The organism is Geobacillus sp. Sah69, from assembly GCF_001414205.1.
Classification (GTDB): domain Bacteria; phylum Bacillota; class Bacilli; order Bacillales; family Anoxybacillaceae; genus Geobacillus; species Geobacillus stearothermophilus.
Genome location: NZ_LLKS01000036.1, coordinates 1 through 42292, shown reverse-complemented (window position 1 = coordinate 42292; position 42292 = coordinate 1). Strand labels below are relative to the sequence as shown.

The following is a 42292-nucleotide window of genomic DNA, read 5'->3' as shown; positions in this document are numbered from 1 at the left end:
GTGTCATTTTATTCTACATGTGCGCAAGAAAGACCACATCAAAGCTCATCACTTCATATCTTTCATGTCTGATTTGTTCGCGTTGGCTGATAGTCATTCTGACGATGAAATTGATATTAAAATCAATGTCCAGTCTCCCGGAGCCATCGAATTAATAGGGTATATTCCTGCTATCATCATGATAGCAGTAGCACTCGTTGGGGTGATCGGCGGGCGAGTAAAGTTTTTCGGCATAGAATTCGATACACCGGGGATTGTGGGAAGGTTGCTGGAGTGGCAAAAACTAAAGCAGCAAGGTCAAACTCAAGAGGGAGTTAACGAGCCAAACGATGAACAAAAAGAACGTTTGATTATGAATGCAGAAAATCTTGAAATTCAATTACCCGGACAATTGCAAAAATCATTACAAGCATACGTTGAATCTCTGAGTAAACAAACTTCTCTACCAGTAGAAGCGAAAGATGAAAAAAAGGAAGAATAAGCTTCATTCTTCCTTCTCCTTATAACGGTTTTCGATTTTAAAGAAACTTTTCACTGTCAATATTGCGAACACGAGAGAGACAAGTTCTCTAATATAAAAAACACCTACGGTACGGTTTCCAAATACGTCCAGTTTCAATAGGGTGAGGTCGTACAACAAGAAGAAAAAGGCAATAAGAAGTACAGACATATTCACTTGAGAAAGAATGCCAATGATTTTCTTCATGTCACCTCGCCCCCTTTTTTAATCATATTCAACAACAACAGAAATGTTTCCTTATGACTTAATAATATCATTTTTACTTTTGTCAAAGCAAAACTTATTTATAACACTGTATTTTTGTCGTGTGAATGCCACTAATAAGTGAAAAGTGGCAAGCCGAACCTCTTTCCATTGGCGTCACCCGATCGGGTGGCGTTTTTTATTTGAGCGAGGTGATGCACGTGTATAAGTTGCGCGAGGCATTGGGTGATAAAGACAAACAAAAGTTAAACCGCATGAAGAAAGACAGGATGACCTGGCGTGACTGGCTCGACATTATGGGCGTCCGACGCGACACGTACAAGCGAGTGCGCGGGGCGATTCGAAGGAAGTGAGGAGGTAGGTGATGATGTAGATGCGGAAGTTGACGCCAAAACAAAAAGCGTTTGCGGATTATTATATCGAATTAGGAAACGCAGAAGAGGCGGCGAGAAAGGCTGGGTATTCCGACGCTACGGCTCGAGGTCATGCGCACAAACTGTTGCAAAATGTTGCGATTAAAGAGTACATCGGTCAACGCTTAGCTGAAAAAGATAAAGCACGCGTCGCTTCGCAGGATGAGGTGCTGGAGTTTTTGACAAAAGTGCTGCGTGGTGAGGTCACGGAAGAAATCCCTGTCGGAAAAGGCGAAGGATTTTTTGAATTGGAAGATAAGACACCAAGCATTCGGGATCGTGTTAAAGCTGCCGAGCTCCTCGGCAAACGCTTCGCGATGTGGACCGAGCGCCAGCAAATTGACGCCAATTTTGGTGTTCAGATTATCGATGACATCGGTGAGTCCGATGAAGCAGATTAGGCTTTCTGAAGTGTTTACACCAACGTTCCAAAAAGTGTGGGCGTTGGTGAAACAGCAACGTTATTTGCGCTATGTACTGAAAGGTGGTCGGGCCAGCGCCAAATCTACGCACATCGCAATGATGGTGTTATTGCTGGTGATGCGGTATCCGGTGACGGCTCTTGTTGTACGCAGGGTCGGGAACACGCTAGCGGATTCGGTGTTGGAACAGCTGAAAGAAGCGATGGAAATATTGGGTGTCACAGAGTATTTTCAAGTGACGATCAACCCGATGCGGATCACGTATCTGCCGCGAGGAAATCGGATTCTGTTCCGCGGTGCTGATGACCCACAAAAAATCAAATCCATTAAAGCATCGAAATTTCCACTAGCCATTATGTGGATTGAGGAGCTTGCAGAGTTTAAGACAGAGGAAGAAGTATCTGTCATTGAAAAATCTGTGTTACGTGGAGAGCTTCCGAGCGGATTGCGGTACACGTTTTTTTACAGCTATAACCCACCGAAGCGTAGACAGTCATGGGTCAACCAAAAGTACGAAACGCAATTTCTTCCTGAGAACACGTTCGTTCATCACTCGACGTATTTAGACAATCCGTTTTTGTCGAAAGACTTCATCGAAGAAGCCGAACATACGAAGCGAACGAATGAGATGAAGTACCGCCATGAATATCTCGGCGAGCCGATTGGGAGTGGTGTGGTGCCGTTTGATAATTTAGTATTTCGGACGATTACGGATGAGGAGATGAAACAATTTGATAACATCCGTCAAGGTATTGACTGGGGATATGGCGTGGATCCGTTTGCGTTCGTGCGTTGGCACTATGATAAAACCAGACGGATCATTTATGCCATCGATGAAATATACGGTGTGAAGCTATCGAACCGAGAAGTAGCTGAAAAAATCAAAGCAAAAAACTATCATCTCGAACCGATTATCGCCGACAGCGCCGAACCAAAATCAGTAGATGAAATGAAAAAAGAGCACGGGATTCCGCGGATTAAAGGGGCAAAAAAAGGTCCGGGAAGTGTGGAATATGGCGAGAAGTGGCTTGATGATTTAGAGGCAATTGTGATTGATCCGAAGCGAACGCCGAACATTGCAAGAGAATTTGAGTCGATTGACTACCAGGTTGACGCAGACGGCAATCCAAAACCGAAGTTGGAGGATAAAAATAACCATACGATCGATGCGACTCGTTACGCATTCGAAGATGATATGAAACGACCGTCCGTATCGATATTGAAATAGAGGAGGTGATCGCGTGCTGATCGAGGATTTATTCAGAGCGCCTTGGCATGAACGAGCATTGGCGGAGTTGGCCAAAGGAATCATGACAGACGAACAGCTTTTGGCGGCGATCGTGAAAGACTGGGAAACGAGCGAAAAGCGCAATCTCATGCTGCTAGGCGATCGATATTATCGTACGAAAATGGATATCGAAAAGAAAAATCAAGATATCACATGGCGTTCGAATCAAAAGCTAGCTCATGATTTTGTGAAAAAGCTCGTCAATCAGAAAGTTGGATACTTGCTCTCAAAGGAGCCAACGATTGCAACGGAAAACGAAACATACCGGAAAATCATGCAAGATATGTTTGATAAGCGTTTGCTAAAAGTGGTGAAAAATCTCGGCAAAGAAGCGATCAACAAAGGGATCGCTTTTTTATATGTGTACATTGACGAAAAAGGAGAATTAGCTTTCAAAAAAATTCCGAGCGAACAAATTATTCCGTTCTGGAAAGATAATGATCATGAAGAGATTGTGTCGTTTATTCGGGTGTATGAAGAAGTGGTGTACACGAACACACAAAAACAACTACAAAAGAAGGTCGAGTATCACCACCCAAACGGGATTAACTATTATGTCTGGCAAGCCGATTCGCTCGTTCCGGATGTGTTGGCTGGAGTGGAAACAAACTATCATTTCATGATCGATGGAAAGCCGTATCTGTGGGAGCGCATGCCGTTGATTGCGTTCAAGTACAATGAGGAAGAGCAGCCACTGATCGACTGTATCAAGTCATTGATTGATGACTACAATTTGCAAGCTTCCGTAAATGCGGATCTGTTGGCTGACATCCCGAATTTCATCTATAAGTTAGTAAATTATGGCGGGACGAACTTACAGGAATTTTTAAATGATTTGAACCGATATCGGGCGGTAAAGTTAGATGAAAACGGCGATGTGGATAAGCTCCAAGCCGATCTTCAGACAGACGCGGTGGAAAAAGAGCTTCTTCGGATCCGGAAAGCCATCTATGAATTTGGACGCGGGGTTGATACACAGGATGAGAACCTGGGCAACGCCAGTGGAGTGGCGCTTCGATACCGATATTCGGATTTAGATATGGACTGCAACATCCTTGAAACCGAGTTTCAATCAAGCCTAGAACATTTGATTTGGTTCATCGACCAGTATTTGCTCATGACAGGAAAAGGCGATTTCACGAATGAGCCAATTTCAATTATCTTCAACCGTGACATCATCATTAATGAGTCAGAGGTGATCGCCAACTGCCAGGCGTCGGTTGGTATTCTCGATGACCAGACAATTCGTGAAAATCATCCGTGGTATACGGAGCAAGTCGAGGAACGATTGAAGAAGCAACAGGAACAAGAACAAATGTATAACGGCTACCAGGGCGCGTTCCAGCAACAAAGGAAAGATGGGAACGTAAATGAATAGCCGGCAGTATTGGGAGCAGCGTGCCGCGCAAAGAGAACAGGAAGCGCAGTTGATTGTCGAGAAATATTTAGCGCAGATGCAACAGCGACTGAAAGAAGCGCAACGAGATATTGTGCGACAGATTGAAGCGTTTTACGCAAGGTATGCGAGAGATAACAAGCTTTCATTGTATGAGGCGAAAAAGATTTTAACGTCCCAAGAAATTGAAGAATTTAAGCAAGTCGATTTGGCCCGGTTTCGTGCTATGGCCCTCGCGGGAAATCCGCAATACGAAAATTTGCTCAACGCAGTCAGTTATCGTGTTCGGATTTCGCGATTAGAGTTGCTTTTAGCGCAAATCGAAATGATGATGCTGCACCTCTATGGCGGAAAAAACGGATTGCAGGAGTACACCTATACGGGGTTGGTCGATGTGTACCAAAACTCGTACTACCACTTCATGTATGATTTCGCGATGGCCGGCATCCCTGCAAACGTTCAAATACTTGATGACAGCACCATGCGCGAAGTGATGTCGTACAACTGGAGTGGCAAAGAGTTTTCTGAACGGATTTGGGGCCACGAACAAGAAACCATGCAAAACATTCGAAAGTCGCTCGAACAAAGCTTCATCATCGGCCGGTCCATCGATCGGACGGCCAAAGAAATAGTGAGAGTGACAGACGTTGCATACTCGCGCGCCGAAGCGTTGGTTAGGACGGAAGCGAGCTTCTTTCACAATTTAGCTGCGCACAACAGCTATCGCGATGCGGGGATGGAGAAATACGAGATTTTGGCCACACTCGATATGCGAACATCGGATATTTGTAGATACCAAGATGGCAAGGTTTATAACGTGAAAGATTACAAACCAGGAACAAATGCACCACCGTTTCATGTGCGTTGCCGAACGACAACAATTCCGTATTTCGATGAATCGGAGTATACGAACGGTGAGAAACGTCAGTCGATGAATGGTTTGGTGGATTCCATTTCGTATGAAGAGTGGTATAATAGACACATCAAAGGGAATACACTGGAGATAAGGAATCCTGGACAGTACTCCAAGCAATATCTTCAAAAAATGAATGATACCTTTAAATATTTTAAAAATGAAGGATTTTCCTTTAAAGAACATGCTGTGAATCGTGTGCTGGGTCAAAAACAAAGCAAAGGAAAAAGAAAATTTACAAAAGAAGATGTTTTAGATGTGCTTAAGACAGGAAAAAGATATCATCAAGCAGAGGGAGATAAAACGGTTTATTTTAAAGACGGCATTGCGGTAATACAAGCTAATGATACCGGTGAGATCGTTAGTATTGTTGCTCGTTCAAAACCAAAAGAAGACTGGAGGGAAATCGATGGATGATTTATTGAGGTGTGTTGAAGATTATCTTGAAGGGGATTTGCCGCCAGAGCAATTTTCTTATGATTTTCCTGCTATGTATGCCTCATATTTCGATAATGCAGATTTAGATGAAAAGTATATCGATGCGTTTGATGATATTTCGGAAGCATGCAGTTGGTACGAACCAGATCCGATTCATAGACAAGACTATAGTGACTACATTGGAGAAGAAGAGTTGAAACAAGTTGTGCAAGAAAAATATCAAGTGATTAAGAATTTGCTAGATAAAAGCACCTAACCAAACAAAACGGTTATGTGCTTTTTTATTTCCTCTCGTCTTTTTACTATTTGTAGACGTTAAAGAACAAAAGGGTTCGTGGCCGTAACCACGTAAAAAAACGTAACCAGGAGGGAGTAAGAATGAAACGTGAATTTCTTGAAAGCTTAGGACTGGAGAAAGAGGTCATCGACAAAATCATGGCCGAGCATGGGAAGTCGGTGGAAGCGCAAAAAGCGAAAGTAGACGATTTAAAAACAAGTCTCGACGACATGAAAAAACAGCTAGAACAACGCGACAATGACTTAAAACAGCTCAAAAAGCAAGCAGAAGGAAATGAAGAACTACAAACGAAGCTTGCGGATTTAGAGAAGCGATATAAAGAGGAGAAGGCGGCATATGAAGCGAAAATCAAAGAAACGCAATTGAACAGCGCGATTAAACTTGCGATTAATGGAAAGGTACATGACGCCGATTTGGTTGCGTCGCTTCTTGACAAGGACGCTATTGAATTAGACGAAAACGGAAACATCACGAAAGGACTGGATGAGCAGTTAAAGACGCTGCAAGAAACCAAGTCCTTTTTATTTGTGCCTGAAAACAACCATCAACCGAAAATTACGGGGATCAAACCAGCTGAAGGCAATCCGACTGGCAGGGATCCAGAGGATCCGTTTTTAGCTGGATTTAATTCTATTTAATGTGTAGGAGGTAATGAACAATGCCAATTAACTATGCGGAGAAGTATGCGCCATATGTCGACGAGCGTTTCAAAAAACAATCTCTTTCGGGTGGAGCTGTAAATCAAGATTTGGAGTGGGTTGGGGTTGAAACGGTCAAGGTGTTCTCGATCCCAACAGCACCGATGCAAGATTATACGCCGTCAGGAAACAATCGTTATGGCACACCGGTCGAACTGGAGAACAGTGTGCAAGAAATGAAAGTAACACGCGATCGGTCCTTTACGTTTACGATCGATAATAAATCGAAACAAGATACCATGGGTGTCATGGAGGCCGGCAAAGCACTTGCCCGTCAGATTGACGAAGTGGTTGTTCCGGAGGTGGACATCTATCGTTTTGCAGTCATTTGCGCCAACGCAGGCACGACGGTGACGGCGCCGATTACAAAGGATAATGCGTATGAGGCGTTTTTGGATGCGACAACGACACTTACAGACTTGAAAGTTCCATTGGTTGGTCGCGTAGCGTATATTGGCGCGAATTTTTATAAACAAATTCGCTTAGACCCGTCTTTCATTAAAGCGTCTGATCTCGCACAGGATGCACTAATGAAAGGACAAGTCGGTCAAATTGATGGGATCCCATTGATTACGGTGCCTTCTTCTTATTTGCCGGCCAACGTCGAATTTTTCATCACACATCCGATGGCAACAGTGGCGCCGATCAAGCTGACTGATTACGTAACGCATGAAAACCCGCCAGGCATTAACGGTACGCTTGTAGAAGGTCGTATTCGTTATGATGCTTTTGTATTCGAGAATAAGAAGAACGCCATTTACGTGCACAAAAAAGCGTAAGGGGTGACAAGCGATGAAGAAGTTTAAAAAGGGCGAGGACATTTTGATCGCGCATAATGACGTGCAGGAAGCTGCCTTTAAAAAGGCGGGGTACGAAGAAGTGGTGGAGGAAGAAGTAAAGAAGCAGGCGAAGAAATCGGAAAGGGCAGCTGAATAACAATGACGGTGCTTGATATTGTCAAAGCCAAGCTCGACAATCCACCGTCAGATGATCGCTTGGCCATGTACATTGAAGAAGTGGGGCAAGCGATTAAAACTTTTTGCAATCGTGACGATATTCCAGAAGAGTTGCAGTATGTGCACGCTAATATGGTTGTCGACCTGATCCGTTTGGAGCAAAAAAGCGCCCCTGAGTCTGAGCCCGCGGTCAAATCTATCAAGGAAGGCGACGTGCAGGTAACGTTTGATACACCTGAAAAAAGCCAGGGCGAAAAGATCACCGAAGCTATTCTTCACTCTTATCAAGCGCAGCTGTATCGCTATCGGAAAATGAGGTGGTAGCATGTCGGTTCGTGACATCTTTCTCAAAGCCAAATCCGCGGTCGAACGGCTGTATGACCGAACAGCTACCATCCAACGATACGAACCGTATCAGAAGCCAAATGGCGCCGACGGAATGCAGTGGGCGACAAAGCACGAAAACGTGCCTTGTCGCCTTTCAACTGTTGGCATGCAGACGCTCAATAACGCATCGCAAGGCGAAGCCAACATCATTCAGTATGATGTCAAAGTCTTGTTATCCGGCGACGTTGACGTACGCGCCGGCGATATATTTATCATCGATGGCGTTCGATATGAGTCGGCCAAAGAACCGTTTGTGTATGTTACCCACCAGGAGGTGTTGCTCATCAGAAAGGGGTATGCATAATGGGCTATGAGTTTAGTGAAGTTCGAGTGCTAAAACAGCAGTTGGTGGAGCTGAATAAAATCGCTCATCAAGTGCAAATGAGAGTGGCCGGACGCATCGCACAGCTAGCCATTCGAAAGGTGAAAAAACTAACGCCCGTTGATACCGGAAACTTGCGAAACAACTGGAAGTATTATGTGATGAGCAAGGGTGATACGATATATATTCACATTTACAACCAGGCAGAATATGCATCGTTTGTGGAAAACGGACATCGTATCGTGGTGGCTGGACAGACCGTCGGGTGGGTAGAAGGACGGTTTATGTTGAAGCTAACGATGGATGACATGCGCCGAATCGCCCCGAACATGTGGCAACGGGAGATCGAAAAGGAGATGAGGCGGATCTTTGGAGATTAAAACACTCATCATTCAACAAATTAAACAAGTGTTTGGAAATGTCAAAGTATACGACGAGAAAATTAAGCAGGGGCTTCAAACTCCTGCTTTTCTTGTGCGTATCATTCAGTCTGATCAGGAACGAAAAATCAAAAGGCAAGTGTGGCGGTCCTACTCGTTTAATGTGGTTTATTTCCCACAATCGACCGAAATCGATGCGGAATGCGACGATGTATTTGAGACGTTCCAGAACGAATTCCAATACATCGCCAATCGCTATCATGTGCATCGGCTAGAAGGGACAAAAGAGGATGATGTGCTTGTCATTACATTTGCTGTTTCTGTACGGCTTCAAGAGAAGACGGACGAAACAAAGATGCAGACGTTAGGAGGGGTGGAAGTTGGCACGACAAACTGAAAAAAGCACGTCAGAGGCACGATATGGAAAATCGGCTTTTATGAACGCGACGGAATATGGGAAAGATCGATGGTTGCTTGAGGTTCTTTTAGATGATGCGAAAACGTACACGAAAGAAGAAGTCGACTCACTGTTAAGCGAATGGAAAGCGAAGGAGGTTCAATAATGGCAGGAGGTACATGGAAGACGCAAAACAAAATTCGTCCTGGCGCGTATATCAATTTTGAAACGAACAGCCTGAACACAACGACGCCGGACTCCAATACGGTTGTGGCCATTCCCATCAAATTAGATTGGGGCGAAGCGAGAAAGTTCGTAAAGGTCACGCCGAACACCAAATTTAAAGAAGTGTTAGGGAAGAATTTGAACGAAATCGTTCCACTCCGTGAAGCGTTCAAGGCAACCAGTCAAGTACTGATTTTTAACTTGAATAGCGGGGGGAATAAAGCCGCGGCAACGGGTGGAGGATTGACAGCGACCGCCAAGCACGCCGGCTCTGATGGCAACAAACTATCGGTAGTAGTGACGGCGAATTTAGACGGCACGGCGACGGTGAAAACATATTTTGACGGGGATATCGTTGACACACAAACGGTAGCTACCATCGCCGACTTACAACCAAATCCGTTTGTGACGTTTAGCGGTCAGTTGCCCACATCCGATATCACATTGACACTGTCTGGCGGAACCACAGGGATTGCAACCAATGATGCCTATGCGGAATTTGCGGCAGGTCTTGATACCCAAGATTTCAAGGTGGTCGCGGTTGGTACGGACGATCCAACAGTGAAAGCGCTGCTGGCGCTCAAAGTAAAAGAATGGCGCAAGAATTACGGAAAAAACGTGACGCTCGTTACGAACAGCTACAATGCTGCTGACCATGAAGGTGTGGTGTCTGTTCTCAATGGTGTCACGCTTGAGGGAAACGAGCAGCTATCGGCAAAAGATGCGTTGTATTGGTATGCGGCGGCGTACGCGAGTGCCGGAACAAGCTCGCTGACATATGCTGAGTATCCAGGAGCGGTGGACTGCGAGCGCAAAACTCATGAGGAAATCGAGCAAGCGTTGAAAGATGGCCATATCGTCTATACATTCAATCGGGACTCGGTAGTGGTGGAACAAGACATCAATACGTTCCGTTCCTTCACACCGACCAAAAATCAAGATTTTCGCAAAAATAAAATCATTCGCGAAATGGATATCGTTTCGGATAATACGCAGTATATCTACTCTAAGTATTTCATCGGAAAAGTGAACAACAACGAAGATGGGCGGAATTTGTTCAAAAAAGAGATCATGAAAAGCGTGTTAGATCCTCTCGTGCGAGTTGGGGCTTTAGAGCCATATAATCCAGATGAAATTGTAGTTGAACAGGGCGATGAAAAAAATGCTGTGTTGGTCAATGCAGGACTGAAATTCGTCGATGCCATGGAAAAGCTCTACATGACGATTGCATGCAAGTAATCAACGGAGGTGATCGATATGCCGCGTGTAATGGAATCGAAAGACGCCATTTCTTCGAAAGAAGGGACGCTATATATTACGATTGACGGGAAGTCATATGAGTTTGCAGAGATTGTAAAGTTTGACGCGACCATTGAGTATATCAAGGCTGACGTCAAACGTGTCGGTGCACGTATGAACGGCAGCAAAATCGTTGGAGCAAACGGAAAAGGAAATATGACGTATTACTACCACCGCCCAGAAATTCGTGCCATGGCATTGGAATATTTGCGGACAGGAAAAGCGCCAATGTTCGATGCGATGTTGGTAAATGCAGATATTACGAGCGCAGCCGGCAAGCAAACAGCAATCATCAAAAATATTGTGCCGGACAGCACACTCATTGCCAAGTTGGACGGAGATTCAGATGATGTGTTGAAAGACGAAGTGTCATTCACATTTGATGACTTCGATTTGCTAGACCAATTCAAAACCATTAATTAAGGAGGACATATATGAGCAAGTTTAAGGCGTTTTTAAAAGGGAATGCGAAGCCATACGAAAATGTAGAGCTGAAACTGGATCGTTTTGACGAACCACTCGTTTTACGTCCGTTGACTGCGGGTGAAGCTGATGCCATCAACGAGCGTTGTTTCAAATTTCGCCCAGGTAAAGGCGGCAAAATGGAGCGCGTTTTTGATGTGGTGAGATACAATCGTGAAATTTGCGTGGCGTCGATTGTGTACCCAGATTTAAATGACCGTGAGCTACAAGAATCCTATGGTGTGCTAGGTGCGGACAAGCTATTTGCCGAAATGTTTCTTTTAGGAGAAGCAAACCAAATTCTTGAGAAGGTAACGGAAATTTCAGGATTAGATAAAACGATGGACGAAGAGGTCGAAGAGGCAAAAAACTAATTGAGGAAGGTGGAGAGGCGTTCTATGCGCATGTCGCTCTCCACCGTTTTCATTGGCGACCACGGGAATTTTTAGAAATGGATCGAAAAGAAAAAGCGTTTGTCATTGCGAGCATTCAAATCGAGTTGAAGAAAGAGAAGGAAGAACACGATCGAATAAAACAAAAGGTGAGGGGGTGAGCGAATGGCTGGAGTGCAAACAACGTTAGCGTTAAACGACAAATTGACAGGACCTCTGATGAAAATGATTCGTGCGATGGATGCAACCATTCGCGTCATGGAAAAGATGGATGCGAGCGCGACTCAATTAGATACGAAAGGATTAGCGAAAGCGCGAAAAGCGATTACAAACGCATCGGCCGATTTAGAACGTCTAGTTTTGGCGTCTAAACAATCGGCCGATGCTTTAACCCCGCTTCAGTCCAAATTTTCCAGCTTGCCTCCCCCTATTCATCAAGCAACTAGCGCCGTCAGAGGATTCTTTAGTGCTTTTGCTGGTTCGGCGGCAGCTTATATGGCATTGGAGGCGATCAAACAAGGAGCGAAAACATTTGTAGAAGCGTCGGATACGTATGTTTCTACATCAGCCCGTTTAGCGAATATCAATGACGGTTTGCAAACACAAGCGCAACTTCAAGAGAAGATTTATCGAGCGGCGCAGAAAAGTCGAAGCGGCTATATCGATATGGCCAACTCCGTTTCAAAACTTGGGCTACTGGCAGAGGATGCGTTCAAAAATAATGATGAAATCATCCGATTCTCTGAATTGATGGGCAAAGCGTTTACGGTGTCGGGTGCGTCCACTTTTGAACGGCAAGCCGGTATGTATCAGCTCACGCAAGCGATGGCGGCTGGAAAACTGCAAGGTGATGAATTCCGTTCCATCATGGAAAATGCGCCGTTGCTCGCCCAAGCAATTGCGGATTTCACTGGAAAAACAAAGGGACAACTCAAGGAAATGTCAGCCGAAGGAACGATTACGGCGGATATTATCAAAAATGCCCTGTTTAAGGCTGCGGATGAGATCGAGAAAAAATTTAAAAACATGCCTTTAACCTTCTCCGATGCGATGACCATGTTCAAAAACTGGGCGTTCCGCGCATTTGAACCGTTGCTGATTCGGTTTAACCAGTTCGTGAACTCTGATGCGTTCGCTACGATGGCGGAACATGCGATGTTTTTTGTCAACGTGTTTATTAAAGGCATGGATCTTGCTTTTGATGCGCTGGAGTTTTTCTATCGAATGGTTGGTGCCGTTGGACGGTTTTTTGAAGAAAATTGGGCGTGGATTGCACCGATTTTAGTAGTCATCGGGTCACTCTTGACCGGAATTGGTCTCATTTTACTCGGCCTTGCAGCGAAATGGTTGATAGTGCGAACAGCTACCCTCATGGCAGCAGCCGCAAAATGGGTATACGATGCAGCTATGCTTAGCTCCCCAGCCACGTGGGTATTGCTGGGGATTATTGCACTACTCGCTTTGGTCATTTATGCGACGGTAACTTGGGCGGATCAAACGGCTGCGGTAATTGGGTTTATTACAGGGCTGTTTGCTGCGTTGGGGGCTTATATTTGGAACAGTGTTGCGAATTGGTGGAATCTGTTTGCAACGTTTGCTGAGTTCCTGGCCAACGTGTTTATCGATCCGACATACGCCGTTAAAAAGTTGTTCTACGATTTAGCCAAAATGGTGATCGACAACATGGCGGCGCTCGCCGGGTCTTTTGATCGTGCGGCCAATGCGTTGGCTCGTGCTTTTGTAGCTGGCGCAAATATTGCGATTGGAGCCATTAACGGTCTGATTAAAGCTCTGAACATGATACCAGGCGTGAACATCGGAACGATCGGCAAACTGAGTGCCGGATCGGTAAGCAACATCTCCGGTGGATTGAAAAGCTGGGCAGCAAATCTTCAAGCGCCGACAAGCAGCAAAAATGTGGTTAGTATTCCACGGATGAATTTGCTCAGCCTTCCCAAAGCGTTTGACGCGGGGAATAAAGCCGGTATCAACTTCAGCAAAAACGTATCAGATAAGCTGGCAGGAGTGTGGGATAAAGCGAAAAGCCTAATTCCGAATGGGAAAACAGGTAATCCGTTCAAATCCTTTCCGTCCCAAGCGCTTGGTAATCAAATTACCAACAGCCCTGGCATGAAAAATCCCATTGGAAATGATAAAGGCAAAAACCCGACCGGCGGCAAACTGGATAAGGTCGGAAAGGTTGGGAAGATTGATGATGAGGTGAATATTGCTGAGGAAGATTTAGAAGTGTTCAAAGAGTTGGCGACAATCAAGTCGATTCAGAACTTCATCACACTAACGCCGACTGTCCAAGTTCAAACCGGCGATATTCGCAGCGAAGTCGACATTAACAAGTTGATCCGACGTATTGAACAGCTCATGTCAAATGAAATCGCACGGTCGGCGGAAGGGGCGTACTCATGACGGAAAGAGCCATATATTTTGTCGTGAATGACCGGGAATTCTTCCGTCTCCCGGTTAACCCCGAAAAGGTGAATGTGAAGGAAGAAGGGGACGGAGAAGAATTTACGATTGCCTCGTTAGGGAAAGTGAATGTCCCGAAGCCAGCAAAGCTGAAAAGTTTTACTCTGGAGTCCTACTTCCCAGCACAACCGACGCACTATTCAGCGACGGTCTTTAAAAAGCCGAAGGATTATATTCGTTTGTTGGAAAAGTGGCTGAATCACAAACAGCCCGTTCGATATATTTATGTCAATGGGCCGTTTACGATTAATGAGTTGGTGACCATTGAACGGTTTGAGTACGACGAGTCTTTTGGGAGCGAGGATGTCAATTTTTCGTTGGAACTAAAGCAATTTGTTCCGTTTCATCCGAAAAAAGCACAAGTGGTGAAATCAAAGACGTCACCTGCCAAGAAAGTAGTAAAGAAAACCGCCCCAACTCGTCAAAACACGAAACCTAAACCGACAACGTACACTTTGAAAAAAGGGGATAGTTTATGGAAGGTGGCGCAATATTACACAGGGAAAGGAAGCAGATACACGGAATTGCAAAAATTAAACCATATCAAAGACAGCCAATTGCGTCGATTGCCTATCGGCTTAGTGCTAAAGATCCCGCCAGACTGGGTGAAATGAAATGGAAGTGTTCATCGATAATCGAGACGGAACCATATGGGACATGCCCGTTGCCAGCTTAAAATGGACAACCAGCCGGATCGGGAAAGCCGGCACCTTGGAAGCAAAGTTGGTGATAGAGGATCCGCGTAAGTTTTCCATCAATAGTGGAGCCGTGATTCGTGTCACCGACGGATCATACAAGATTTTCTACGGCTATGTGTTTGAAACAGGATTCAATGCGGATAGTGATTTTAGTGTTAAGGCGTATGATCAGCTTCGATATTTGATGTACAACGACACCTTTGTCTTTTCTTCAACAACGGCCACGGCCGGCATTAGGAAAATTGCAACCGATGCAGGATTGAAAATTGGAACGTTTGAAGAAACGGGATACAAAGTGCCAGCGATGGTCGAAGACAACAAAAAAGCGCTCGATGTGGTGGCAAAGTTTTTAGATTCAACGTTGATTGCAACGAACAGGAACTATGTACTGTTCGATCATTTTGGGAAACTGGAACTGCGAAATATCAATAACATGGCCATTCGAGCAGACGACTTCTACATTGGGGAAGAGAGTCTGCTTTTTGATTTCGACTATAAAAAGTCAATCGACGAGGAAACGTACAATCGTATCAAGATCGTGCAAGACAACAAAAAAACAGGAAAACGCGAGGTCTATATTGCCCAAGACAGCGCGAACATTGCTAAATGGGGACGATTGCAAGAATTTCGCAAAGTCGATGAAAGGATGACGGCCGCGCAAATCAAAGACTTGTTGGACAAGTTAATCAAGTTGCGTAACCGTGAAACGAAATCATTGAAACTCACCTGCCTCGGCCATTGGAAAGTGCGCGCCGGTTGTTTTGTGTTTGTGTACATCGAAAAGATCGGCATCAAGCAATATTTTCTCGTTGACGAATGCACGCACAACTGGGAAGGCGGCGTGCACACGATGCAATTAGATTTGAAGGTGATTTGAGATGAGCTTGATAGATTTAATTAAAACAGTTGCTGTGAAAGCTGTGGAAGCGACTAATCCAGTTAATGTGTTGTTTGGCACGGTTGTATCCGAAAGCCCTCTTGCGATTCAAATACATCAGCGATTGAAACTGACGGAAGAATTTTTGGTTGTTACGGAGCAGGCGGAACAAGCAAATCTAAAAGGCGGCGATAAAGTAATCCTGCTTCGCGTTCAAGGAGGCCAGCAATTTGTGGTTTTAGATAAGGTGGTGAAGTGATGGCAGTATTACCTTCTGAAGATATTTTGATGGATGATACAGATATCGTCGATACTTCCGTCTTTCCTACCAAAACGTATCGTCTCGACTTTGAGAGAGGCCGGTGCATCGGAATGATTGACGGGTTGGAAGCTATCAAGCAATCGATTTTCAAAATGTTGAGCACCGAACGATTCAAGCATTTAATTTATAGCGATGATTACGGCTTTGAAAATCTAAGTGGCAAAGAAAGATTGTTTGTCCAAGCAGAATTGCCTCGGAGAATCGAAGAAGCGGTGCTTCAAGACGCGCGCATCCTAGCAGTCGAAGACATCAGCATTCAGTTCCAGGCGGATTCAGCTATCGCCACGTTTGTTTGCCGAACTGTCTATGGAAAGATAGAGGCGTCCAAAGAGGTGAGCAGTATTGTTTGAGGACCAAACGTTTGAGGCAATTTTGCAGAGGATGCTTGATCGAGTTCCTGACGATGTTGATAAACAAGAAGGTTCTGTCATCTATGATGCGTTAGCACCGGCTGCGATGGAATTGGCGCAGATGTATGCAGAACTGGACGTTGTTTTGCGTCTTGCGTTCGGAGAAACCTCGACGGGTGAATATTTGGATCGACGTGCAGCGGACTTTGGTGTGTATAGAAAACAAGCGACGCCGGCCATTCGAAAAGGAGTGTTCACGGATGAGGAGGGCGTGCCATTTGACGTTCCGATCGGGAGTCGATTCCGGCTCAATGACATGGTCTATGTCGCTATCGGAAAAATTGCCAACGGTCAGTTCCGTATGCAAGCAGAAACATTAGGAAGCGCGGGCAATCAAGAGTTTGGGAGTCTGCTTCCGATCGAACCGATTGACGGACTAGGAACAGCGATACTAGCAGATGTCCTCGTTCCGGGTGAGGATGAAGAAAGTGATGACTCCCTTCGAAAACGTTTTTTGCAGAAGGTACGGGAGCCCGGAACGAGTGGAAATGCGGCGGATTATAAGCGATGGGCGACAGAAGTGGCTGGAGTGGGTTCGGCAAGAGTGACTCCTCTTTGGAACGGCCCTGGCACTGTCAAAATTACTATCGTCAACACAGACATGCAGCCAGCGACCACTGAATTGGTTGCTCAAGTGCAGGAGTATATCGAACAAGTGCGGCCCATTGGCGCGGCTGTAACGGTTACTTCGGCGACGGGCAAACCGATCAGCGTTTCGGCAAACGTCATTTTGGCATCGGGATATACACTGCAAAATGTACAAGATGCATTTGCAGCGTCGCTCGATGAATATTTGAAAGAGATTGCTTTCTCTATGACTTATGTGAGCTACGCGAAAATCGGGACACTTTTGCTAAGCACGCCCGGTGTGATTGATTACAGTGAATTGACTGTGAACGGAAGCACGGCGAATGTTGCGTTGCAAGATGATGAGGTGCCAATTCTCGGAACGGTTGCGCTGGGGGGTGTAGGAATTGGCGTATCCTCAACAGATTGATCGGTTTTCAACGAAGTTAAATAAAAAGCTGGACGGCAACCGGTATGTTATTGAGGAAGAAGTCATCCCGATCAATGGCGTCTACGAAGGCGAATTGAAGCATGACAACGTGGTGAAAGATACAATCCGTGTGTATACGGGATCAAAAATGACAGGGAATCGCATTGATCAGTTTGTTTTGTCTGTTCCGTCTGAACGGCCATGGCGAACGATGATTAAGATATTTTCAAACGCCCCAAAGCTCTATATATCTTACGAAACGCCAGGCGATACGGTTGAGGCTGATGATGTGAATATGCTTCAGGAGGCAATCACGGCCACACAAACGGAATTAGAGCGATACAAAACCGATGGAATGATTGATGGAGGAACTTTCTTGAGGGAGGGATGATAATATGCCCCAAACCATACGGATTAAAAGGGGAACTAAGGCGCAACTGGATGCATACGGTCCGTTGCAACAAGGGGAAATGGGATTTTGTACGGACACAAAAGAAGTGTATATTGGAGACGGTACGATAAATACTTTAGTCGGACGTGTAATGTCCGGAACGTTGGCAAATCGTCCTAACGCGTCAGTGCAGGGAAGGTTTTATTATGCGACAGATGACGGATATCTATATTTGGACTTGGGTACGGCATGGCAACGAATCAGTACAAAGAACCTGACGGATTTAAACGGAACCATTGACGATATTGCGGACGGTACGAACTATGCAAAAATCAAAAAAGCAGACGTAACAGGCGGAAGCGTCAATAAAGTGTCAGACGGCACCAAAACGGCCACCGCAGCGCAAATCCGAGACCATATCGACAATGCTGCTATCCACCGTCAAATCAACGATGCGGGCACAGGACCAACAGACCTGTGGAGCGCGCAAAAAATCCGAAACGAGATTGAACTCGCAAAACGCAATATCGAACCGCAAGCCAGCGTCAAAAACCGCATCACTACTACACCGCCAACTACGCCGGCAGTCGGTGATCGATACATCATCCCATCCGGCGCAACCGGCGCATGGTCGGGTCAAACCAACAAAATTGCAGAATGGAATGGGTCGGCATGGGATCTGTACACACCACAAACTGGATGGACGTGCTATGTCGATGATGAACAAAAGATTTATAGCTGGAACGGTACGGCATGGGTGCGCACGGGCGGAGCGTTGCAGACGATCACAGCCGGAAACGGTTTGACGGGTGGTGGTCAGGCCGATACGGTCACTCTGCATGTCGGCGCGGGAAACGGAATCAATGTCTTGGCGGACACGGTGGAAGTGAAGGCGTATAGGGGTATTACGGTGGATGCAAATGGAGTAGCTGTGAATATCGATGGGAGCAGTATTGTCTATGATTCAGTGAACGGAAACCGGCTTATGGTGGCTGTCATTGACGGTGGAACGTTCTAGGAGTGGTGAATAATGCCAAGACAAGTATTGATTAAGATAAGGAGAGGAACAGAAGCCCAACTTCCTGTACTGGATGTCGGTGAATTAGGTTTTTGTACAGACACAAACAAGTTGTATATCGGTACACCGAACGGAAATCAGCTTCTTGTGGCAGCTCAGTCTGTCGGTGACATGTTGAAAAGCATCTATGATACAGATTACGACGGGAAGGTAGACGCGGCAGAAACGGCGGATAGCGTGCCGTGGACAGGAGTAACGGGGAAGCCTACAACATTTCCGCCATCAAGTCACGATCATTCTAGAATGGTGGTTGATGACACCCGAAACATTAATTTACTTCCAACAGATCTTACCTCAAGGGAGATTAGGGCAGAATTTAAGTATCGATCTACGGTCGGAATGCCAGGCAGTGGAACGTATTGCAAAGTCATAACGCTGGTCGGCTGGACAGACGATAGCGGAGGAGCTGTTCATCAAGTAGGCTTTGATGACAACGGTGACATCTACATCAGAAGAGGAACGAGGTCGAGCGGATGGGGGGGGATGGGTTAAGTTGGCGCGAGAAGCTGATGTTATGCCCAAAGGCCCGATCACTTGGAATCAACTGAAAGGGGTGTGATGGATGTACGGTCAAACGTTATACGGCGCGACTCTCTTTGGCACAGATCACACAGATCAGCAAGAACATTCATCACCAGCCACATCGGTTGATTTGTTTCAATATCTTCCTAATTACTATCGAGGTATTCGGGAGTTTGAAGAGATAATGAACGCAGAAGGAGAAGAGCTTGGAAAGCTCTGGTCAGAGATCGATAATCTTCCCAACCAATTTTCTGCCACAACAGCTACATGGGGCCTGTCTCTTTGGGAATCAGAACTTGGGTTGGCAGTGGATCCGACCAAACCGACGGAGTGGCGAAGGGAACGAATCAAGGCGAAACTTCGTGGCGCCGGAACCACGACAAAGCAGATGATTCAGAACGCCGCGGCTGCATTCAGTGGCGGCGAAGTCGATGTCATCGAATATCCATCCGAGTATCGATTTGAGGTCAAATTCGTCGGCGTAAAAGGCATTCCACCAAACATGGCAGGGTTCATCGAAATGCTAGAACAAATTAAGCCTGCGCATTTGGCGTACAGCTTCAAATACACATACACGGTGTGGAATGCGGTTAAAAATCTCACATGGAATCAAGCCAAAAGCAAGACATGGAACGAGCTCAAGGTATATGAGGGAGCGTGAAGGGGATGAAGCTCACAGGGAACTTAGGTTTAAAGAAACCTGAAGGCACAGATGTCGTCAACATTGATGACTTGAACCAAAACTTTGACATTTTGGACGTGGAAGTGACTAAGCTAGCTACGGTATCAGAAGCAGGGCGAATGTCTGCGGCAGACAAAGTTAAACTGGATGGTATCGAGTCGGGCGCACAACGGAATACAGTAACGAGTGTCAACGGAAAAACCGGCGCTGTCACCCTCACCTCCTCTGATGTCGGAGCAAGTCCAACAGGGCACACCCATACATTTGCGGAAGTCACGAATAAACCGACAACGCTGTCTGGGTACGGAATCACAGACGCGATTTCATCCAGCCAAAAAGGCGCGGCGAACGGCGTCGCTTCACTTGACGGGAGTGCAAAAGTGCCGACGACACAATTGCCGAGCGCAAGCACAAGTGCGCCGGGGATTGTTCAATTGAACGATACTGTATCAAGTACATCAACGACACAGGCGGCGACGGCGAATGCGGTGAAACAGGTGAATGATGCAGTTGTTGCGCATTCGGCTGATACTACTAAACACGTCACACAAGCTGAAAAAGACACTTGGAATAGTATGCAAAGACACAAAGTAACAGCCGATAATGGTACTGCTATATTAATTTCCGGTCAAGATCTAAATAATTTGGTGAATACAGGTTTTTATAACGGAGAAAATCTCATAAATTCTCCTGATGGTTCGGCTAGTTGGTTTTATGTTGAAGTTATTAGGCATACTAACTCTGCAAACTATGTAATACAAAAAGCCTTTAAATTAACAGGAACACAACCTACTTTTTATATGCGTATAAGAGATGGCGGAACATGGAGTGCATGGAGTGAAAACCTTTTTACATCTGTAAGTGATGGGAAAGCCCAGCTAGAGTCCACCATCACTGCAAAAGGCGGAACTGTGACTAAAGCTGGGGCAGTTCCGACATTCGCTGAACTTGTTTCAGGAGTGAAAAGTATTCCAATAGGAAAAAAATTTGCAACAGGAACTATAACATCTTCCACTAGTCCAATAACATTCTATAGGTCAGTTGATGGTTATACTTTTAGCTATTTTTACCTTCCATTCAGTATATCGGCAATAGGATTTTTTCCGAGTTACATTTTAGCGAAAAGAACAGGCGATGTGTTTGACCACAGTATATACGATAGTCGTTTTCCAAATGACTATAAAATTACAGCGGTTGGTGCGAAATCTAACTACGGTAGTGTTTCCGGTGCAAGTTTAAGAATGACAAATGTTACCGATTATGCTGCTTACTTTAGATTGCCTGTACAAGGTGGTGGAGTAAATTACGATTGGATAGCATTTGAATAAAAAAAATAAGAGAGGGATTTAAAATGTTGAACTTAATTGGAAGAAGATTATATTTCGATAAAAATACCGGTCAAATTATTGTTGACACTGGAGAATATAAAAGTTTTGGTACGAAGCCAACAGTAGAAGAAGATATAGAAACTTATATAGAATTGTCAAAACGCAATCGTGATTCATTTGATTATATTGATTTAGAATATGGACAATACGAAGAAGATTTTAGGATATGTTCAGCTTATCGTATAAATCCTGAAACAAAACAACTTGAATTTAGTTATCCCGACCCGAACGCAACCGAGCCGCAAGAGCCGGTTTATCAGAAACCACTTACAGAACAGCTAAAAGAAACGCAACAAGCAGTAGCAGAATTGACACTGCTATTATCAACAATGACAGGAGGTATGTAAAATGGTATTCACTGAAAACAGCGGGTTAGTAAAAGTTTGGGTAAGTCTTGTGTTAGCAGGAACTTATACACTTGACCAAGTGCCTAACTTGAGCAACCTAAAAGACGTCGTAACACAAGTAATTAACAGCATGAAGTAATGAACATTCGGACGATTATGCGCAACAAGCACACTTCCGAGGGTGCTTGTTATCCTTAAAGAAAGCGAGGAAGGCAAATGAAGCACAATACAAACACGCTATACACAACCATCACAGGCGGTAGCGCATCAGCTATCGCCTATTTAATTGGCGGGGTGGATCACCTTGCGATTGCACTCGGAATCATGATGGCAGTGGACTACATTTCAGGTCTGATGGTTGCTATTGGAACAAAAGAAGTTTCATCCAAAACAGCGTTTCGAGGACTGATGAAAAAGATGGCGATGATCTTGGCTGTCATTGTAGCAAACCAACTGGATGTGGTGACTGGGAGCGGCGATTTTATGCGCAATACGATGATTATGTTTTTAATCGGTAATGAAGGCATCAGTTTTATTGAAAATCTCGGTCGTTTGGGTGTGTCTATTCCCGGGCAAGTTTCGAAGGTTTTTGCACAACTAAAAAGTGAAAGTCAAAAAGGAGATGATACACAATGAGTGTATGGGCAGAAAAGTTCATCCGAGTAAACAAGTATTCGCGTCCGGGGCTAAAACTGAAAGACGTGAAAAAACTCGTTTTACATTGGACGGCAAATCCAGGCGCATCGGCAGACAATCATTTCACATATTTTGATCGCACCATTATCCAAGCGCAACGATATGCGTCGGCACATATTTTCGTTGATAAAAACGAAGCAATTAACATCATTCCTCTCGATGAAGTGGCATACCATGCGAACGATGGTACTTACCGCGGCGTTCCAGAATTGAAACCGAACGCGAACTTGTTGTCTATCAGTGTGGAAATGTGTGTGGAGAAAGATGGTACGTTTCATCCCGATACAATCGCTCGCACAGAAGATGTATTCGTGGAGCTATGTAAAAAATTCAAACTGGATCCGCTCAAAGACATTGTACGGCACTACGACATCACGCATAAAAATTGTCCGGCTCCGTGGGTCAAAAATGGACAAGCATTTGAAAACTTCAAAAAACGCGTGAAGTTGAAGATGAGTGCTGGTGATGTATATGTCGTCCAAAAAGGCGACACGCTTTCGCAAATCGCCGCAAAGCATAATACAACAGTAGATGCGCTGCAAAAACTGAACAGGATTCGCAATCCTAACTTGATTCATGTCGGACAAAAATTGCGCGTAAAATAACCCTGCCGACTGGCAGGGCTTTTTTTATTTTTGTTGAAACAAAATAGGGAAAATAGTGGTATTATAGGCAGAGAGAATAAAAAAGAAGGGGGATAATATGGACAACGTTGCTTTAGTTATTAGTCTTATTGCGATGGTTGCTTTTCTTGTTTATTTGGTTCGTGGCATTGCGGGGGTTGCGAAAAAAAGAGAAGGAACAAAAACGCTATTTAAACGCTCATTTATTGCTTTGGCAGTATTTTTTGTGGGATTCATTGTATTTGGAATGACGACAGAGCCGCCAAAGGAAACAGCGAAGGAACCAAAGCAAGAGCAGCCAAAAGAAAAGAAGCCAGAAAAGACAGCTCATAAGCAAGAAGCCAAGCCTGCTGTAGCTCAACCAAAAGAGAAAAAAGAAGAACCGAAAAAAGCAGAGGTAAAGAAAGAGGAGCCTGCTAAAAAGGAAGGAACAAAAAATAATGCTCCTTTAATGGATGGGGAAAACGGTGTATTAGCTGATGATGTTTTCGTTGCATTAGGGGAAGATAAAACAAATTATGAGGAAATGTTTAAATACATTACCGCAAATAATAAAGAGGCTTTAGAAAGAATGATTTTAGAGGGTAAAGTAGTCTTTGCCCCAAAAGGCACTCCCATTACTGTTGTAGATCGTGGTTTCATCAATGCAAAGATTGAAATAATTAAAACTGGTCAGCGCGGCTGGGTACCAGTAGAGTATTTAGCCAGAAGTGTAAAATAGATATAAGCCTACTCGCTTTGAGTAGGCTCTTTTTTTATCCATATCTCCTCAAGTGGTCTCTTCAGTTCCGCACAGATTGCATAGGCCACATCGAACGATGGTAGCTGCTTATCATTAACGATGGCGCTTAGCGTTCCAGGGCTAATATTGATCCTCTTAGCGAATTCTCCGTGTTTAATGCCCTCTTGGGCTAGGATCACCTTTAACATACATTTATATCCGGTCATCGAATCCCCTCCGATTTTTCATTTCGCCATGAAATCGTTCCGATCCTTCCGCAAAGGATAAGCTCTGACAGAATTTTTTTCGATGGACAAGATAAAAGGACAATCAGGGTCACATAGGCTAATAACACAAAAGCCCCACAGTAGCAAAACTGCTCCTACACTGTATCAGACATCCCGGCATCACTCTCTCAACATGATTCCGAAAGTGTTCCATGTTCGCTCTGAACTCTTTTCCTACACTGTTCCCTTAGTGCACTTGTACGTGATAAATGCCTTGTGTGGCAAGAAATTCGGCGTGTGTTAGGAGAAGGGGAGCGCGAGGGGAAAGAAAACCACAAACAAAAGAGGTGATAGGAGTGCTTTTCAGACGGCAACCGGAAACCATCCCGTTTCGAGAATTCATGGGCGGAAAACAGACGGCTGGAAAACGGGCGAAGACAGGCGTAGTTGTCCCGGCGTTGTTCCCGGTCATTACTCCGCATCATCTATTTCCTGTCCAGGACGCTGACTTTGCCTTGCTCATGACAGGGGTCGGTACGATTACGTTGACAGCGTTTATAGAGCGAGGACTAGTCATGATGGGGAGGGCCGATGTGGCTGAAAAAGTAGCTGGTTGTGGCCGCGTTGTATTTCCGATTGCAGTTTACGGCGCTGTATTGTGGCTATTTTTTAGTCTAGGAGGGCTTTGATGTGATAAAAGAATGGCTGCAAAAACAACGGGCTAAGTCTCAGTTACGAAAGGCATTTCAGGCGGCCGGATTGTACGTGACCTATCGGAGTGGGGAGCGGGAGCTAAAGGTGTTTCCGAAGATTCATAGCGTTAGAGTTGGAAACGATCATACGGAATATGTATTTACTCTTATCAACGGAATGGATCCGAAGGAGGTTTTTAAGAAAGAATATGTGTTTCAGCAAGTGTTCGGCCAGCATGCTCAATTGGAGGGGGATTATAAAAGATTTAAACTGACCATTTATCATCGAGGACTGCCCAATGAGCTTTCCTATAACTTTAAAAAGATCAGACCGCATCTTGAGGGGTTAGCGCTTCCGATTATTTGTGGAATGGATCGATATGGGCAATATATCGCCTATGATGCGATCCAAGAGCCGCATTTGCTTATCGCCGGCGAGAGCGGCAGCGGCAAATCGACACAGCTGCGTTCAATCCTCACAACACTTATTCAATACTACGATGATAGTAAACTCCATATTTACTGCGCTGATTTGAAGATGTCAGAGTTTCATATTTTCAAACGCTGCCGTCAGGTGAAGGCGGTTTGCACGACGCCAGGTCAATTAAAAAAGATGCTTTCATTTATCCAAGCCGAAATGAACCGGCGCAGTCAATTGCTCCATGAAAAAGAGCAAGCGCACGTAAGTGACTTACCAGATTCGGAACGTCCCCCTATCATTCTCATTTGTATCGATGAGCTAGTCGTTGTGAAAGACGAAAAAGATATCATGAACACGTTGGTTCAGCTTGTAGCGATCGGTCGGGCACTCAATATAATTGTGATTTTATCCATGCAACGGCCGAGTCACGACATACTGGATACAAAAATACGGGCCAATTTAACGGTGCGGATGGGTTTTCGTACTGCTGATTTATCAAACGCAAAAATTATTGGTACGCCGGGGGCGGAAAAAATCAGCATTGAACAGCGAGGCCGTTTCCTGCTGAAAAGGGAAGGATTGACGGAGATACAGGCGCCGTTTTTGTCTATGGAACGAGCGAAGAAGATTCTCGCGGCATACAAAGTGGCAGACCGTGGGAATGTATTGCAAGCTGGTTTGGATATGACTGACCCTCAGGATCATGTCAGTGAAGAAATGATTTTAGGGGTGTTAGATGATGACACTAACTAAACGTGATAAAGCGATCATCGCTGATTTACAACGGTTCCGGGTAATGAGCCGTGACGACATTGCGGAGATCCATTTTCGAGACTTGAAACGGCCAAAAGAAAGCGCCAATAATGTCCTATTGCGGCTGGTTCGCGACGGGCATATACAGCGATCCACGGCATTTGTTCCGTACGTGTATTTTTGCGCTGACAGCAACATCAAAAAGAACTCGCAAAAAATCCCGCACTACCTCGAGATTGTCAAGGTGTACAGGGAAATTATTTCAATCGGATCGGTCGAGCAGTTTATCGTCGAGCCGAAATATCGAAAAGGGCTGGCTGAACCCGACGCGTTTTTTATCTATCAGCGGACGCCGTTTTTCCTCGAGTGCCAACGCACTTTTTACACTGAAAAAATGATCGAGGAAAAACTAAGCCGGTATATCGCACTATACGAAAGCGGGCTGATCGCCGAAGAACCTTGGCAGCCGGCGGGGAAGGTGATCTTTCCATATATCCTTATCCTCTCGGATACAAGGTATGCTCTAAATCGTCAATATCCTTTCCGGGTTTTCCAGGCGCCGTCGTTTCTGGGGTTCTTGCGGTCATTGAAACAGCCTCAACAGTCGCAGTCGTCCTACTCTGACATAAAGGTTGCTGGTGCGCGATTGAAACTACGGGATCAATGAGGAGGGGAAACTGCGATGGATAAATTAATAGTAAAACTGCTGGTTCTACACGCTTTTGTCGCTGACCAACGGAACGAATATGCTAAAATGGAAACAGAGGATGTTGTGGAACAGGCTTTTGCAGAGGGAATCGTCGCAGCGTGCGAGTTTTTTGAAGAGGCCTTGGAGCATATGATGGATTATAGATAGCGCGTCCGGTGTGTATAGGGTGTATAAGTGTATCAGTACAACCGCCATTCCACACTCATGTCGGCGTATCGCAATATTAAGGATGAAAAGTTCCGCTATTATATTTTGAAGCAAAAATCAGATGTGTTCCACGCGATGAAAACATTTTTCCGCAAAGAAGAGAGCAAGCAGCTCGTTTGACCCTCTGGCAGCTGAAAAAAGGGGGTTTTTCTTTTTGGAAAGGGAGGGCAATCGCCCTCCCTAAAATAAGTTATTGCTTTTGCAGCGTCGCCGCCATGGCGAGCACGGCGCCAAGCACGTCTTCATTGCGTGGAGCGTGCACGGTCAATAGCATTGGCGCTGGTTGGGCGCTGGCGATGACATGAACGGTGACACCGTCCGCTTGGGCAGTGTACCAAACGGCATCAGCGAACGGCTTAGGCAATCCGTTCGTTTGTTGGCGGGCGGCGTTGGCGTCAACCGCTTGGGCATGTTCTTGCGCTAGTTGCTCGTAGTTTGTTTCCCCCTCCGAAAGCAAGCGGATGCGGGCGAATGCTTCGCCATGAAGCAAGACATCGGCGCCCGGTTCTTCGGCGTCAAGGGTCCATCCTTCCAAAACATAGAGGGAAAAATGCTGATTGTTGCTTGTTTGCAGCGTTGCGGTTTTCGTGACGGTTTGGTTTCCATCTTGGTAGGACAATGAAATGGTCGGTTGTGAAGCAGCGGGTTGTCCTCCTCCTGCCGCTCGTTGCTCTTCTTCGTTCTTTTTCGTTGATGTTTGCTCTTTTGCTTCCTTCGAAGGAGAAGGGTTCTTGGATGACGGCGCATCAGACGATGGTTTTTGATCGGCGGCTGTCTGCTCTTCCTTTGCCGCCTGTGTCGTCTCGTGCTCTTTCGTTCCACAGCCAACCAGCAAGACGAAGGCGACAGCGAGAGAGAACAACAGTTTCCAGTATCGAATCATGTTCATTCCTCCCTACGTTCCATATACCCCCCATTATACCAATTGAAACGGTGGAAACAAACAGACTCGTTTCCCTATTTTTTCTGTTTGTTCGTTTTGGCTTGTTGTTTGGTGTGCAAGGCGACATGCGCCCCGCGCCAAACAGCGGCGACGAGTGGCGCTCCCCCATTTTACGCTTGGGGAAAGAGCGTTTCACCTTCTTTACCATTGGCTGGAGACAGGAAATGTTCCGCGAAAACAAGAAGAGTTGCCCACCCGGTTAATCGTGTGGGCTACCGGGTAGGCTATAGTCGTTTCAACTGATAGCGGTTGACGGGGCGTCCGACGCCGCCGTATTGCACATCGAGTATCACTTGTCCCGTTTTCTCAAGGTATTCCAAGTAGCGGCGGGCCGTCACACGGGCGATGCCGACGCCCTCGGCCACTTCCTCGGCGGAAACAGGGAAGCGGTGCTGGCGCAAGTAGGCGACGACTTTTTCCAACGTCACTTCGTTTAATCCTTTCGGAAGTTCAGGGAGCGAGGCGGCAGGTTGTTCAGCCGTTTGCCGTAGTGCATCGAGTTCTGCCTGGGTGAGCGATTCCTTTTCTGCAAGCGACTGGCGGAACGCCCGGTAATTTCCCAGCGCCTGTTTGAGCCGTTCAAATTTAAACGGTTTCAAAATGTAATCGAAGGCGCCGTTTTGCAGGACGCGGCGCACTGTTTCAATGTCGCTTGCCGCTGTGATGGCGATGATATCAACTTCATGGCCGCGGGCGCGGATTTGCTTTACTGTTTCAAGGCCGTCCAGCTGCGGCATGTAAATATCAATCATCGCTAAATCCGGACGGAGCTCGTGAATGAGGTGGAGTCCTTCTTCACCGTTTCCAGCGAGGCCGATGACGGTGAAGCCGTCCACTTGTTCAATCATTTGCCGGTTCACTTCCTGGACCATCGGATCGTCTTCAATGAGCAGTACACGGTACATGCTTTTCCTCTTTTTTCGAAACGGTCATTATCATTTATTTTAGCATGATTCCTCTGATATGATAAAAGAGAGGATCGTAATAGGCTTCCGCGGGCGGAAGCTTTTTTGTTTTTGAACAACAAAAAAGGTCAAGACCAAAAAGACCAAAACGACCATTATCACCATAATATTTTGATTTCAACGATTTTTCTTTATGATAATGTTGAAAGCGTTACCAATATATTGAAAGGAGTGGGAGAAATGCGGAGAAAACTGAAAAACTTGACGGTGCAAGTCATCATCGGCATTATTTTAGGGATCATTGTCGGATTTCTATTTCCAGAATTCGGAGCGAAGTTAAAAGTATTGGCAGACGGATTTATTAAGCTGATTAAAATGGTGATTGCGCCGATCATTTTCTTCACCGTCGTCATCGGAATCGGCAATATGGGCGACTTGAAAAAGGTCGGCCGCATCGGCGGCAAGGCGCTCATTTATTTTGAAATTGTCACGACGTTTGCGTTGGCGATCGGGATTGTCGTCGTCAACCTTGTCAAACCAGGGGTTGGGTTTCATACCGATGCAGTAAAAGGCGGCGACATTTCGCAATATACGAAGCAGGCGGAAGAGACGAGCCACGGGTTTGTCGATTTCGTGCTCAGTATTATCCCGGATAACGTCGTCGCCGCGATGGCCAGCGGAGAATTGCTTCCGGTACTCTTCTTCGCCGTCCTGTTTGGCTTGGCGGCAGCAGGGTTAGGGGAGAAAGCCAAACCGGTGCTTTCGTTGTTTGAGCGAATCGCTGAAATTTTCTTTGGCGTCGTCAACATGGTTATGAAGGTGTCGCCGATCGCCGCGTTCGGCGCGATGGCGTACACGATCGGCACGTTCGGCCTTGGTTCGCTCGTGTCGCTTGGAAAGTTGATGGGTTCGGTATACATTACGATGGCGTTCTTTATTTTCGTCGTGCTCGGCGGGATTGCGAAGTTTTACGGATTTAACATCTTTAAGTTTCTTGCCTACATCAAAGAGGAATTGTTGCTCGTTCTTGGCACGTCTTCGTCGGAATCGGCGCTGCCGCGGCTGATGGAGCGCCTCGAAAAATACGGTTGCTCGAAGTCGGTCGTTGGCCTTGTCGTTCCGACCGGGTATTCGTTTAACCTAGACGGCACATCGATTTACTTGTCGATGGCGGCGATTTTCATCGCCCAAGCGTACGGCATTGATTTAACCATTTGGCAAGAGCTGACGTTGCTTGGCGTATTAATGCTCACCTCGAAAGGGGCAGCAGGGGTTACCGGTTCCGGCTTTATTACACTGGCTGCAACGTTGGCAGCATTTCCGATGATTCCGGTCGAAGGCATCGCCTTGTTGCTTGGGGTTGACCGCTTCATGTCGGAAGCGCGGGCGATTACGAACATCATCGGCAATGCTGTAGCGACAGTGGTTGTTTCGAAAATGGAAAACGAGTTTCATCCGAACGAAGCTGAAGTGGAGCGCGCCTCGATGAGCGTGGCCAAATAAGAGTCAGGAGCCGATCTGCAAGTCCAATTGACAGCTTTTCCGTTCGCATGTTTCTGACTGCGTCGGGAAAGGAGCCGCACGCTGCAAATCGCCGAATGGATGAAAGAAGGAATGCAATAACAGCGCGAGGGGAACGTTTCCCCTCGTTTTTGCGTTGATTTTCCCCTAAAGAAAGAACAAGAGGGACGCGGGGAAGTGAGAAAGGAGAGCAAGCATATATTTTGATTTTCTTTCCCTCTTTTCCCATAATGAAACTATAATGACGCTCGAGGAGGAGAGGATATGAACGGCCTGCAAGATTGCGCCACTTTGCATAACGGAGTGAAAATGCCTTGGGTTGGCCTTGGCGTCTACAAAGTAAAGGAGGGCGAGGAAGTAAAAAGCACGGTGCGCACCGCGTTGGAAATTGGCTATCGCCATATTGACACGGCCGCTTTTTACGAAAACGAAGAAGGGGTCGGGCAAGCGATCCGTGAATCCGGCATTCCGCGCGAGCAAGTATTTGTGACGACGAAAGTATGGAACACCGACCAAGGGTATGAGACGACGCTGAAGGCGTTTGATGCAAGCTTGAAAAAGCTTGGGTTTGATTATGTTGACCTGTACTTAGTCCACTGGCCGGTGAAAGGGAAGTATAAAGAGACGTACAAAGCGCTGGAAAAGCTGTATAAAGACGGCTATGTGCGCGCGATTGGCGTCAGCAACTTCCAAATTCACCATTTGCAAGATGTGCTGGCTGACTGCGAAATTAAGCCGATGGTCAACCAAGTCGAGTATCACCCGCGCCTGACGCAAAAAGAGTTGCTTACGTTTTGCCGGGAAAACGGCATCCAGCTTGAGGCATGGTCGCCGCTTATGCGCGGGGAAATTTTAACCGAACCGACAATCGTTGAAATTGGCAAAAAATACGGGAAAACGCCAGCGCAAGTCGTGTTGCGTTGGGATTTGCAGCACAGCGTCGTGACGATCCCGAAATCGGTGACGCCGGCGCGGATCAAGGAAAACGCTGATATTTTTGATTTCTCGCTGACCGACGAAGAAATGAAACAGATCGACGCGTTGAACTTGAACAAACGGGTCGGTCCTGACCCAGACAATTTCAATTTTTGATGTCCCCATCAGCCAAATAGCGCCTCGATGCAGGTGCTGTTTTTTTTTTTTTGAAACCGGAGCGAGCCGTTTGACGTATGAAAAGGTGAGCAAGTACAATAAATAATAGTATACACATTTGATGAACATTGAAAAAACGGAGGGTGCTGTGATGCTATTCCATCCGATGGATATTTTCATTTTTATCGCCTTCCTGATATCGCTTTGGGCGCAATGGAAGGTATCAAGCAATTTCAATGCCTGGTCTGAAGTTCCAGCCTCATCGGGGTTGACGGGGGCGGAAGTGGCGCGCATGATTTTAGACCGCCACGGGTTGTACCATGTGCCGGTTGAGGTCGTTCCGGGACGATTGTCCGACCATTATGATCCGATTTCCCGCACGGTCCGTTTGTCGGAGCCGGTCTTTTATGGGCGTTCAATCGCTTCCATTTCCGTTGCCGCCCACGAGGTTGGCCATGCCGTTCAACACCAGCAAGGCTACGCGGCGCTCGTCCTTCGCCACCGGATGTTTCCGATTGTGAACTTCGCTTCGGGCGTTGCGCCGTTGTTGTTGCTCGTTGGATTTGTGCTCCATCAATTTTCGCTGATTGGACTCGGCATTTTGTTTTTCTCGCTGGCGGTGGCCTTCCAAATCATTACCTTGCCGGTGGAGTTTAACGCGAGCGCACGGGCGAAGCGGTTTATGCTGGCTGAAGGGTTGATCGCCCCAAATGAAGCGCGAGGCGTAAACAAAGTGCTTGGCGCGGCGGCGCTGACATACGTCGCGGCAACGTTGATCGCCGTATTTGAACTGCTGAAATATGTGCTCATTTTCACCCAAGGGAACAATAATGAGGAATCGTAACATATTGGGCCGCCTAAGGCGGCCCAGCGGCATCATCGTCTATCAGCTGCAATGGAAACCTTTGTGTGCAGGAGGTGTAACCTGGGCGCTTCATCCGCGCTCGGAGACGAATTGGATATAGCCAGTTTGCTGTTGGTGGCGTTTCTCATCGCTTGCACCGCCTTTTTTGTCGCTTCTGAATTTGCGATCGTCAAGGTGCGCAGCTCGCGCATCGATCAGCTTGTCAATGAAGGGAATCGACGGGCGGTCGCGGCGAAAAAAGTGATTTCGAATTTGGACGGCTATTTATCGGCGAACCAGCTCGGCATTACGCTCACCTCGCTTGGTCTTGGCTGGCTCGGGGAGCCGACGGTGGCGCGGATGTTGCTGCCGCTGTTTGAACGCCTCCATTTATCGGAATCCGTCTCCCACTTTTTAGCGTTTATCATTTCGTTTTCGCTCATCACCTTTTTGCATGTCGTCGTCGGTGAATTAGCGCCGAAGACGTTTGCCATTCATAAGGCGGAAGCGATTACGCTGTTTACGGCTCAGCCGCTCATCTGGTTTTACAAAATCATGTATCCGTTCATTTGGACGCTCAACAACTCTGCGCGGCTCGTGACGCGCCTGTTTGGCCTCAGGCCGGTGGCGGAGCATGAAATCGCCCACTCTGAGGAGGAGTTGCGCCTCATTTTATCAGAAAGCTACAAAAGCGGGGAGATCAATCAGTCAGAGTACCGCTATGTCAATAACATTTTTCGTTTTGACGACCGCATAGCGAAAGAAATTATGGTGCCGCGCAAAGAAATTGTGGCGCTCGATATTAACAAAAGCGTCAAGGAAAACTTGGACATCATTCGCGAAGAAAAGTATACGCGCTATCCGGTCATTGACGGCGATAAAGACCATGTGCTTGGACTCATCAACGTGAAAGAGGTGTTTACGGACTTTATTGCCAATCCGTCCAACGAAAAGCAGATGAAAGACTATATCCGCCCGATCATTCAAGTGATTGAATCGATCGCCATTCACGATTTGTTGGTCAAAATGCAAAAAGAACGCATCCATATGGCGATTTTGGTCGATGAATACGGCGGCACGTCTGGACTGGTTACAGTCGAGGACATTTTGGAAGAAATCGTTGGCGAAATCCAAGATGAGTTTGATATTGATGAAACGCCGCTGATTCAAAAAATGGACGATCGATTGATCTTGGATGGCAAAGTGTTGATCAGCGAAGTGAATGACTTGCTTGGGCTGGACATTGACGATGATGACGTCGATACGATCGGCGGCTGGATTTTAACGAAGCATTATGATATCAAACCAGGCGAGAGTGTAGAAATCGATGGCTACTTGTTTACGGTGAAGGAAATGGATGGCCATCATGTGAAATCGCTGGAAGTGGCAAAAAAAGAGCCGAGCAAAGAGGAGGAGGCGGCAGGCGCCGAAGAGGAGGAGTTGCGTTTGTAAGGCAGACGGGGGCGTCTGCCTTTTCTCGTTTCGGCCGAGAAATCCCCTCCTCCATTGAAGGACGGCGGAGTAGATCAATTGTAAATGCGCGAAAGGTCGGTGGGAAAATCGCTTGTTGGCGCGAGACAAATGACCTCTTCGTTTGTAAACGGATGGCGGAACGTTAGCTTAGCGGCATGAAGCGCATGGCGATGAAACACTGGTTTGCCGCCATAAAGCACATCGCCGACGAGCGGATGGCCGAGATGGGCCAAATGGACGCGGATTTGGTGCGTCCGTCCAGTCTCGAGAGAAAGCTCGACAAGCGATGTTGACGGGAATGTTTTGATGACGCGATAGTGTGTCACCGCTTTTGCCCCCGTCTTCGAGACGCGCCGGCGCGTTGGATGGTGGCGGTCGCGGCCGATTGGCGCGGAAATGGTTCCTGATTCCGGGGACAAACGACCGTGAACAAGGGCGACGTACGTCCGCTTGATGGCACGGTGGGCGAGCATCCGATCGAGCGTCGCACCGGCAAGCGGGTGTTTGGCAAATAAAATCGCTCCCGACGTGTCGCGGTCAAGGCGGTGAATGTGGCGCACTTTTGTTAAAATTGCCTGCGACTGCAAATAAAACGCGACCGCATTGGCGAGCGTGCCGGTTTGCCCCGGTTCGGACGGATGAATGTCGATGCCGGCTTCTTTGTTCAAGACGAGCAGATGGTCGTCCTCCCATAAAATCGAAAGCTCCCGATATTCTGGAACGATGAACGACGGCTCCGGCTCATATGCGTAAAGCTGAAGCCGGTCGCGTTCGTTGAGCACCGTCTTCCAGGGAACAGCCTGGCCGTTCAGTTTGACGCCGTGTTCCATCCGCCAACGGTGGGCGAGCTTTTTCGAGGCGGCCCATACGTCTTTCAGGAGCTGTTCAATCGTCAAACCGCTCCACCAGCTAGGGATGATGCATTCCAGCCAATCGCCTTTTCTTGTCCACAAAGGTTGTCACACTCCCAATTGTTTGTTAGCTGTGGAAACACTTTCTACCCCTATCCTTGCGCGAGATATGGTACACTCATAGTATCGTCTTAGTGATGGAGAACGCAAGCATTGCGGCGAGAAAAGGTGGTATGGACGTTGAAAATGATGTATGCAGCGACTCCGGAACAAGAGCATTACATGCAGTATTTGCTCAACTACTTTTATACCGATGTGTTCCCGTATTACTTCGATGATGAACAAATCCGTCAATTTGAGGAATGGGGCATTCTTTCGCTGGACCACGAACATGTGGCATATAATGGAACAATGAAGGAGGCTTTCCAAATCATTTCGGCGCTGCAGTCGCTCATTACCGTCATCGAATATATGGGGGAACATGGAGAGTGCGACCAATATGAATGGCTGTTTGCCCGCAACCAAAACATTTTGGCTCGTCATGGCATCACCTTTCCATTTCGGGCCAAGCAGTTTATCCATAAGCGGTCGATGCCGTGCAGCATGTATGTTCCCGCTGTGAACCAGTGGGTGATGTAGGGCAAGGGGCTGCGTCTTGTAAAAGGCGCAGCTCCTTATTTTTTTGGCATTGGCAGTGAGGCAAACCATCGGCGAAACGTTTTTTCATCATGGTATCCTTCGATGCGTTTTGCCTCTTTGCCGTTTTCATAATGGACAATGGTCGGGGTTGCTTCAATATGGTATATGTCCCAACCGTCTTCAAATTCGAGCAAGTTGAACAATTTTAAGTCGATGCCCAGCTGTTTCGCCAAAGGAACGACGATCGGCGTTGTCCGCTGGCAGTGAGGGCATGTCGGGCTGTAAAAGTAAACGGTCAGCGTCTTGCCGTCAGCCAGTTGCTGTTTCAACTCCGCGGGCAAAATAATGTTGCGGTAGTTCGGATCGTCAAGTTGGGCGATGGTGGCTGGGTTTAGCTCACTTTTATGGTAATGATTGTTACTTGCAGCTTCTTTTTGTTCGTACATCGTAATAAACGAGATCGCAGCGAACAGGACGACAATGATGCCGCCAAATGCGAGCAGTTTTTTCAACGTTCGCTCTCCTTTCTTTGCTGGCGCATGACGGTCCAACTTAACAAAATAATGATCATAAAGGCAGTGAACGCCAAAAATGGAATGGTGATAAATCCAAGCCAGTTTATATATTGCCCTGTGCACGGAATGCGGCCGCATTTGATGGCGTATTCTTGAAGCAGTGGAATTTTTTGCAACCCGTAATGATACAGAGAAATACCCCCGCCAATCAATGAAAGTGTGAAGCTATAGCGAGCTGCCGCAGCGTCTTTGCGCACGATGGCGATTCCTAAAATGATGACTTGCGGATACATAAAAATGCGTTGAAACCAGCACAGGTCGCACGGAATGTACCCAAGCACCTCCGAAAAATAAAGGCTTCCGAGGGTGGCGATGAGCGCAGTCGCCCATGCGGCCAAAAGCAAGTGTTCCGCGCGTTTTTCTTGTTCCATCCTTTTCCCCTTCTTCCGTTGCAGACACCGTTGCCCGATCTTACACTGTTCAGCTCCATTATAAGGGATGGAAAACGGCACGTCCATTCATAACCGGAAAAGGGCAGGAAAGAAAACAACATTTTCTATCTATATTGCTCGACAAACGAGCCATACTAATCGGTGAAAGGGGAGGATCACATTGACGAACAACAGCGGAAACAAAGTGCAGGACATTATGACGAAAAACGTCGCAACGATTTCGCCGAACCAAACGGTGCAAGAAGCAGCGCAAATCATGAGCCAAAAAAATATTGGGGCGCTTCCGGTTGTGGAAAACGGGCAAGTCAAAGGGATGATTACGGACCGCGATATTACGTTGCGTGTTTCGTCCCAAGGAAAAGACCCGTCGACCGTCAAAGTAGCGGAGGTCATGACGAACCAAGTCGTCACCGGTACGCCGAATATGAGCGTACAGGAAGCCGCGAATGTCATGGCCCAACATCAAGTTCGCCGTTTGCCGATCGTCGAAAACAACCAGCTTCAAGGCATTGTCGCTTTAGGCGATATTGCGACGAACAGCGCATCAAACGAAGCGGCCGAACAGGCGCTGACGAACATTTCCGAACCTTCGCAGCCGCAAGGGTAATGGAAGAAAAAGGATGCCCACATTTTTTCCAGGGCATCCTTTTTCTTTTGGCAGGTATATTGTATGATGGGAGCGAATACATAAACAGGGAAAATGAAAATCAAGGGGGAACAGCGATGGACTGGAGACAAAAATACGAACAATGGCTGCGTGAGCCGCAGCTTGATCCGGAATTGAAGCGGTTGTTGGAACAACGCCGCCATGATGAACAATGGCTGGAGGATTGCTTTTACAAAAATCTCGAATTCGGCACCGGCGGCATGCGCGGCGAGATCGGCCCGGGGACGAACCGAATGAACATGTATACGGTGCGAAAAGCGTCGGAAGGATTGGCGCGATACATACAATCGTTTGGCGATGAGGCGAAGCAACGCGGGGTCGTCATTGCCTATGACTCCCGGCATAAGTCGCCGGAATTTGCGATGGAGGCGGCGAAAACGTTGGCTACGAACGGCATTCAAACATACGTGTTTGATGAATTGCGTCCAACGCCGGAACTGTCGTTTGCTGTTCGCTATTTGCGGGCGTTTGCCGGCATTGTCATCACCGCTAGCCATAATCCGCCCGAATATAACGGCTATAAAGTATATGGAGAGGACGGGGGCCAGCTGCCGCCTGCTGTCGCCGACCAAGTGATCCGCTATGTCAATGAAGTCGAAAATGAGCTCGCCATTCATGTGGAAGATGAGAAAACGTTAAGAGAAAAAGGCCTTATTCGCATCATCGGAAGCGAAGTCGATGATGCTTATATCCATGCGGTCAAAACGATTTCCATCCATCCAGAGCTCGCTCGGGAAACAGCGATCAATATCGTGTTTACGCCGCTTCACGGCACGTCAAACAAACCGGTGCGCCGCGCGCTCGCTGAGCTCGGCTACCAAAACGTCTTTGTCGTCAAAGAGCAGGAGTTGCCGGATCCGAATTTCTCGACGGTCGCCTCGCCCAATCCGGAAGAACACGCGGCCTTCGCCATGGCGATGGAGTTGGGCAAGCAAGTGAACGCCGATCTGTTGATCGCCACCGACCCGGATGCCGACCGACTGGGCGTGGCGGTTAAAAATGACAAGGGAAACTATGTCGTGCTGACCGGCAATCAAACCGGCGGCTTGTTGCTCCACTATTTGCTGTCGCAACGAAAAGCTCAAGGCACTCTGCCGGAAAATGGTGTTGTCTTAAAAACGATCGTGACGTCTGAATTTGGTCGGGCGATCGCCCAATCGTTTGGTCTTGAGACGGTCGATACGTTGACCGGTTTCAAATTCATCGGCGAAAAAATGAAGGAATACGAACAAACAGGGCAATATGCGTTCCAGTTCGGATATGAGGAAAGCTATGGGTATCTGATCGGCGGTTTTGTCCGCGACAAAGATGCCGTGCAGGCGGCTGTCCTCGCGGCGGAAGTGTGCGCGTTTTATAAAAAGCAAGGGCTATCGTTGTATGAGGCGCTCTTGCAATTGTTTGACCAGTACGGCTATTATCGCGAGGAGCAACGATCGCTCACGCTGAAAGGCAAAGAAGGAGCAGAGGCAATTGCCGCGATTTTAGCGTCGTTCCGCCAACAGCCGCCGGTGGAGGCCGCGGGGAAAAAGGTGACGGTGATTGAGGATTACAAAACGAAAGAGCGGACGAACACGTCGACCGGCGAAAAAACGGCCATTGATTTGCCGACATCCAATGTGCTCAAGTATATCTTGGAGGATGGCTCGTGGTTTTGTCTGCGTCCATCAGGGACGGAGCCGAAAATGAAGGCGTACTTTGGCGTCAAAGGGACGTCGCTGGAGGACAGCGAAGAAAAACTAGTCCGCTTAACAGAAGCTGTCATGCGGCGCGTAAAGGATGTGCTCAGCACCGTTTCTCCTTCTTATGCGCAATGATCAGCACAATCTGCGGGGAATTGGCATCAGCCAATTCCCCGTTCGTCTTACGAGTAAAACTGCGCGTACTGCTCGACTCCCATTTTTTGTTCGCTCACTTCAAGCGCATGGTCAATATAGCGAAGCAAGGCGTGCAACCGCTCCTGGATGACGGAGTAATCATGTTCAAAATTATAAGCGTGGAGAAACTTTTCGATTTTTTTCGACAAAATATCATCAGGCGTACGCACCATTAAAATGAGCAAATTGTCCCATTCGGAGCGATGCGTGTAATAGAGCGCCTTATCATAGTCGACGGTGTTCAAACGGCATGCCTCCTTTATCAAGAAGGAGTCATTGTTAGTGTATGACGGCGGGGCGTTTTGTTGCCCTGTAAATGTTGCGACAGAAGGCAAAATATAAATTGTAACCGAAATGAAAACGAAAAAGGAAAAATAAATGTTGCGATTTTGTGACAAGGATAGTATCCTCAAAATAATGGGATGATGAGAATGAACAAACGGCACGAATGGCAAGAAATGATCAACATGTGCAAATGGATGGCGTCAGTGGGATTGATTGTCGGAGTTGTACTGTTATTGCTTATTTTTATCGCAAGCGCTTACAACAAAGACTATTTCTTGACGATCATCAGTCTCGGCATTATCGGGGCCTCGATGTTTATGTTCGTATTCGGCCTGTTTATGGGTCTGCTGACGGAAACGTACCATCGCGGCCCGCGCGAGAACGTATAGCGCGCATAGAGAATGAAAAACACCGGAGATTACCCCGGTGTTTTTCGCTTTTGCTGGATGTACCAATAGAAGATGGCGAAACCAAGAGCGACCAAAAAGACTGGAAATAAGAATGGACGGTAGGCATGGATGTACTGCTTGACGGCCATCCAGCGGCTTTCAAAATAGGCGCCGATCGTCAAAAAGACAGCGACCCACACCATCGCCCCGCTGTAGGCGAACAAAGCAAACTTTCTCCAACGGTAGGCGTTCATGCCGGCCCAAAAGGCGGCGAGATGCCGAACGCCGGGGATGAAATAGCAAATGAACAATACCGCTGGGCCGAGCTTCGAAAAAAGCGCTTTTGTTTGCTCGAGCCGTTTTTCTGTAAGATGGAGCTTGGGACCGAATTTATGCAAAAACGGCAGTCCGAGCGTAATCCCTAGCATATAGCTGAGCGAGATGCCAATGATGGCTCCAAGCCAGCAGGAAAGAAAAGCGAGCGAATACGAAAACGCCCCCGTTGAAACGCGGTAACCGGCATATGTCAACAGCAGCTCGTCGGGGATCGGCAGCCCAACAATGCCGAGCATCAGCGCAACCATAATGCCGATGTAGCCGAAGTGTTCGATAAGATAATGCAAATAGTGCTGCAAATGACCACCACGCTTTGCCGCGATTTCTTGTATATGACCATTATAAGCCAACGGTCCACAAATGAAAATGGGGCGCTGCGCGTTCATGCCAAACGATGGAACGTATCAAAACACCGTTTCCCTCATACATTGTGATAAGAGGAAAAATGGGGGGAGATGGATGCGGCAGGACGAGCTGAAAGAGTTGGAACGGGCGATTGCGGAAATTACGGAAATTGCGGAAGGATTTGGCCTTGATTTTTATCCAATGCGTTATGAAATTTGCCCGGCGGACATTCTTTATACGTTTGGTGCCTATGGGATGCCGACGCGATTTTCCCACTGGAGCTTTGGGAAACAGTTTTACAAAATGAAGCTTCATTATGATTTAGGGTTAAGCAAAATTTACGAGCTCATCATCAATTCGGACCCTTGCTACGCGTTTTTGCTCGATACGAATACGCTCATCCAAAATAAGCTGATCGTCGCCCATGTGTTGGCCCACAGCGACTTTTTCAAAAACAACGTCCGCTTCAGCAACACGAAGCGCGATATGGTGGAAAGCATGGCGGCGACAGCGGAGCGGATCAAGCATTATGAACATCAATACGGAAAATTGGAAGTGGAAAAATTTTTGGATGCCATCTTGGCCATTCAGGAGCATATCGATCCCTCGCTCCTGCGGCCGAAGCTGTCATGGACGTGGGAAGATACGGAAGTGTACGAAGAGGAGGAGCCTCCGAAAACATCGACGCCGTACGACGATTTATGGTCGCTTGACGAGCGAGACAAACTGAAAACGCCGCCGCGAAAAAAACGGCGCAAGTTTCCGCCGCAACCGGAAAAAGATGTGCTATTGTTCATTGAAGAATACAGCCGCGAACTGGAGGATTGGCAACGCGACATTTTAACGATGATGCGCGAGGAAATGCTTTATTTTTGGCCGCAGCTGGAGACGAAAATCATGAACGAAGGATGGGCGACGTATTGGCATCAGCGCATTTTGCGCGAGATGGATTTGACGAGCGATGAGGCGATTGAATTTGCGAAACTGAACGCCAACGTCGTGCAACCGTCGCGCACTGGCATCAATCCGTATTATTTAGGACTGAAAATTTTTGAAGACATTGAAGAGCGGTGGAACAACCCGACTGAGGAGATGAAAAAATACGGCGTCAAGCCGGGGTCGGGGAGGGCGAAAATTTTTGAAGTGCGCGAACTCGAATCCGACATTTCGTTTTTGCGCAACTATTTAACGAAAGAGCTCGTTATGCGCGAAGATATGTATTTGTTCCAAAAACAGGGGAAAGAATATAAAATCGTCGACAAAAACTGGGATCATATCCGCGACCAACTCGTCAGCATGCGGGTAAACGGTGGATTCCCGTATATCACGGTCAATGACGGCGATTATATGCGCAACGGAGAGTTGTATTTGAAGCATTGGTATGAAGGAATCGAACTCGATCTGAAGTATTTAGAAAAAGTGCTCCCATACATTTATCAGTTGTGGGGCCGTCCGGTCCATATGGAGACGGTCGTCGAGGAAAAGCCGATGTTGTTTACGTATGACGGGAAAACGGTGCATCGGAAATATTTATAACATGAGGGCAGGGATCTCCTGCTTTTTTTGTTTGTCACGATGAATATGTGAAAAATGACACAAATTATTCGAAATCATGCCGGATAGCGTCCCCGATTTTATGAAATAATATGGAGTGGATAATTTGTGATGATTGTCACAAATTCTTCACCACTGTTTGTTCGGTAGCGTCAAAAGTTCTATGAAAACTCCACACAGATCATACCATTGAGCATCGTGGGGCATGCGGAGGGCCGGATTCGCCCTTGACCAACACCCGCCAAAGGTGGGAAAGAGTCGTCAAGGGCGACGGGGACAAAAAGAAGGCAATAGGAAAGCCGCCCTTGCCATGACCGAATTTTACCTTTGGCGGTGTTCGGTTGGTCAAGGGTTCGCTTCGCCGAATCCGGCAGGAGTTCTGTTCAACGGGCTCCGGCGGACAAAAAAGTCAGGCCGCCTCTTGTTGGAGAAACGCTTGTGCCATGGCGATGAGCTTCGTCCACCGGGCCGGCATATGCGGAAGATCCGCCAGTTCCGGGATGACGACCGGGACCCGGCCTTCGAGTGCGCTATGCGGGCGCAGGAAGTTGAAATACGCCACAAACAGCGTCACAAAGGACACCGAGCCTTCTTCCGCACCAAACCCATGGGTCGGGCGGTAGTTGCCTTTAAAGGTCCGGTTGAATCGCTCGATGATCTGTTTGAGAGGGCGAAACTCTTCCGAGACCGGATCTTCGTTGGTTAGGCCGATCACCTGGCGGACGTCAAACGAAATCCCGTGCTGGGCGAAGAAGTGTTGCGCCAGCCGGTAAATCGGGTTGCCATCCACGACAAACGACAAGTCGTCTGGGAGGGACGGCAGCTTTCGCAGGACATCATCGATGGCCTGGATGGCCGAGAGCGTGTCCCGCTTGGGCGAGACGCGATACGACAGCACGATCTTTTTGACGGCATACAACATAAAGAACAGGTAATGCAAGCACCCTTTGAC

General features: G+C 47.0%; 54 protein-coding genes and 2 pseudogenes. 46 read left to right on the top strand and 10 right to left on the bottom strand.

Annotated features, from left to right (window positions below; all coding sequences use genetic code 11):
* Nucleotides 1-481 (top strand): hypothetical protein (locus tag AP057_RS17290; protein ID WP_161804326.1); only part of this gene is annotated, 481 nt, incomplete at its 5' end.
* Between the two features lie 3 nt (nt 482-484).
* On the opposite strand, the gene AP057_RS09610 is transcribed toward AP057_RS17290, so the two are convergent.
* Complete coding sequence (locus tag AP057_RS09610) at nt 485-706, bottom strand: hypothetical protein (protein ID WP_033021475.1); 222 nt, start codon at nt 704-706, stop codon at nt 485-487.
* 200 nt (nt 707-906) lie between these two features.
* Between AP057_RS09610 and AP057_RS17500 the strand changes: the two genes are divergently transcribed.
* The 32 genes from AP057_RS17500 (at nt 907) to AP057_RS09460 (ending at nt 23646) form a co-directional block, all read left to right on the top strand.
* Nucleotides 907-1077, top strand: coding sequence for a hypothetical protein (locus tag AP057_RS17500; protein WP_200910066.1), 171 nt, complete (start codon nt 907-909; stop codon nt 1075-1077).
* Between the two features lie 20 nt (nt 1078-1097).
* Entirely contained in the window at nt 1098-1538 is a 441-nt protein-coding gene (locus AP057_RS09605) for a terminase small subunit (RefSeq protein WP_025950450.1), read from the top strand.
* Complete coding sequence (locus tag AP057_RS09600) at nt 1525-2787, top strand: PBSX family phage terminase large subunit (protein ID WP_152968871.1); 1263 nt, start codon at nt 1525-1527, stop codon at nt 2785-2787. Before AP057_RS09605 ends, AP057_RS09600 begins: the two co-directional genes overlap by 14 nt.
* Before the next feature lie 13 nt (nt 2788-2800).
* Nucleotides 2801-4225 (top strand): phage portal protein, encoded by a 1425-nt coding sequence (locus AP057_RS09595; RefSeq protein ID WP_014194726.1) that lies wholly within the window; start codon nt 2801-2803, stop codon nt 4223-4225.
* Nucleotides 4218-5573: a minor capsid protein gene (locus AP057_RS09590; protein WP_235468539.1), complete on the top strand. Its 1356-nt coding sequence runs from the start codon at nt 4218-4220 to the stop codon at nt 5571-5573. The genes AP057_RS09595 and AP057_RS09590 overlap by 8 nt, the downstream gene beginning before the upstream one ends.
* Nucleotides 5566-5850, top strand: coding sequence for a hypothetical protein (locus AP057_RS09585; protein ID WP_055358623.1), 285 nt, complete (start codon nt 5566-5568; stop codon nt 5848-5850). Before AP057_RS09590 ends, AP057_RS09585 begins: the two co-directional genes overlap by 8 nt.
* A gap of 122 nt (nt 5851-5972) precedes the next feature.
* On the top strand, nt 5973-6530 hold the full coding sequence (locus AP057_RS09580) for a phage scaffolding protein (RefSeq protein WP_055358622.1): 558 nt from the start codon (nt 5973-5975) through the stop codon (nt 6528-6530).
* A gap of 20 nt (nt 6531-6550) precedes the next feature.
* Nucleotides 6551-7369, top strand: coding sequence for a N4-gp56 family major capsid protein (locus AP057_RS09575; protein ID WP_055358621.1), 819 nt, complete (start codon nt 6551-6553; stop codon nt 7367-7369).
* Between the two features lie 13 nt (nt 7370-7382).
* The gene (locus AP057_RS17495) at nt 7383-7526 is read left to right on the top strand and encodes a hypothetical protein (protein WP_014194731.1); all 144 of its coding nucleotides are present in this window, start codon (nt 7383-7385) and stop codon (nt 7524-7526) included.
* 2 nt (nt 7527-7528) lie between these two features.
* Nucleotides 7529-7870: a hypothetical protein gene (locus tag AP057_RS09570; protein ID WP_033016781.1), complete on the top strand. Its 342-nt coding sequence runs from the start codon at nt 7529-7531 to the stop codon at nt 7868-7870.
* A 1-nt stretch (nt 7871) separates the two neighbouring features.
* Nucleotides 7872-8237, top strand: coding sequence for a hypothetical protein (locus AP057_RS09565; protein WP_055358620.1), 366 nt, complete (start codon nt 7872-7874; stop codon nt 8235-8237).
* Nucleotides 8237-8635, top strand: a complete 399-nt coding sequence (locus tag AP057_RS09560; RefSeq protein WP_044741945.1) for an HK97 gp10 family phage protein — start codon at nt 8237-8239, stop codon at nt 8633-8635. The genes AP057_RS09565 and AP057_RS09560 overlap by 1 nt, the downstream gene beginning before the upstream one ends.
* A complete protein-coding gene (locus AP057_RS09555; RefSeq protein ID WP_055358619.1) occupies nt 8625-9032 on the top strand; it encodes a DUF6838 family protein in 408 nt (135 codons plus the stop codon). Before AP057_RS09560 ends, AP057_RS09555 begins: the two co-directional genes overlap by 11 nt.
* Entirely contained in the window at nt 9016-9198 is a 183-nt protein-coding gene (locus AP057_RS09550; RefSeq protein ID WP_044741943.1) for a hypothetical protein, read from the top strand. Before AP057_RS09555 ends, AP057_RS09550 begins: the two co-directional genes overlap by 17 nt.
* On the top strand, nt 9198-10496 hold the full coding sequence (locus AP057_RS09545) for a phage tail sheath C-terminal domain-containing protein (protein WP_055358618.1): 1299 nt from the start codon (nt 9198-9200) through the stop codon (nt 10494-10496). Before AP057_RS09550 ends, AP057_RS09545 begins: the two co-directional genes overlap by 1 nt.
* Nucleotides 10497-10514: 18 nt before the next feature.
* Entirely contained in the window at nt 10515-10979 is a 465-nt protein-coding gene (locus tag AP057_RS09540; protein WP_014194738.1) for a phage tail tube protein, read from the top strand.
* An 11-nt stretch (nt 10980-10990) separates the two neighbouring features.
* A complete protein-coding gene (locus AP057_RS09535) occupies nt 10991-11392 on the top strand; it encodes a hypothetical protein (protein WP_014194739.1) in 402 nt (133 codons plus the stop codon).
* A gap of 183 nt (nt 11393-11575) precedes the next feature.
* Nucleotides 11576-13834, top strand: coding sequence for a tape measure protein (locus AP057_RS09530; RefSeq protein ID WP_055358617.1), 2259 nt, complete (start codon nt 11576-11578; stop codon nt 13832-13834).
* Entirely contained in the window at nt 13831-14508 is a 678-nt protein-coding gene (locus AP057_RS09525) for a LysM peptidoglycan-binding domain-containing protein (RefSeq protein ID WP_055358616.1), read from the top strand. Before AP057_RS09530 ends, AP057_RS09525 begins: the two co-directional genes overlap by 4 nt.
* Before the next feature lies 1 nt (nt 14509).
* Nucleotides 14510-15469, top strand: a complete 960-nt coding sequence (locus AP057_RS09520) for a hypothetical protein (protein WP_014194742.1) — start codon at nt 14510-14512, stop codon at nt 15467-15469.
* Nucleotide 15470: 1 nt separating this feature from the next.
* On the top strand, nt 15471-15728 hold the full coding sequence (locus tag AP057_RS09515) for a DUF2577 domain-containing protein (protein ID WP_014194743.1): 258 nt from the start codon (nt 15471-15473) through the stop codon (nt 15726-15728).
* Nucleotides 15728-16141: a DUF2634 domain-containing protein gene (locus tag AP057_RS09510; RefSeq protein ID WP_033016788.1), complete on the top strand. Its 414-nt coding sequence runs from the start codon at nt 15728-15730 to the stop codon at nt 16139-16141. The genes AP057_RS09515 and AP057_RS09510 overlap by 1 nt, the downstream gene beginning before the upstream one ends.
* Nucleotides 16134-17198: a baseplate J/gp47 family protein gene (locus AP057_RS09505; protein ID WP_055358615.1), complete on the top strand. Its 1065-nt coding sequence runs from the start codon at nt 16134-16136 to the stop codon at nt 17196-17198. Before AP057_RS09510 ends, AP057_RS09505 begins: the two co-directional genes overlap by 8 nt.
* Nucleotides 17176-17589 (top strand): hypothetical protein, encoded by a 414-nt coding sequence (locus AP057_RS09500; protein ID WP_047757576.1) that lies wholly within the window; start codon nt 17176-17178, stop codon nt 17587-17589. The genes AP057_RS09505 and AP057_RS09500 overlap by 23 nt, the downstream gene beginning before the upstream one ends.
* A 4-nt stretch (nt 17590-17593) precedes the next feature.
* Nucleotides 17594-18607: a DUF2793 domain-containing protein gene (locus AP057_RS09495; protein ID WP_044741935.1), complete on the top strand. Its 1014-nt coding sequence runs from the start codon at nt 17594-17596 to the stop codon at nt 18605-18607.
* A gap of 12 nt (nt 18608-18619) precedes the next feature.
* Nucleotides 18620-19159, top strand: a complete 540-nt coding sequence (locus AP057_RS17285) for a hypothetical protein (protein ID WP_161804325.1) — start codon at nt 18620-18622, stop codon at nt 19157-19159.
* Nucleotides 19160-19229: 70 nt separating this feature from the next.
* Nucleotides 19230-19850: a YmfQ family protein gene (locus AP057_RS09485; RefSeq protein ID WP_055358614.1), complete on the top strand. Its 621-nt coding sequence runs from the start codon at nt 19230-19232 to the stop codon at nt 19848-19850.
* 5 nt (nt 19851-19855) lie between these two features.
* Nucleotides 19856-21199 carry a pyocin knob domain-containing protein gene (locus AP057_RS17870; RefSeq protein WP_235468536.1) on the top strand — a complete coding sequence of 448 codons (1344 nt, stop codon included), beginning with the start codon at nt 19856-19858 and terminating at the stop codon, nt 21197-21199.
* Nucleotides 21200-21222: 23 nt separating this feature from the next.
* Nucleotides 21223-21606 (top strand): hypothetical protein, encoded by a 384-nt coding sequence (locus AP057_RS09475; protein ID WP_055358613.1) that lies wholly within the window; start codon nt 21223-21225, stop codon nt 21604-21606.
* A 216-nt stretch (nt 21607-21822) separates the two neighbouring features.
* Nucleotides 21823-22242 (top strand): holin family protein, encoded by a 420-nt coding sequence (locus AP057_RS09470; protein WP_055358612.1) that lies wholly within the window; start codon nt 21823-21825, stop codon nt 22240-22242.
* The gene (locus AP057_RS09465) at nt 22239-22907 is read left to right on the top strand and encodes an N-acetylmuramoyl-L-alanine amidase (protein ID WP_055358611.1); all 669 of its coding nucleotides are present in this window, start codon (nt 22239-22241) and stop codon (nt 22905-22907) included. The genes AP057_RS09470 and AP057_RS09465 overlap by 4 nt, the downstream gene beginning before the upstream one ends.
* Before the next feature lie 97 nt (nt 22908-23004).
* Entirely contained in the window at nt 23005-23646 is a 642-nt protein-coding gene (locus AP057_RS09460; RefSeq protein WP_053004363.1) for a hypothetical protein, read from the top strand.
* Nucleotides 23647-23654: 8 nt separating this feature from the next.
* Here the strand turns inward: AP057_RS09460 and AP057_RS09455 are convergent, their stop codons facing one another.
* Complete coding sequence (locus AP057_RS09455; RefSeq protein WP_047752206.1) at nt 23655-23873, bottom strand: helix-turn-helix transcriptional regulator; 219 nt, start codon at nt 23871-23873, stop codon at nt 23655-23657.
* Between the two features lie 690 nt (nt 23874-24563).
* Between AP057_RS09455 and AP057_RS09445 the strand changes: the two genes are divergently transcribed.
* The 4 genes and pseudogenes from AP057_RS09445 to AP057_RS17025 form a co-directional block, all read left to right on the top strand.
* Nucleotides 24564-25739 carry an FtsK/SpoIIIE domain-containing protein gene (locus AP057_RS09445; RefSeq protein WP_055358609.1) on the top strand — a complete coding sequence of 392 codons (1176 nt, stop codon included), beginning with the start codon at nt 24564-24566 and terminating at the stop codon, nt 25737-25739.
* Nucleotides 25723-26406: a hypothetical protein gene (locus AP057_RS09440; protein WP_235468534.1), complete on the top strand. Its 684-nt coding sequence runs from the start codon at nt 25723-25725 to the stop codon at nt 26404-26406. Before AP057_RS09445 ends, AP057_RS09440 begins: the two co-directional genes overlap by 17 nt.
* A gap of 15 nt (nt 26407-26421) precedes the next feature.
* Nucleotides 26422-26595 carry a hypothetical protein gene (locus AP057_RS17490; protein WP_196762638.1) on the top strand — a complete coding sequence of 58 codons (174 nt, stop codon included), beginning with the start codon at nt 26422-26424 and terminating at the stop codon, nt 26593-26595.
* 27 nt (nt 26596-26622) lie between these two features.
* Nucleotides 26623-26775: pseudogene (locus AP057_RS17025) on the top strand (sporulation protein YhbH); the annotation flags it as partial.
* A gap of 70 nt (nt 26776-26845) precedes the next feature.
* On the opposite strand, the gene AP057_RS09435 reads toward AP057_RS17025, so the two are convergent.
* Entirely contained in the window at nt 26846-27538 is a 693-nt protein-coding gene (locus AP057_RS09435) for a hypothetical protein (protein WP_033016566.1), read from the bottom strand.
* A 284-nt stretch (nt 27539-27822) separates the two neighbouring features.
* The gene (locus tag AP057_RS09430) at nt 27823-28503 is read right to left on the bottom strand and encodes a response regulator (RefSeq protein ID WP_055358607.1); all 681 of its coding nucleotides are present in this window, start codon (nt 28501-28503) and stop codon (nt 27823-27825) included.
* A 240-nt stretch (nt 28504-28743) separates the two neighbouring features.
* Between AP057_RS09430 and AP057_RS09425 the strand changes: the two genes are divergently transcribed.
* From AP057_RS09425 to AP057_RS09410, 4 genes are all read left to right on the top strand, one after another.
* Complete coding sequence (locus AP057_RS09425) at nt 28744-30006, top strand: dicarboxylate/amino acid:cation symporter (RefSeq protein WP_055358628.1); 1263 nt, start codon at nt 28744-28746, stop codon at nt 30004-30006.
* Between the two features lie 282 nt (nt 30007-30288).
* Complete coding sequence (locus AP057_RS09420; protein ID WP_055358606.1) at nt 30289-31116, top strand: aldo/keto reductase; 828 nt, start codon at nt 30289-30291, stop codon at nt 31114-31116.
* A gap of 151 nt (nt 31117-31267) precedes the next feature.
* On the top strand, nt 31268-31960 hold the full coding sequence (locus AP057_RS09415) for a zinc metallopeptidase (protein ID WP_055358627.1): 693 nt from the start codon (nt 31268-31270) through the stop codon (nt 31958-31960).
* A gap of 111 nt (nt 31961-32071) precedes the next feature.
* Nucleotides 32072-33412: a hemolysin family protein gene (locus AP057_RS09410; protein WP_013146287.1), complete on the top strand. Its 1341-nt coding sequence runs from the start codon at nt 32072-32074 to the stop codon at nt 33410-33412.
* A gap of 74 nt (nt 33413-33486) precedes the next feature.
* On the opposite strand, the gene AP057_RS09405 is transcribed toward AP057_RS09410, so the two are convergent.
* Entirely contained in the window at nt 33487-34386 is a 900-nt protein-coding gene (locus AP057_RS09405) for an RluA family pseudouridine synthase (protein ID WP_033013887.1), read from the bottom strand.
* Nucleotides 34387-34524: 138 nt separating this feature from the next.
* On the opposite strand from AP057_RS09405, the gene AP057_RS09400 reads away from it, so the two are divergent.
* Nucleotides 34525-34923, top strand: coding sequence for a YhcU family protein (locus AP057_RS09400; protein WP_055358626.1), 399 nt, complete (start codon nt 34525-34527; stop codon nt 34921-34923).
* A gap of 35 nt (nt 34924-34958) precedes the next feature.
* Here AP057_RS09400 and AP057_RS09395 read toward each other — a convergent pair whose 3' ends face one another.
* Both AP057_RS09395 and AP057_RS09390 read right to left on the bottom strand, forming a co-directional pair.
* On the bottom strand, nt 34959-35435 hold the full coding sequence (locus tag AP057_RS09395) for a thioredoxin family protein (RefSeq protein WP_055358605.1): 477 nt from the start codon (nt 35433-35435) through the stop codon (nt 34959-34961).
* Nucleotides 35432-35869 (bottom strand): disulfide oxidoreductase, encoded by a 438-nt coding sequence (locus AP057_RS09390; protein ID WP_055358604.1) that lies wholly within the window; start codon nt 35867-35869, stop codon nt 35432-35434. Before AP057_RS09390 ends, AP057_RS09395 begins: the two co-directional genes overlap by 4 nt.
* A 181-nt stretch (nt 35870-36050) precedes the next feature.
* Between AP057_RS09390 and AP057_RS09385 the strand changes: the two genes are divergently transcribed.
* Together AP057_RS09385 and AP057_RS09380 are read left to right on the top strand one after the other, a co-directional pair.
* On the top strand, nt 36051-36497 hold the full coding sequence (locus tag AP057_RS09385) for a CBS domain-containing protein (RefSeq protein ID WP_011230073.1): 447 nt from the start codon (nt 36051-36053) through the stop codon (nt 36495-36497).
* Nucleotides 36498-36613: 116 nt separating this feature from the next.
* Nucleotides 36614-38371 (top strand): phospho-sugar mutase, encoded by a 1758-nt coding sequence (locus AP057_RS09380; RefSeq protein ID WP_055358603.1) that lies wholly within the window; start codon nt 36614-36616, stop codon nt 38369-38371.
* A 47-nt stretch (nt 38372-38418) separates the two neighbouring features.
* Here the strand turns inward: AP057_RS09380 and AP057_RS09375 are convergent, their stop codons facing one another.
* Nucleotides 38419-38676, bottom strand: coding sequence for a YhdB family protein (locus tag AP057_RS09375; protein WP_013146280.1), 258 nt, complete (start codon nt 38674-38676; stop codon nt 38419-38421).
* Between the two features lie 180 nt (nt 38677-38856).
* On the opposite strand from AP057_RS09375, the gene AP057_RS09370 reads away from it, so the two are divergent.
* Nucleotides 38857-39105, top strand: a complete 249-nt coding sequence (locus AP057_RS09370) for a hypothetical protein (protein ID WP_055358602.1) — start codon at nt 38857-38859, stop codon at nt 39103-39105.
* 29 nt (nt 39106-39134) lie between these two features.
* Here the strand turns inward: AP057_RS09370 and AP057_RS09365 are convergent, their stop codons facing one another.
* Complete coding sequence (locus AP057_RS09365) at nt 39135-39740, bottom strand: DedA family protein (protein WP_055358625.1); 606 nt, start codon at nt 39738-39740, stop codon at nt 39135-39137.
* A gap of 160 nt (nt 39741-39900) precedes the next feature.
* Here AP057_RS09365 and AP057_RS09360 point away from each other — a divergent pair, with 160 nt between their 5' ends.
* Nucleotides 39901-41322, top strand: coding sequence for a SpoVR family protein (locus AP057_RS09360; protein ID WP_055358601.1), 1422 nt, complete (start codon nt 39901-39903; stop codon nt 41320-41322).
* A 427-nt stretch (nt 41323-41749) separates the two neighbouring features.
* On the opposite strand, the pseudogene AP057_RS09355 reads toward AP057_RS09360, so the two are convergent.
* Nucleotides 41750-42292 (bottom strand): annotated as a pseudogene (locus tag AP057_RS09355) (DDE-type integrase/transposase/recombinase); the annotation flags it as partial.

What these genes read in the sequence shown, in the direction of transcription:
- AP057_RS09425 (WP_055358628.1), top strand. Translation starts at nt 28,744, where the DNA reads ATGCGGAGAAAACTGAAAAACTTGACGGTGCAAGTCATCATCGGCATT.
- AP057_RS09570 (WP_033016781.1), top strand. Translation starts at nt 7,529, where the DNA reads ATGACGGTGCTTGATATTGTCAAAGCCAAGCTCGACAATCCACCGTCA.
- AP057_RS09415 (WP_055358627.1), top strand. Translation starts at nt 31,268, where the DNA reads ATGCTATTCCATCCGATGGATATTTTCATTTTTATCGCCTTCCTGATA.
- AP057_RS09545 (WP_055358618.1), top strand. Translation starts at nt 9,198, where the DNA reads ATGGCAGGAGGTACATGGAAGACGCAAAACAAAATTCGTCCTGGCGCG.
- AP057_RS09590 (WP_235468539.1), top strand. Translation starts at nt 4,218, where the DNA reads ATGAATAGCCGGCAGTATTGGGAGCAGCGTGCCGCGCAAAGAGAACAG.
- AP057_RS09435 (WP_033016566.1), bottom strand. Translation starts at nt 27,538, where the DNA reads ATGATTCGATACTGGAAACTGTTGTTCTCTCTCGCTGTCGCCTTCGTC.
- AP057_RS09600 (WP_152968871.1), top strand. Translation starts at nt 1,525, where the DNA reads ATGAAGCAGATTAGGCTTTCTGAAGTGTTTACACCAACGTTCCAAAAA.
- AP057_RS09565 (WP_055358620.1), top strand. Translation starts at nt 7,872, where the DNA reads ATGTCGGTTCGTGACATCTTTCTCAAAGCCAAATCCGCGGTCGAACGG.
- AP057_RS17870 (WP_235468536.1), top strand. Translation starts at nt 19,856, where the DNA reads ATGAAGCTCACAGGGAACTTAGGTTTAAAGAAACCTGAAGGCACAGAT.
- AP057_RS09420 (WP_055358606.1), top strand. Translation starts at nt 30,289, where the DNA reads ATGAACGGCCTGCAAGATTGCGCCACTTTGCATAACGGAGTGAAAATG.
- AP057_RS09515 (WP_014194743.1), top strand. Translation starts at nt 15,471, where the DNA reads ATGAGCTTGATAGATTTAATTAAAACAGTTGCTGTGAAAGCTGTGGAA.
- AP057_RS09465 (WP_055358611.1), top strand. Translation starts at nt 22,239, where the DNA reads ATGAGTGTATGGGCAGAAAAGTTCATCCGAGTAAACAAGTATTCGCGT.
- AP057_RS09390 (WP_055358604.1), bottom strand. Translation starts at nt 35,869, where the DNA reads ATGGAACAAGAAAAACGCGCGGAACACTTGCTTTTGGCCGCATGGGCG.
- AP057_RS09460 (WP_053004363.1), top strand. Translation starts at nt 23,005, where the DNA reads ATGGACAACGTTGCTTTAGTTATTAGTCTTATTGCGATGGTTGCTTTT.
- AP057_RS09520 (WP_014194742.1), top strand. Translation starts at nt 14,510, where the DNA reads ATGGAAGTGTTCATCGATAATCGAGACGGAACCATATGGGACATGCCC.
- AP057_RS17495 (WP_014194731.1), top strand. Translation starts at nt 7,383, where the DNA reads ATGAAGAAGTTTAAAAAGGGCGAGGACATTTTGATCGCGCATAATGAC.
- AP057_RS09540 (WP_014194738.1), top strand. Translation starts at nt 10,515, where the DNA reads ATGCCGCGTGTAATGGAATCGAAAGACGCCATTTCTTCGAAAGAAGGG.
- AP057_RS09610 (WP_033021475.1), bottom strand. Translation starts at nt 706, where the DNA reads ATGAAGAAAATCATTGGCATTCTTTCTCAAGTGAATATGTCTGTACTT.
- AP057_RS09485 (WP_055358614.1), top strand. Translation starts at nt 19,230, where the DNA reads ATGTACGGTCAAACGTTATACGGCGCGACTCTCTTTGGCACAGATCAC.
- AP057_RS17490 (WP_196762638.1), top strand. Translation starts at nt 26,422, where the DNA reads ATGGATAAATTAATAGTAAAACTGCTGGTTCTACACGCTTTTGTCGCT.
- AP057_RS09455 (WP_047752206.1), bottom strand. Translation starts at nt 23,873, where the DNA reads ATGACCGGATATAAATGTATGTTAAAGGTGATCCTAGCCCAAGAGGGC.
- AP057_RS09370 (WP_055358602.1), top strand. Translation starts at nt 38,857, where the DNA reads ATGAGAATGAACAAACGGCACGAATGGCAAGAAATGATCAACATGTGC.
- AP057_RS09525 (WP_055358616.1), top strand. Translation starts at nt 13,831, where the DNA reads ATGACGGAAAGAGCCATATATTTTGTCGTGAATGACCGGGAATTCTTC.
- AP057_RS09360 (WP_055358601.1), top strand. Translation starts at nt 39,901, where the DNA reads ATGCGGCAGGACGAGCTGAAAGAGTTGGAACGGGCGATTGCGGAAATT.
- AP057_RS09510 (WP_033016788.1), top strand. Translation starts at nt 15,728, where the DNA reads ATGGCAGTATTACCTTCTGAAGATATTTTGATGGATGATACAGATATC.
- AP057_RS09440 (WP_235468534.1), top strand. Translation starts at nt 25,723, where the DNA reads ATGATGACACTAACTAAACGTGATAAAGCGATCATCGCTGATTTACAA.
- AP057_RS09530 (WP_055358617.1), top strand. Translation starts at nt 11,576, where the DNA reads ATGGCTGGAGTGCAAACAACGTTAGCGTTAAACGACAAATTGACAGGA.
- AP057_RS09580 (WP_055358622.1), top strand. Translation starts at nt 5,973, where the DNA reads ATGAAACGTGAATTTCTTGAAAGCTTAGGACTGGAGAAAGAGGTCATC.
- AP057_RS09575 (WP_055358621.1), top strand. Translation starts at nt 6,551, where the DNA reads ATGCCAATTAACTATGCGGAGAAGTATGCGCCATATGTCGACGAGCGT.
- AP057_RS09380 (WP_055358603.1), top strand. Translation starts at nt 36,614, where the DNA reads ATGGACTGGAGACAAAAATACGAACAATGGCTGCGTGAGCCGCAGCTT.
- AP057_RS09560 (WP_044741945.1), top strand. Translation starts at nt 8,237, where the DNA reads ATGGGCTATGAGTTTAGTGAAGTTCGAGTGCTAAAACAGCAGTTGGTG.
- AP057_RS09430 (WP_055358607.1), bottom strand. Translation starts at nt 28,503, where the DNA reads ATGTACCGTGTACTGCTCATTGAAGACGATCCGATGGTCCAGGAAGTG.
- AP057_RS09470 (WP_055358612.1), top strand. Translation starts at nt 21,823, where the DNA reads ATGAAGCACAATACAAACACGCTATACACAACCATCACAGGCGGTAGC.
- AP057_RS09475 (WP_055358613.1), top strand. Translation starts at nt 21,223, where the DNA reads ATGTTGAACTTAATTGGAAGAAGATTATATTTCGATAAAAATACCGGT.
- AP057_RS17285 (WP_161804325.1), top strand. Translation starts at nt 18,620, where the DNA reads ATGCCAAGACAAGTATTGATTAAGATAAGGAGAGGAACAGAAGCCCAA.
- AP057_RS09535 (WP_014194739.1), top strand. Translation starts at nt 10,991, where the DNA reads ATGAGCAAGTTTAAGGCGTTTTTAAAAGGGAATGCGAAGCCATACGAA.
- AP057_RS09585 (WP_055358623.1), top strand. Translation starts at nt 5,566, where the DNA reads ATGGATGATTTATTGAGGTGTGTTGAAGATTATCTTGAAGGGGATTTG.
- AP057_RS09605 (WP_025950450.1), top strand. Translation starts at nt 1,098, where the DNA reads ATGCGGAAGTTGACGCCAAAACAAAAAGCGTTTGCGGATTATTATATC.
- AP057_RS09495 (WP_044741935.1), top strand. Translation starts at nt 17,594, where the DNA reads ATGCCCCAAACCATACGGATTAAAAGGGGAACTAAGGCGCAACTGGAT.